General features: G+C 58.5%; 54 protein-coding genes, 3 tRNA genes and 2 pseudogenes (2 of these 59 cut by a window edge). 23 read left to right on the forward strand and 36 right to left on the reverse strand.

Features of this window, described 5'->3' with window-relative positions; genetic code table 11:
* Window positions 1-597, reverse strand: the 5' portion of a protein-coding gene (locus CUN63_RS02475) for a LysR substrate-binding domain-containing protein (RefSeq protein ID WP_129437019.1). Its footprint begins 267 nt before the window's first position; 597 of the gene's 864 nt are visible here — the first part of the coding sequence; it begins with the start codon at window positions 595-597; its stop codon lies beyond the left edge, outside the window.
* A 109-nt stretch (window positions 598-706) separates the two neighbouring features.
* On the opposite strand from CUN63_RS02475, the gene CUN63_RS02480 reads away from it, so the two are divergent.
* From CUN63_RS02480 to CUN63_RS02495, 3 genes are all read left to right on the forward strand, one after another.
* Window positions 707-1,816 carry a 2-aminoethylphosphonate--pyruvate transaminase gene (locus CUN63_RS02480; RefSeq protein ID WP_129437020.1) on the forward strand — a complete coding sequence of 370 codons (1,110 nt, stop codon included), beginning with the start codon at window positions 707-709 and terminating at the stop codon, window positions 1,814-1,816.
* Between the two features lie 152 nt (window positions 1,817-1,968).
* A complete protein-coding gene (gene phnX, locus CUN63_RS02490) occupies window positions 1,969-2,796 on the forward strand; it encodes a phosphonoacetaldehyde hydrolase (protein WP_129437022.1) in 828 nt (275 codons plus the stop codon).
* A gap of 186 nt (window positions 2,797-2,982) precedes the next feature.
* Window positions 2,983-3,531, forward strand: a complete 549-nt coding sequence (locus tag CUN63_RS02495) for a cytochrome b (protein WP_129437023.1) — start codon at window positions 2,983-2,985, stop codon at window positions 3,529-3,531.
* A gap of 10 nt (window positions 3,532-3,541) precedes the next feature.
* Here the strand turns inward: CUN63_RS02495 and CUN63_RS02500 are convergent, their stop codons facing one another.
* Window positions 3,542-4,459 carry a 1-aminocyclopropane-1-carboxylate deaminase/D-cysteine desulfhydrase gene (locus CUN63_RS02500; protein WP_129445051.1) on the reverse strand — a complete coding sequence of 306 codons (918 nt, stop codon included), beginning with the start codon at window positions 4,457-4,459 and terminating at the stop codon, window positions 3,542-3,544.
* Window positions 4,460-4,644: 185 nt separating this feature from the next.
* Window positions 4,645-6,684 carry an FAD-dependent oxidoreductase gene (locus CUN63_RS02505; protein ID WP_129437024.1) on the reverse strand — a complete coding sequence of 680 codons (2,040 nt, stop codon included), beginning with the start codon at window positions 6,682-6,684 and terminating at the stop codon, window positions 4,645-4,647.
* Window positions 6,685-6,893: 209 nt separating this feature from the next.
* Between CUN63_RS02505 and CUN63_RS02510 the strand changes: the two genes are divergently transcribed.
* On the forward strand, window positions 6,894-8,024 hold the full coding sequence (locus CUN63_RS02510) for a carbon-nitrogen hydrolase family protein (RefSeq protein ID WP_129437025.1): 1,131 nt from the start codon (window positions 6,894-6,896) through the stop codon (window positions 8,022-8,024).
* A gap of 3 nt (window positions 8,025-8,027) precedes the next feature.
* Window positions 8,028-9,068, forward strand: coding sequence for an AraC family transcriptional regulator (locus CUN63_RS02515; protein ID WP_129437026.1), 1,041 nt, complete (start codon window positions 8,028-8,030; stop codon window positions 9,066-9,068).
* Window positions 9,069-9,418: 350 nt separating this feature from the next.
* On the opposite strand, the gene CUN63_RS02520 is transcribed toward CUN63_RS02515, so the two are convergent.
* From CUN63_RS02520 to CUN63_RS02565, 10 genes are all read right to left on the reverse strand, one after another.
* Window positions 9,419-10,237 (reverse strand): DUF2242 domain-containing protein, encoded by an 819-nt coding sequence (locus tag CUN63_RS02520; RefSeq protein ID WP_129437027.1) that lies wholly within the window; start codon window positions 10,235-10,237, stop codon window positions 9,419-9,421.
* Between the two features lie 229 nt (window positions 10,238-10,466).
* On the reverse strand, window positions 10,467-12,338 hold the full coding sequence (locus CUN63_RS02525) for a SurA N-terminal domain-containing protein (RefSeq protein ID WP_129437028.1): 1,872 nt from the start codon (window positions 12,336-12,338) through the stop codon (window positions 10,467-10,469).
* A gap of 233 nt (window positions 12,339-12,571) precedes the next feature.
* Window positions 12,572-12,844, reverse strand: coding sequence for an HU family DNA-binding protein (locus CUN63_RS02530; protein ID WP_002552737.1), 273 nt, complete (start codon window positions 12,842-12,844; stop codon window positions 12,572-12,574).
* A gap of 147 nt (window positions 12,845-12,991) precedes the next feature.
* Entirely contained in the window at window positions 12,992-15,388 is a 2,397-nt protein-coding gene (gene lon, locus CUN63_RS02535) for an endopeptidase La (protein WP_027926069.1), read from the reverse strand.
* 161 nt (window positions 15,389-15,549) lie between these two features.
* Window positions 15,550-16,833, reverse strand: a complete 1,284-nt coding sequence (gene clpX, locus CUN63_RS02540) for an ATP-dependent Clp protease ATP-binding subunit ClpX (RefSeq protein WP_007946893.1) — start codon at window positions 16,831-16,833, stop codon at window positions 15,550-15,552.
* Between the two features lie 112 nt (window positions 16,834-16,945).
* The gene (clpP, locus tag CUN63_RS02545; protein WP_046047575.1) at window positions 16,946-17,581 is read right to left on the reverse strand and encodes an ATP-dependent Clp endopeptidase proteolytic subunit ClpP; all 636 of its coding nucleotides are present in this window, start codon (window positions 17,579-17,581) and stop codon (window positions 16,946-16,948) included.
* A 94-nt stretch (window positions 17,582-17,675) separates the two neighbouring features.
* Entirely contained in the window at window positions 17,676-18,986 is a 1,311-nt protein-coding gene (gene tig / locus CUN63_RS02550; protein ID WP_129437029.1) for a trigger factor, read from the reverse strand.
* 421 nt (window positions 18,987-19,407) lie between these two features.
* A tRNA-Leu gene (locus CUN63_RS02555) sits at window positions 19,408-19,492 on the reverse strand.
* A gap of 54 nt (window positions 19,493-19,546) precedes the next feature.
* Window positions 19,547-19,622, reverse strand: a tRNA-His gene (locus CUN63_RS02560).
* A gap of 40 nt (window positions 19,623-19,662) precedes the next feature.
* Window positions 19,663-19,739, reverse strand: a tRNA-Arg gene (locus CUN63_RS02565).
* 279 nt (window positions 19,740-20,018) lie between these two features.
* Here CUN63_RS02565 and folD point away from each other — a divergent pair.
* Entirely contained in the window at window positions 20,019-20,873 is an 855-nt protein-coding gene (folD, locus tag CUN63_RS02570; RefSeq protein ID WP_008148421.1) for a bifunctional methylenetetrahydrofolate dehydrogenase/methenyltetrahydrofolate cyclohydrolase FolD, read from the forward strand.
* Between the two features lie 238 nt (window positions 20,874-21,111).
* A complete protein-coding gene (pbpG, locus tag CUN63_RS02575; RefSeq protein WP_129437030.1) occupies window positions 21,112-22,050 on the forward strand; it encodes a D-alanyl-D-alanine endopeptidase in 939 nt (312 codons plus the stop codon).
* Between the two features lie 54 nt (window positions 22,051-22,104).
* Here pbpG and CUN63_RS02580 read toward each other — a convergent pair whose 3' ends face one another.
* The 3 genes and pseudogenes from CUN63_RS02580 to CUN63_RS02590 form a co-directional block, all read right to left on the reverse strand.
* Complete coding sequence (locus tag CUN63_RS02580) at window positions 22,105-22,320, reverse strand: hypothetical protein (protein ID WP_129437031.1); 216 nt, start codon at window positions 22,318-22,320, stop codon at window positions 22,105-22,107.
* A 17-nt stretch (window positions 22,321-22,337) separates the two neighbouring features.
* Window positions 22,338-22,544, reverse strand: a complete 207-nt coding sequence (locus CUN63_RS02585) for a DUF6021 family protein (RefSeq protein WP_129437032.1) — start codon at window positions 22,542-22,544, stop codon at window positions 22,338-22,340.
* 94 nt (window positions 22,545-22,638) lie between these two features.
* Window positions 22,639-23,368, reverse strand: a pseudogene (locus CUN63_RS02590) (peptidase C39 family protein).
* Between the two features lie 167 nt (window positions 23,369-23,535).
* Here CUN63_RS02590 and CUN63_RS31635 point away from each other — a divergent pair.
* A complete protein-coding gene (locus CUN63_RS31635) occupies window positions 23,536-23,703 on the forward strand; it encodes a hypothetical protein (RefSeq protein WP_165353225.1) in 168 nt (55 codons plus the stop codon).
* A 79-nt stretch (window positions 23,704-23,782) separates the two neighbouring features.
* Here the strand turns inward: CUN63_RS31635 and CUN63_RS02595 are convergent, their stop codons facing one another.
* Both CUN63_RS02595 and CUN63_RS02600 read right to left on the reverse strand, forming a co-directional pair.
* On the reverse strand, window positions 23,783-24,532 hold the full coding sequence (locus CUN63_RS02595; protein ID WP_129437033.1) for a TerC family protein: 750 nt from the start codon (window positions 24,530-24,532) through the stop codon (window positions 23,783-23,785).
* A 28-nt stretch (window positions 24,533-24,560) separates the two neighbouring features.
* On the reverse strand, window positions 24,561-24,803 hold the full coding sequence (locus tag CUN63_RS02600; RefSeq protein WP_008148410.1) for a hypothetical protein: 243 nt from the start codon (window positions 24,801-24,803) through the stop codon (window positions 24,561-24,563).
* A 249-nt stretch (window positions 24,804-25,052) separates the two neighbouring features.
* On the opposite strand from CUN63_RS02600, the gene nhaR reads away from it, so the two are divergent.
* Window positions 25,053-25,952 carry a transcriptional activator NhaR gene (nhaR, locus tag CUN63_RS02610; protein ID WP_033057311.1) on the forward strand — a complete coding sequence of 300 codons (900 nt, stop codon included), beginning with the start codon at window positions 25,053-25,055 and terminating at the stop codon, window positions 25,950-25,952.
* Between the two features lie 4 nt (window positions 25,953-25,956).
* On the opposite strand, the gene CUN63_RS02615 is transcribed toward nhaR, so the two are convergent.
* The gene (locus CUN63_RS02615; protein ID WP_129437034.1) at window positions 25,957-27,111 is read right to left on the reverse strand and encodes an MFS transporter; all 1,155 of its coding nucleotides are present in this window, start codon (window positions 27,109-27,111) and stop codon (window positions 25,957-25,959) included.
* Window positions 27,112-27,391: 280 nt separating this feature from the next.
* Between CUN63_RS02615 and sstT the strand changes: the two genes are divergently transcribed.
* Window positions 27,392-28,624, forward strand: a complete 1,233-nt coding sequence (gene sstT / locus CUN63_RS02620; protein ID WP_129437035.1) for a serine/threonine transporter SstT — start codon at window positions 27,392-27,394, stop codon at window positions 28,622-28,624.
* A 163-nt stretch (window positions 28,625-28,787) separates the two neighbouring features.
* Here the strand turns inward: sstT and CUN63_RS02625 are convergent, their stop codons facing one another.
* The 6 genes from CUN63_RS02625 to CUN63_RS02650 all read right to left on the reverse strand — a co-directional run bounded on the left by CUN63_RS02625 (window position 28,788) and on the right by CUN63_RS02650 (window position 33,952).
* Complete coding sequence (locus CUN63_RS02625; protein ID WP_008148402.1) at window positions 28,788-29,297, reverse strand: DUF1993 family protein; 510 nt, start codon at window positions 29,295-29,297, stop codon at window positions 28,788-28,790.
* Between the two features lie 154 nt (window positions 29,298-29,451).
* A complete protein-coding gene (locus tag CUN63_RS02630) occupies window positions 29,452-30,390 on the reverse strand; it encodes an SdiA-regulated domain-containing protein (protein ID WP_129437036.1) in 939 nt (312 codons plus the stop codon).
* Window positions 30,387-31,907 carry a glycosyltransferase family 39 protein gene (locus CUN63_RS02635; protein ID WP_129437037.1) on the reverse strand — a complete coding sequence of 507 codons (1,521 nt, stop codon included), beginning with the start codon at window positions 31,905-31,907 and terminating at the stop codon, window positions 30,387-30,389. The genes CUN63_RS02630 and CUN63_RS02635 overlap by 4 nt, the downstream gene beginning before the upstream one ends.
* A 3-nt stretch (window positions 31,908-31,910) precedes the next feature.
* A complete protein-coding gene (locus CUN63_RS02640) occupies window positions 31,911-32,189 on the reverse strand; it encodes a lipid-A-disaccharide synthase N-terminal domain-containing protein (RefSeq protein ID WP_008148397.1) in 279 nt (92 codons plus the stop codon).
* Window positions 32,186-32,926, reverse strand: coding sequence for a glycosyltransferase family 2 protein (locus tag CUN63_RS02645; RefSeq protein WP_129437038.1), 741 nt, complete (start codon window positions 32,924-32,926; stop codon window positions 32,186-32,188). Before CUN63_RS02645 ends, CUN63_RS02640 begins: the two co-directional genes overlap by 4 nt.
* A 48-nt stretch (window positions 32,927-32,974) precedes the next feature.
* On the reverse strand, window positions 32,975-33,952 hold the full coding sequence (locus tag CUN63_RS02650; protein WP_129437039.1) for an NAD-dependent epimerase: 978 nt from the start codon (window positions 33,950-33,952) through the stop codon (window positions 32,975-32,977).
* Window positions 33,953-34,259: 307 nt separating this feature from the next.
* Here CUN63_RS02650 and CUN63_RS02655 point away from each other — a divergent pair, with 307 nt between their 5' ends.
* Window positions 34,260-34,907: a YceH family protein gene (locus CUN63_RS02655; protein ID WP_129437040.1), complete on the forward strand. Its 648-nt coding sequence runs from the start codon at window positions 34,260-34,262 to the stop codon at window positions 34,905-34,907.
* Between the two features lie 63 nt (window positions 34,908-34,970).
* Here CUN63_RS02655 and CUN63_RS02660 read toward each other — a convergent pair whose 3' ends face one another.
* Window positions 34,971-35,489 (reverse strand): cupin domain-containing protein, encoded by a 519-nt coding sequence (locus CUN63_RS02660; protein WP_129437041.1) that lies wholly within the window; start codon window positions 35,487-35,489, stop codon window positions 34,971-34,973.
* An 8-nt stretch (window positions 35,490-35,497) separates the two neighbouring features.
* A complete protein-coding gene (locus tag CUN63_RS02665; RefSeq protein ID WP_129437042.1) occupies window positions 35,498-36,352 on the reverse strand; it encodes a shikimate 5-dehydrogenase in 855 nt (284 codons plus the stop codon).
* Between the two features lie 245 nt (window positions 36,353-36,597).
* Between CUN63_RS02665 and CUN63_RS02670 the strand changes: the two genes are divergently transcribed.
* From CUN63_RS02670 to CUN63_RS02680, 3 genes are all read left to right on the forward strand, one after another.
* Window positions 36,598-36,969 (forward strand): hypothetical protein, encoded by a 372-nt coding sequence (locus CUN63_RS02670; RefSeq protein ID WP_129437043.1) that lies wholly within the window; start codon window positions 36,598-36,600, stop codon window positions 36,967-36,969.
* 235 nt (window positions 36,970-37,204) lie between these two features.
* Window positions 37,205-37,399, forward strand: a complete 195-nt coding sequence (locus tag CUN63_RS02675; protein ID WP_003179723.1) for a hypothetical protein — start codon at window positions 37,205-37,207, stop codon at window positions 37,397-37,399.
* A gap of 100 nt (window positions 37,400-37,499) precedes the next feature.
* Window positions 37,500-37,682 carry a hypothetical protein gene (locus CUN63_RS02680; protein WP_129437044.1) on the forward strand — a complete coding sequence of 61 codons (183 nt, stop codon included), beginning with the start codon at window positions 37,500-37,502 and terminating at the stop codon, window positions 37,680-37,682.
* Here the strand turns inward: CUN63_RS02680 and CUN63_RS02685 are convergent.
* Window positions 37,679-38,740 carry an AI-2E family transporter gene (locus tag CUN63_RS02685; RefSeq protein WP_129437045.1) on the reverse strand — a complete coding sequence of 354 codons (1,062 nt, stop codon included), beginning with the start codon at window positions 38,738-38,740 and terminating at the stop codon, window positions 37,679-37,681. The two genes, CUN63_RS02680 and CUN63_RS02685, sit on opposite strands and share 4 nt — an antisense overlap.
* A 163-nt stretch (window positions 38,741-38,903) precedes the next feature.
* Between CUN63_RS02685 and yegQ the strand changes: the two genes are divergently transcribed.
* Complete coding sequence (gene yegQ, locus CUN63_RS02690) at window positions 38,904-40,229, forward strand: tRNA 5-hydroxyuridine modification protein YegQ (RefSeq protein WP_129437046.1); 1,326 nt, start codon at window positions 38,904-38,906, stop codon at window positions 40,227-40,229.
* A gap of 148 nt (window positions 40,230-40,377) precedes the next feature.
* On the opposite strand, the gene CUN63_RS02695 is transcribed toward yegQ, so the two are convergent.
* Window positions 40,378-41,241, reverse strand: a complete 864-nt coding sequence (locus CUN63_RS02695; protein WP_129437047.1) for a LysR substrate-binding domain-containing protein — start codon at window positions 41,239-41,241, stop codon at window positions 40,378-40,380.
* 96 nt (window positions 41,242-41,337) lie between these two features.
* On the opposite strand from CUN63_RS02695, the gene CUN63_RS02700 reads away from it, so the two are divergent.
* Complete coding sequence (locus tag CUN63_RS02700; protein WP_129437048.1) at window positions 41,338-42,246, forward strand: DMT family transporter; 909 nt, start codon at window positions 41,338-41,340, stop codon at window positions 42,244-42,246.
* A gap of 240 nt (window positions 42,247-42,486) precedes the next feature.
* Here the strand turns inward: CUN63_RS02700 and CUN63_RS02705 are convergent, their stop codons facing one another.
* Entirely contained in the window at window positions 42,487-43,200 is a 714-nt protein-coding gene (locus tag CUN63_RS02705; RefSeq protein WP_129437049.1) for a FadR/GntR family transcriptional regulator, read from the reverse strand.
* A 281-nt stretch (window positions 43,201-43,481) separates the two neighbouring features.
* Between CUN63_RS02705 and CUN63_RS02710 the strand changes: the two genes are divergently transcribed.
* From CUN63_RS02710 to ampC, 3 genes are all read left to right on the forward strand, one after another.
* Window positions 43,482-44,828: an MFS transporter gene (locus CUN63_RS02710; RefSeq protein ID WP_129437050.1), complete on the forward strand. Its 1,347-nt coding sequence runs from the start codon at window positions 43,482-43,484 to the stop codon at window positions 44,826-44,828.
* A gap of 24 nt (window positions 44,829-44,852) precedes the next feature.
* Complete coding sequence (gudD, locus tag CUN63_RS02715; RefSeq protein ID WP_129437051.1) at window positions 44,853-46,196, forward strand: glucarate dehydratase; 1,344 nt, start codon at window positions 44,853-44,855, stop codon at window positions 46,194-46,196.
* Window positions 46,197-46,312: 116 nt separating this feature from the next.
* A complete protein-coding gene (ampC, locus tag CUN63_RS02720; protein ID WP_371928206.1) occupies window positions 46,313-47,470 on the forward strand; it encodes a class C beta-lactamase in 1,158 nt (385 codons plus the stop codon).
* A gap of 173 nt (window positions 47,471-47,643) precedes the next feature.
* Here ampC and CUN63_RS02730 read toward each other — a convergent pair whose 3' ends face one another.
* Window positions 47,644-48,012: a DUF6124 family protein gene (locus CUN63_RS02730; RefSeq protein WP_129437053.1), complete on the reverse strand. Its 369-nt coding sequence runs from the start codon at window positions 48,010-48,012 to the stop codon at window positions 47,644-47,646.
* 318 nt (window positions 48,013-48,330) lie between these two features.
* Complete coding sequence (locus CUN63_RS02735) at window positions 48,331-48,903, reverse strand: DUF4174 domain-containing protein (RefSeq protein WP_129437054.1); 573 nt, start codon at window positions 48,901-48,903, stop codon at window positions 48,331-48,333.
* 179 nt (window positions 48,904-49,082) lie between these two features.
* Here CUN63_RS02735 and CUN63_RS02740 point away from each other — a divergent pair.
* A pseudogene (locus CUN63_RS02740) lies at window positions 49,083-49,349 on the forward strand (VOC family protein); the annotation flags it as partial.
* Between the two features lie 51 nt (window positions 49,350-49,400).
* On the opposite strand, the gene CUN63_RS02745 reads toward CUN63_RS02740, so the two are convergent.
* Both CUN63_RS02745 and CUN63_RS02750 read right to left on the reverse strand, forming a co-directional pair.
* Complete coding sequence (locus CUN63_RS02745) at window positions 49,401-50,186, reverse strand: sulfite exporter TauE/SafE family protein (protein WP_046047606.1); 786 nt, start codon at window positions 50,184-50,186, stop codon at window positions 49,401-49,403.
* A gap of 102 nt (window positions 50,187-50,288) precedes the next feature.
* Complete coding sequence (locus CUN63_RS02750) at window positions 50,289-51,038, reverse strand: hypothetical protein (protein ID WP_129437055.1); 750 nt, start codon at window positions 51,036-51,038, stop codon at window positions 50,289-50,291.
* A gap of 188 nt (window positions 51,039-51,226) precedes the next feature.
* Here CUN63_RS02750 and CUN63_RS02755 point away from each other — a divergent pair, with 188 nt between their 5' ends.
* On the forward strand, window positions 51,227-52,048 hold the full coding sequence (locus tag CUN63_RS02755) for an aldo/keto reductase (protein WP_129437056.1): 822 nt from the start codon (window positions 51,227-51,229) through the stop codon (window positions 52,046-52,048).
* A 29-nt stretch (window positions 52,049-52,077) separates the two neighbouring features.
* Window positions 52,078-52,548, forward strand: a complete 471-nt coding sequence (locus CUN63_RS02760; protein ID WP_129437057.1) for a DUF1810 domain-containing protein — start codon at window positions 52,078-52,080, stop codon at window positions 52,546-52,548.
* Here the strand turns inward: CUN63_RS02760 and CUN63_RS02765 are convergent.
* Entirely contained in the window at window positions 52,513-54,873 is a 2,361-nt protein-coding gene (locus CUN63_RS02765; protein WP_165353303.1) for a DNA polymerase II, read from the reverse strand. The two genes, CUN63_RS02760 and CUN63_RS02765, sit on opposite strands and share 36 nt — an antisense overlap.
* Window positions 54,874-55,227: 354 nt before the next feature.
* Here CUN63_RS02765 and CUN63_RS02775 point away from each other — a divergent pair, with 354 nt between their 5' ends.
* Entirely contained in the window at window positions 55,228-55,668 is a 441-nt protein-coding gene (locus CUN63_RS02775; RefSeq protein ID WP_123366129.1) for a CBS domain-containing protein, read from the forward strand.
* Window position 55,669: 1 nt separating this feature from the next.
* Here the strand turns inward: CUN63_RS02775 and CUN63_RS02780 are convergent, their stop codons facing one another.
* Window positions 55,670-56,031, reverse strand: the 3' portion of a protein-coding gene (locus tag CUN63_RS02780; RefSeq protein WP_129437058.1) for a glutathione S-transferase. 262 nt of this gene lie beyond the right edge of the window; only the last 362 of its 624 coding nucleotides appear in the window; the start codon falls outside the window, past its right edge; its stop codon occupies window positions 55,670-55,672.

Below are 56,031 nucleotides of genomic sequence, written 5' to 3' on the forward strand. Positions count from 1 at the left end.
CCGGGTGATCGAACTTGGCTCGCGCAACACCATGATCACCTGATCCAGCGCCTTGAGCGGCACCCCCTCGGACATCTGCGCCCACGGATGACCGTCGGGCACCAGCGCACAAATCCGTGATTCGCTTAAGTCTTGCAAATGCAGCCCCTTGCGCGGTTCGACCTCGGTCAGCACCGCCACGTCGGCATGCTCCGACAGCAACGCCGCCAAGGTTTCCTGTGCATTACCCAAACGCAGGTTCACGGTGATCCCCGGATAACGCGCGCGCAAACTGGCGAGCATCGGCATGACCATGTGCGGCCCGTCCGCCGCCACTTCCAGGCGTCCGGTCAGCAACTGCCGGTTGGCCTCGAGCATCACCTGCGCCTCTTCGGCCAGACCGAACATTGCCCGGGTGATCGCGGCCAGTTTGGTGCCCTCCTCCGTCAGCTCCACCCGTCGTGCGGTGCGCCGCAACAGGGTGATCTGGTAATGCTCCTCCAGCGCCTTGATGTGCCCGGTGACCGCCGGTTGGCTGATGAACAGTCGCGCAGCGGCCCGGGTGAAGCTGCCCTCACGGGCCACGGCGTCGAAGGCGCGGAGCTGGAACAGGTTCATGAATAACCCTCACTGATGGCTGGCATAACAACAAACAATTTGATTGATAGCACGGCAAATTGCAATTTAAGCCCCGTAGCTTCATTCCATCGATTGCGAGGACACGAGAATGAGTACTGCCGAACCCATCCTGCTCACCCCCGGCCCACTGACCACATCGGCCCGCACCCGTCAGGCGATGATGGTCGACTGGGGTTCATGGGATGACCGCTTCAATCAACTGACCGCCAGCCTGTGCGAACAACTGCTGGCGATCGTCAACGGCGGCGACAGCCACCACTGCGTGCCCCTGCAAGGCAGCGGCACGTTCGCGGTCGAAGCGGCGATCGGCACGCTGGTGCCTCGCGACGGCAAAATCCTGGTGCTGATCAATGGCGCCTACGGCAAACGCCTGGCGAAAATCTGCGAAGTCCTCGGCCGCTCCTTCAGCACCTTTGAAACCGCCGAAGACGAACCGACCACCGCCGCCGACGTCGACCGTCTGCTGCGCGCCGACGCAAGCATCACCCACGTCGCGCTGATTCACTGCGAAACCAGCACCGGGATCCTCAACCCGCTGCCGGAAATCGCCCACGTCATCGCGCAACACGGCAAACGCCTGATCATCGACGCTATGAGCTCTTTCGGCGCGCTGCCGATCGACGCGCAACAGGTGCCGTTCGACGCGCTGATCGCCGCCTCGGGCAAATGCCTGGAAGGCGTGCCGGGAATGGGCGTTGTCTTCGCTCGCAAAGAAGCACTGGCCAATGCCGCCGGTAACTCGCACTCGCTGGCAATGGACCTTTTCGATCAGCACACCTACATGGCCAAGACCGGCCAATGGCGCTTCACCCCGCCGACCCACGTGGTCGCGGCGTTGCACGAAGCCCTGCTGCAATACAACGAAGAAGGTGGATTGCCCGCCCGGCATCAGCGCTATGCCAACAACTGCCAGGTGCTGCTGGATGACATGGCCAAACTGGGGCTGCGCAGTTTCCTGCCCGCCGAGATTCAGGCGCCGATCATCGTCACCTTTCATGCGCCGAAAGATCCGCGCTACCAGTTCAAGGAATTCTACGAACGCGTCAAGGCCAAGGGTTTCATCCTCTACCCCGGCAAATTGACCCAGGTCGAAACCTTCCGCGTCGGCTGCATCGGCCACGTCAACCAGGCCGAGATGCACGCGGCCGTGGCGGCGATCGCCGAGGTGTTGCAGGAAATGGAAGTGTTGGAAATCTAAACCACACCGCAATCCACTGTGGGAGCGGGCTTGCTCGCGAATGCTGACTGACATTCAACATTGATGTCGTCTGACGCACCGCCTTCGCGAGCAAGCCCGCTCCCACCAAAAGCAGCTCCCCTATTAGCCAGTTGCCCCAGGACTTGATCACCATGAACTATACAAACCCAACCAAACTGCAAGCCGCCATCCTCGACTGGGCCGGCACCGTGGTCGACTTCGGCTCCTTCGCCCCGACACAGATTTTTGTCGAAGCTTTCGCCGAATTCGACGTTCAGGTTTCCATCGAAGAAGCCCGCGGGCCGATGGGCATGGGCAAATGGGACCACATCCGAACCCTGTGCGATCAGCCGGAAGTGGCCGAACGTTATCGCACAGTGTTCGGCCGTACGCCGACCGACGACGACGTCACCGCCATCTACAAACGCTTCATGCCCCTGCAAATCGAGAAAATCGCCGAGCACTCGGCGCTGATCCCGGGCGCACTGGACACCATCGCCAATCTGCGCCGGCAAGGGATCAAGATCGGTTCCTGCTCCGGCTACCCGAAACAGGTCATGGACAAAGTTGTCGAGCTGGCCGCCACCAACGGTTACGTCGCCGACCACGTGGTCGCCACCGACGAAGTGCCCAACGGACGCCCATGGCCGGCCCAGGCGCTGGCTAACGTGATTGCGCTGGGCATCGATGATGTCGCGGCCTGCGTGAAGATCGACGACACCGTGCCGGGCATTCTCGAAGGTCGTCGCGCCGGCATGTGGACCGTGGCGTTGATCTGCTCGGGCAACGCACTGGGCCTGGACTACGAAGGTTATCGGGCCTTGGGCAGCGACAAACTGGCCAGCGAACGCAAGCGCATCCATGCGATGTTCGAAGGCTCGCGGCCGCACTACATGATCGACACCATCAGCGATTTGCCGGAAGTGATCGCCGATATCAACCAGCGCCTGGCCAAGGGTGAGATGCCACAAACCAACTGATTGCGCCTGTCGCCGCATAAAAAAGCGCCAGTTTCTTAACGGAACTGGCGCTTTTTTTTGGTCGACCACCTGATCCAGAGCATTGAACACCCAAATAGCCACAGGCAAATCCACCAAAGCGGATTACAGTTAAAGCACACCGTCGAACAAGAACGGTGGCTCGACCTGACCTGTGAGGAACACCGTATGCCCTGGAAGAATTCCGACTCACGCTACAGCACCGTATCGATCGTGCTGCATTGGTTGATGCTGGTCCTGCTGGCGCTGGTTTACGCATGTATTGAATTTCGCGGAATCTTTCCAAAAGGCAGTGGCGGCCGGACGCTGATCACCGAATCGCACTTTTTGCTGGGCTTGACGGTGTTTGTCCTGGTTTGGCTGCGGCTGTTTGCGCGCAGCCTGGGCTCGGCACCGCAAATCTTCCCGGCCTCCCCTCACTGGCAGACCGTGCTGGCCAAATTGATGCACTGGGCGCTGTACATTTTCATGATCGCCATGCCGATTCTGGGCTGGCTGGTCACCAGCGCCAAGGGTCACCAAGTGATGTTCTTCGGCTTCGACCTGCCGTTGCTGGTCGCGGAGGACAAGGCGTTGGCCAAGCAGATTCAGGGTTGGCATGAACTCGGCGGCACCCTTGGTTACTGGCTGATCGGTCTGCATGCCGTGGCGGGGATTTATCACCACTATGTGGTGGGCGATAACACCTTGCTGCGGATGATGCCCAAGCGCGGGTGAATCCCGCCGCTCACTGGAAACCCCGGCGGCCCTGCAAACCGCCGGTATGGATAAAGATCAGGCGTGTGCCCTTTTCGAATCTTCCGGCTTCGACTTGCTGCTTGAGCGCCAACAGTGCTTTGCCGGTGTACAGCGGTTCGAGGGGAATGCCGCTGGCCTGTTCGGCCTGATCGATGAATTCGAGCAACAGCGGATCGACTTTGGCAAAGCCGCCAAGGCTGGCGTCGAACAATTCATAGGCGCGATTGTGTAAACCCGCCTCCCGCACGATCGAATCGACCTGCTGCGCAACCCCATGATCGTCGGGCACCGCCAGCGCGCCATACACTGGGTGTTCACCTGCTTCGGCCAGCACCAGACCGGCCAGGGTCGTGCCCGTTCCACAGGCTAGCCACCAGCCGTCATAGTCGCTCCAGCCAAGACCGTTCAGTTGCTCGCTTACCATTGTCCTCAGCTGCAGGCAGCCCTTGGCGCCCTGCAAACCGCCGCCACCTTCCGGCACCGGATGCAGATCGGGATACTGCGCCTGCCATGGCAGCCAGAAACCCGGCTCGTGCCGCGCTCGATAACCGCCATAACCCAGCCAATGCAATTGCATGCCAAACGCCTGCAAGTCTTTCACCGTCGGCGTTTCTTGCGGATGACCGCGCAGCAGGCCAACGGTGCGAAAACCAAAACGCTTACCCGCCGCGGCCAGTGCATGCAGATGATTGGAGTGGGCACCGCCCAGACTGATGATGCCTTTGGCACCGATCTGGTCAGCAGCTTTCAGGTGCTCGATGAGTTTGAACCACTTGTTGCCGCTGATCAGCGGGTCGATTTGGTCAAGGCGCAGGATCGCGACTTCGATGCTTGATCGGGTGAGCCAATCAAGATGAAGGTGCTCGAGGGGGGCCTGGGGTAGCCAATCGGTTGGAGGGGAAAGCATTGGCGCCTGATTGTGCTCGGGTAGATCCAGCATTCTAGTCGCTCAAAGTCAGCCATCGCGAGCAAGCTCGCTCCCACAGGGGTTTTGAATCGGTCACAAAATTTGTGAGCAACACAGAACCTGTGGGAGCGAGCTTGCTCCGGGCGGCGTTCCGACGATGGCCATTGGCACGCTCGACCTGCGGATTACAACTCGGCGGCCAACCGCGACCCTTGGTTGATCGCACGTTTGGCATCCAGCTCTGCCGCCACATCCGCGCCGCCAATCAAATGCACGTTCTGCCCGGCCGCCACCAGGCCATCCTGCAATTCACGCAGCGGATCCTGCCCGGCGCAAATCACGATGTTGTCCACCGGCAGCACTTGCGGCTCGCCGGTTTCGCCGATGCGGATGTGCAAACCCTCGTCGTCGATCTTCAGGTACTCGACGCTGTTGAGCATCTGCACCTGCTTGTTTTTCAGACCGGTGCGGTGAATCCACCCGGTAGTTTTACCGAGGCCGTCGCCGACCTTGGATTTCTTGCGTTGCAGCAGGAACACTTCACGCGCCGGTGCATGGGGTTCAGCCTTGATGCCGGCGACACCGCCGCGCGCTTGCAGATGCGTGTCGATGCCCCACTCCTTCCAGAACGCATCGCGGTTCTGGCTGGTGGCCACGCCCTGGTGAACCAGGAACTCCGACACATCGAATCCGATACCACCGGCGCCGATCACCGCGACGCGCTTGCCCACCGGTTTGCGCTCAAGGATCACGTCCAGGTAGCTCAGCACCTTGGCGTTCTCGACACCCGGAATCGCCGGGGTTCTTGGCGCGATGCCGGTGGCGAGAATGATCTCGTCGTAACCGCCTTCGACCAGCTGCGCGACGTCGACGCGGGTGTTCAGGCACACCTCGACGTTAGTGGTCTGCAGTTTGCGGTTGAAGTAGCGCAGGGTTTCGAAGAACTCTTCCTTGCCCGGCACACGCTTGGCGATGTTGAACTGGCCGCCGATTTCGCTGGCCGAATCAAACAGAGTGACCGAGTGACCACGTTCGGCGGCCACGGTCGCTGCCGACAGCCCGGCAGGACCGGCACCGACCACCGCGATTTTTTTGATCTGCTGCACCGGCAGGTAGTTGAGTTCGGTTTCATGACAGGCGCGCGGGTTCACCAGGCAACTGGTCAACTTGCCGCCGAAGGTGTGGTCCAGACAGGCCTGGTTGCAACCGATGCAGGTGTTGATTTCATCGCCACGGCCGGCCGCAGCCTTGTTGACGAAGTCCGCGTCGGCGAGGAACGGCCGCGCCATGGAGACCATGTCGGCATCGCCTTCGGCCAGAATCTGCTCAGCCACTTCCGGGGTGTTGATGCGGTTGGTGGTGATCAGCGGAATGCTCACCGAGCCACGCAACTTGGCAGTGACTTTGCTGAACGCACCGCGCGGCACTTTGGTGGCGATGGTCGGAATCCGCGCTTCGTGCCAGCCGATGCCGGTGTTGATGATGGTCGCACCGGCTTGCTCGATCGCCTTGGCCAACTGGACGATTTCTTCCCAGCTGCTGCCGCCTTCCACCAGATCGAGCATCGACAGGCGGAAGATAATGATGAAATTCGGACCTACCGCTTCACGCACCCGGCGGACGATTTCCACCGGTAGGCGCATGCGGTTTTCGTAGCTGCCGCCCCAGCGGTCAGTACGGTGGTTGGTATGGGCGGCGAGGAACTGGTTAATGAAATAACCTTCGGAGCCCATGATCTCGACGCCGTCGTACTCGGCCTGTTGCGCCAGGGTCGAACAGGTGACGAAATCGCTGATCTGCTTCTCAATGCCTGCCTCGTCCAGCTCTTTAGGCTTGAACGGGTTGATCGGTGCCTGAATGGCGCTCGGTGCGACCTGTTTCGGGCTGTAGGCATAACGCCCGGCGTGAAGGATCTGCATGCAGATCTTGCCGCCCGCCTCGTGCACCGCGCGGGTGACGATCCGGTGCTTGAGCGCTTCTTCCTCGGTGGTCAGTTTGGCTGCGCCGGAGTACACCCCGCCCTCGTCGTTCGGGCCAATACCACCAGTGACCATCAGGCCAACGCCGCCACGGGCACGTTCGGCGAAATACGCAGCCATGCGCTCGAAACCGCCGGGCTTTTCCTCAAGACCGGTGTGCATCGAACCCATCAGGGTACGATTGCGCAGCGTGGTAAAACCCAGGTCCAGCGGGGCCAACAGGTGCGGGTAATGAGCGGCGGCCATCGGTAACTCCACATCGAGCGATCACGGAAAAAGTGCAGGAGCTCTTTGGCCCCCGTCAGTCATGTTGAACAGACTAAGAGTCGCGCCGCTGTCACTCAATGACCGTAACTGACAACTTATTGATCCAAATGTGCAGCGCCCCTTGGCAAGTGCCGGCATGCGCCCTACCCTAGTCGCGAACCCTGCACACGGCCGTCGACTGTTTCCCCATGCGCAAACTTCTGTACCTGACCTTCTCCATGGCATTGATTGCCGCCCTTACAACCTACGCCATGTGGGCCGCGGACCGTCCGGTGGGTCATTACCTGTCGGACCTGCGCATCAACCTGGCGGTCGACCAAGGCATACCCGCCGATCGCGGCAACTTGCTGGGCATCCAGCCCGAGCTGTTCCCCACCGACTATCAAAGCTCCGAGCGCTTGCACCGCAAGCTGGCGGCCTATTTGCAGAAAGCCCAGGACCAAGGCCTGCTAAATGCAAAAACCATCGTTGTACTGCCCGAACATGTCGGCACCTGGTTGATGGTCAGCGGCGAGAAAGATGAGCTGTACCAGGCGACCACGCTCAAGGAAGCCATGAACTGGCTGGCGGTCAGTAACCCACTGAAGTTCGTCCGCGCGCTGATCAGCGCCAAGGGCGACAAACGTCTGGACGACGCGCACCTGCGCATGAAGGCCAAAGGCATGGCCAAGGACTACCAGGCGCTATTTGGTGGTCTGGCGAAAGAATTCCACGTGACGTTGGTGGCGGGCTCCATCGTGCTGCCCGAGCCTAGCGTCATCGACGGCACCCTGAAAATCGGCCGCGGCGCGTTGTACAACAGCAGCGTGGTGTTCGGCCGCGATGGCCTGCCGATCGGCCAACCCCAGCGCCAGATGCATCCGATTTTCGATGAACATGAAGTCATCGCCGCCAATGGCGAACATACGCTCAACGTCGTCGACACCCCGGCCGGACGCCTGGGTGTGCTGATCGGCAGCGACAGCTGGTACCCGGACAATTACCGCAAGCTCGACGACCAGGGTGCGCAGTTCGTCGCGGTCCCGGCGTTTGTGCTCGGGCGCGGCACCTGGGACAAACCGTGGCGCGGTTACAAGGGCCTGTCGACGCCTGGCTCCGTCAGCCTCAAGGCCGGGGAACTCAGCGAAGGCCAGGCCTGGCATCGTCTGACACTCACCGCTCAACCGCCCAGTAGCCAGGCAATCGCCGGCATGAGCGTGTTCCTGCGCGGTCAGTTCTGGGATCAAGGCAGCGCCGGTCAAAGTTTTCTCAGCAGCAACGGCCAGCAGTTCGCCGACGGCAATGCCCGTGGCGCGCGTTTGCTGAACCTCTGGTTGTAACCGATGAAACCGTTGCCGATGCGCCTCGGCGATCTGTCGGTGGGCTTTGTTCATAGCCTGGCCGACGCCGTGCGCAGCCACGGTGCAGACCCTCAGCCGCTACTCGAACAATACGGTCTCGACGCAGCTCGCCTCAGCGAAGCGGGCGCCCGGCTCTCGATCCCGCGCTACATGCGCCTGGGCCACAGTGCCATTCAACTGACCGACAACCCGGCACTTGGCTTGCGCATGGGTCAGCTCAGTCGCCTGAGCCAGGTCGGCCTGGCCGGGGTCACGGCCGCTCAGGCGCCAACGGTGCGAGAAGCCGCGCGGTGCCTGATTCGCTTCGAAGCCTTGTATGGCTCCAACTATCGCGGTCAATCGAGCTTTCACGAAGACGCCCAAGGTGCCTGGCTGCGGTTCTATTCCATCAGCCCTTATAACGCCTACAACCGCTTCGTCGTGGATTCGATCATCGCTGGCTGGTTGCAGCAATTGTCCAGCATAAGCCCTGCCCGGTTGCGGGCCGAACGCATCGAGATCGAGTTTGATGAGCCTGATTACCGAGCTGCTTATGAAGTGCTCGGCGACTGCCCGATCCAGTTTGGCTGTGAGCACAATCAACTGCGCTTGAGCCTTGCCAGCCTCGCCCAGCGCAACCCGGAACACTGCCCGAGCACCTGGCGACACTTGCTGCAACTGTGTGAGCGGGAACTGGAGCAACTGACACGCACCCGCAGCCTGCGTGAACGCATCACTCAGTTACTGGGGCCGTTGCTCAATGGTGGCCGGGAACCCGACCTGGAAGAAGTGGCGGCACGCCTGAAGCTGCCAACCTGGACCTTGCGCCGCAAACTCGCCGAGGAAGGCACGCAATTTCGCGCGATCCTCAATGACACGCGTCGCGACCTGGCCATGACCTACATTCGCGATACCGAACTGGCGTTCGGAGAAATCGCCTACCTGCTGGGCTTTGCCTCAGCCGAAGCCTTTCAACGGGCCTTCAAACGCTGGAGCGGCCAGACTCCCGGCGAGTTTCGCCGCAGTCATCGCCAATCCGCTTGACGCTTACAGCTCGGTAGCGTCTTCGGCCGGTTCCAGCGGGTCCAGTTCAAACGCCTGATACTCGAGCAGCTCTTCTTGATAATCGTCCATTTTTAATCCCCCACAGCTCGTTGAAAAAAACGCCTGAATAAATGACCAGCGCCCCGAGCATAAAGTGCCCACGTGAAAGAAAAATGACGCAGGCACGCCGCTCAGCGGCTACTTAATAAAACGTAGCAGGCCGTCAGGAATTTATCACAGGATTTTTTCGATACAGGCCGTAGGACAACGGCATGGGGTGACGCGGATCAATTTAAAAGCCGCCGCGGGATCGGTGTCGTCTGACCCGATCCCGTAGCGTCAGAGCACGATTACTGGCCAGATACAGGAATGGCCGAAATAGGCTCGGTGGGTGGAGGCAGGCTTGATTGGGGCGGCGGAGTGACCGTTTCCGTGGTCGATGCCGGCTCGCTGTTCTCGGCCGGAGCAATCGGAGCGGCTTCAGGCGGCGGTGCAACAGGCTCAGAGGCTGCTGGAGCCGCTTCGGCAGGTGCCGGCGCAGGTTCTGCCGCAGACGGCGCCAACGGAGCCGGTGCAACCTTGGCTTCAGGCACACCGAGATCGGGTTTCGGCTTATCCTTGATGTGCGCGGCCTTTTTCGCTTCCGGCGGCAGGAACAACTCGACCAGGGTGAAGAACCGCTCGTAGAACTTGGGCGCCGATACGGTTTCGCTGGCGACCTTGACCATCGAGTCGTCGGACGAGCCGATCGGCATCGACACCGAGCCCAGCACGCCCACACCCACGCTGGCGGAGTTGTTGGTCTTCTTCAGCGCATAACGGTCCTGCAGGGCGTTGGCGAACATCGTCGCGTGGTGCCCTTCACTGCCATCATCGGCACAGACCACACTGAAGCTGATCTCCAAGTGGCTCTCGCCGGTCTGCTGGAAGCTTTTGTGTCCGCTGACCAGTTTCGGGTCGGAGCTGGTGATGATGTAGCCCTGGCTGAGCAACGCCCGACGGGCGGCTTCGCACGTCTGCGCATCAGTCACCGGGTAGCTACGCGAAAACGTTCCGGAGTCATCGAAGTTCTCATGCTCGTAGATGGGGGCTTTCTTCGAAGAGCAGCCGGCCGCGGCGGCCAGCACCAACGCCAGCCCTGCAACACGCATGGGAAATGATTTAAACATTGAACATCCTGAGGAAAACGGTCCGGGGCGTATTGTGCAACAGATCGATGCTTAGCGGAGTATCGATTAGTGTCTTAAAACAGCTACAAGTCTACTGACTGTCATTTACAGGAAAAAGTCGCACGGTAAATACTCAGGCGACGGGTAACCCGTGCGGCTTTCGTTTCACCCACAAAAAACCCCAGCCTTACGGCCGGGGTCTTTGTGTAGCGCAAAACTCAGTCCGGCATCAGTAGCGTTTGATCTCAGCCTGGCTTTCCAGCAGTTTGCGGTAGGCCGCAAAGTCCTGCTGACCAATGCGCGAAGCGAGGAAGCGACGGTACTGGGCCTTCTCTTCATCGGTCGGCGCTGCGGCTTCGTTCACGCCGTTCAGACGCACGATCACCAGGCTACCATCGGCCAGGGTCACGCTGCTGAAGGTCGGCTTGTCCTTGGCGGCAGGCTTGGGCATGCGGAACAGCGCCTGCAGCACGGTTGGGTCAACCCCTTCCTGGCCACGAGTGGCTGCCTGGGTCACTTTCCAGCTCTGACCGTCGATCGCCTTGTCCAGCGCAGCCTTGCCATCGCGCAGGCTGACAATCAGCTCTTCAGCCTTGGTCTTGGCGGCAGCACTGGCGTGCTCCTTGGCCAATTGCACGCGAATACTTGCAGCTACGCTTTCCAGCGGCAGTTGCGCAGGCTTCAGGTGCTCCTTGGCGCGCAGCACGATCACGGTTTCCGGATCGAGTTCGATGGCGGTGCTGTTGGCACCCTCATCCAGCACTTCAGGGCTGAACGCTGCAGTGACCACGGCACGGTTGGCCGCAACACCTTCGCCACCTTCACGGCCGAACGGCTTGGACGTATGAACAGTGAGCTTCAGGTCCTGCGCCGGCTGAGCCAGATCGGAGGATTCGAACGACGAATCTTCCAGTTGCTTGGTCGCCTCGACGAAACGCTGCTCGACCTGCTGGGTTTTCAGCTCACGGGTCAGCTTGTCTTTCAGGCTCGCGAGCGTCGGCACCTCAGGTGCTTCCACGCCCAACAGCTTGATCAGATGGAAACCGAAGTCGGTACGAACCGGCGCCGAGACCTGATCCTTGGCCAACGCATACAGCGCTGTTTCGAAGGCTGGATCGTAGACACCAGGACCGGCAAAGCCGAGGTCGCCGCCGTTGTTCGCCGAACCCGGGTCCTGGGAGAATTCCTTGGCCAGAGCCTCGAACTTCTCGCCTTTTGCCAGACGTGCCTGGATCTCTTCGATCTTGGCCTTGGCTTGCGCTTCGGTCACCTTGTCGTTCACTTCGATCAGAATGTGCGCGGCCCGGCGTTGTTCCGACAGGTTCGCGGTTTCTTTCTGATACGCCGCTTGCAGGTCTTCGTCCTTGACGCTGACCTGATCAAAGAAGGAAGCCTTCTTCAACTCGAGGTAATCGATGACCACCTGATCCGGCGTCATGAATTCCTTGGCGTGTTCGTCGTAGTAGGCTTTGACTTCATCGTCGGTCAGCTTCACAGCCGCCGGGTCAACCTTGACGTTCAGAGAAGCGAAATCGCGGGTCTGTTTTTCCAGACGGGCGAATGCCAGAACCTGTGCGTCGGTGACGAAACCGCTACCTGCCAGACCAGCGCGCATCTGACCGATCAGCATTTCCTGAGCCAGCATCTGGCGGAATTGCATGCGGCTGTAGCCGAGTTGGCGAACAACCTGGTCGAAACGCTCAGGGCTGAACTTGCCATCAACCTGGAATTCAGGCGTTTGCAGGATCACCTGGTCCAAAGCAGCTTCGGAAAAAGCGAACTTCGAGTTTTCTGCGCCTTGCAGCAGCAGCTTGCGATCGATCAGGCCTTTGAGGGCCGATTCGCGCAGCATTTTTTCGTCGAGCAACGAAGCATCGAAATCCTTGCCCAGCTGTTGCATGAGCTGACGGCGTTGCATATCGACCGCTTGGCTCAGCTCGTTCTGGCTGATTTCTTCGCCATTGACCTTGGCCGCATCATTGCTGTGCGTCGTGGCCTTGAAGATGGCGTCGAAACCGGTCAAAGCCATAAGTGCAACGATGACCCCGATAATGGTCTTGGCAATCCAGCCTTGTGAATTGTCCCTGATATTCTGCAGCATGCGTCCCCCAGAAACGGTTGAACTTCAAAATTAGGCAACCGTGGAGCGTGGGTAGAATCCGGATAGAAGAAAGGCGCATCCGAGGATGCGCCTTCTCGTAACTGGCGGAGCGGACCGATGACTCGAACTTGCGAGCCTCGGCGTCTCGGGTCGGCGCCTCGCCGACTGGACTACCGCTCCGCTGCCAGGTCAGGCATGACCCCGACCCGGATAGGCAAAAACCTGAATCGAACTTAGTTGACAGCTTCTTTCAGTGCTTTACCGGCTTTGAAACCTGGTTTTTTAGCAGCTGCGATTTCCAGCGTCTTACCGGTCTGTGGGTTACGACCAATGCGAGCTGGACGATCAGTTACGGAGAAGGTACCGAAACCAACCAGAACAACAGAGTCGCCAGCCTTGAGAGCGCCAGTGACGGATTCGATTACAGCGTCCAGCGCACGGCCAGCAGCAGCTTTCGGGATATCAGCGGATGCAGCGATAGCATCAATCAGTTCCGACTTGTTCACTCTAAGTCCCCTTATATCTATTTGAGTATGATTCTAAGTTTTTTGGTGAAAGCAAAAACGAGTGCTGAATGGCCTACAGACACTTAAGAGCCGCTTTATAACAAGGGCTCTAAAAAGCTGTCAACAAGCCACCCAGGCAAATGCGTACTAATGCGTGCTAATTCTTTCCTTAGAGTCAGACTCGCGTTTTTCATCCTTTGCAACTATCTCTGGAGCTACATCTGGCAAGGGCTCCGGCGCGTATTGCAGCGCAATTTGCAGGACCTCGTCAATCCATTTAACCGGTTTAATCTGCAGATCTTGCTTGATATTGTCAGGAATTTCCTTCAGATCGCGTACGTTCTCTTCAGGAATGATAACGGTCTTGATTCCGCCACGGTGAGCAGCGAGCAGTTTTTCTTTCAAACCGCCAATCGCCAGCACCTGACCACGCAGCGTAATTTCGCCAGTCATGGCGACGTCCGCGCGCACAGGAATCCCGGTCAATGCCGACACCAGAGCCGTGCACATGCCCACACCGGCGCTAGGGCCGTCCTTCGGGGTCGCCCCTTCCGGCATATGGATATGCGTGTCGCGCTTCTCGTGGAAGTCCAGGGGAATCCCCAGGCTCTTCGCGCGACTGCGAACAACGGTCAGGGCCGCGGTGATCGATTCGACCATCACATCCCCCAGGGAACCGGTCTTGATCAACTGGCCTTTACCCGGCACGACGGCGGCTTCGATGGTTAGCAATTCGCCACCCACCTGAGTCCACGCCAGCCCGGTGACCTGACCGATCTGATCCTGAGATTCGGCCAGACCGTAGCGGAATTTGCGCACGCCCAGGAAGTGTTCCAGCATCTCGGCAGTGACCTTCACCGAGAAGCGTTTTTCCATTGCATGCTCTTTGACCGCCTTGCGGCAAACCTTGGCAATCTGGCGCTCCAGCCCACGTACACCGGCTTCGCGGGTGTAGTAGCGGATAATGTCGCGGATCGCTTCGGCGTCGAATTCCAGCTCACCTTTTTTCAAACCGTTGGCAGTAATCTGCTTTGGCGAAAGGTATTTGACGGCGATGTTGATCTTCTCGTCTTCGGTGTAACCCGGCAGACGAATCACTTCCATCCGGTCCAGCAAGGCTGGTGGAATGTTCATGGAGTTCGAGGTGCAAAGGAACATCACATCGGACAGGTCGTAGTCGACTTCCAGATAGTGATCGTTGAAGTTATGGTTCTGCTCAGGGTCGAGCACTTCCAGCAACGCCGACGCCGGATCGCCACGCATGTCGCTGCCCATTTTGTCGATTTCATCGAGCAGGAACAGCGGGTTGCGGACGCCCACCTTTGTCATCTTTTGAATCAATCTACCTGGCATCGAACCGATATAAGTACGGCGATGACCACGAATTTCCGCTTCATCACGCACACCGCCGAGGGCCATGCGCACGAATTTGCGGTTGGTAGCGTGAGCAATCGACTCCGCCAGAGAGGTTTTACCCACCCCTGGAGGACCGACCAGGCACAACACCGGACCACGAATTTTCTTCACGCGCTTTTGCACGGCGAGGTATTCGAGGATCCGCTCTTTGACTTCTTCCAGACCATAGTGGTCTGCATCGAGAATGTCTTCAGCGCGCGCCAGATCCAGTCGCACTTTGCTCTGCGCCTTCCACGGCACCTGAACCAGCCAGTCAATATACGAGCGCACCACGGTCGCTTCCGCAGACATTGGCGACATTTGTTTTAACTTGTTCAGTTCGCCCTGGGCTTTGGCCAAGGCATCTTTCGGCAGACCGGCGGCATCGATGCGCTTTTTCAGCTCTTCGATTTCGTTGTGGCCTTCGTCGCTGTCGCCGAGCTCTTTCTGAATGGCCTTCATCTGCTCATTCAGGTAGTACTCGCGCTGGCTGCGCTCCATTTGTTTTTTGACGCGACCACGAATGCGTTTTTCGACTTGCAGCAGGTCGATCTCGGCATCCAGCAACGCCAGAACGTGCTCGACCCGGGCCGACAAATCAATGATTTCGAGGATTTCCTGCTTCTGCTCGATCTTCAGGGCCATGTGTGCGGCCATGGTGTCGACCAGGCGGCCTGGTTCGTCGATGCTGTTGAGCGACGACAGGACTTCAGCCGGAACTTTCTTGCCCAGCTGCACATATTGTTCGAACTGAGCCAGCAGGCTGCGTACGAACACTTCCGACTCGCGCTCTGGCGCGTCGACTTCGTCGATCAATGAGACTTCGGCACGGCAGTGGCCGTCCACTTCGCTGAAACGCTCAACAGCGCCCCGCTGCTCACCTTCGACCAAAACCTTGACCGTGCCGTCAGGCAGCTTGAGCAGCTGTAGAACGGTAGCAATGGTACCTACGCGATAAAGTGCATCTTCACCGGGATCGTCGTCAGCAGGGTTTCTCTGAGCCAGCAGAAGGATCTGCTTGTCGCCCGTCATCGCTGCCTCGAGGGCTTCGATGGATTTCTCGCGCCCCACGAACAGCGGGATAACCATGTGCGGATAAACCACAACATCACGCAATGGCAGGAGAGGCAATTCGATGGTTGTCTTCATGATTTCGCCTCTACGGCGGCCATAAGGCCGTAAACAGATGGAAGTGAGCTTGAAACCAAGATGGGGGCTACCTTCAAAAAAAACAAGCTTAAAGAAGGTGTTAAAACGCGCAAAAAGCAAAGGGGCCCGAAGGCCCCTTCTTTATTCCAGCAGCGTGACGCTTAGGCGTCTGGCGCTGCCTTGGCAGCCGGCTCACTGTTTTCGTAGATATACAGTGGCTTGGACTTGCCTTCTATAACGCTTTCGTCGATCACTACTTTACTCACCTCGGACTGCGAGGGAATTTCATACATAGTGTCGAGCAATACACCTTCGAGAATCGAACGCAGTCCACGGGCACCGGTTTTGCGTTCCAGGGCACGCTTGGCGACCGATTTCAGAGCGTCGGCCCGGAATTCCAGGTCCACACCTTCCATCTCGAACAGCTTGGCATATTGTTTGGTCAGAGCATTTTTCGGCTCGGTGAGAATCTGCATCAGCGCAGCCTCATCAAGCTCGTCCAGCGTGGCAAGTACCGGCAGACGACCGACGAATTCCGGGATCAGACCGAACTTGACCAAATCGTCAGGCTCGACTTCACGCAGGGACTCACCGACTTTCTTGCCTTCTTCCTTGCTGCGCACTTCCGCGTTGAAACCGATGCCGCCCTTGGTGGAACGGTTTTGAATAACCTTTTCCAGACCGGAGAACGCACCACCGCAGATGAACAGGATGTTACGGGTGTCGACCTGAAGGAATTCCTGCTGCGGATGCTTGCGACCACCTTGAGGCGGAACGGAAGCGACCGTGCCTTCGATCAACTTGAGCAGGGCCTGCTGCACGCCTTCACCGGAAACGTCCCGGGTGATCGACGGGTTGTCAGACTTGCGCGAGATCTTGTCGATCTCATCGATGTAGACAATGCCCATTTGGGCCTTTTCTACGTCGTAATCGCACTTCTGCAGCAGCTTCTGAATGATGTTTTCGACATCTTCACCTACGTAACCTGCCTCGGTGAGGGTGGTTGCGTCGGCGATGGTGAACGGAACGTTCAGTAAGCGGGCCAGTGTTTCGGCAAGCAGGGTTTTACCCGAGCCTGTCGGGCCGATCAGCAAGATGTTGCTCTTGCCGAGTTCGACATCGTCATTCTTTTTGTCACGCTGGTTCAGGCGCTTGTAGTGGTTGTACACCGCTACGGCCAGAACCTTTTTCGCACGCTCCTGACCAATCACGTACTGATCAAGGATGCCGCTGATTTCTTTAGGCGAAGGCAATTTATGCGCGCTGCTTTCGGCCTGGGCTTCCTGCACCTCCTCACGGATGATGTCATTGCACAGGTCGACGCACTCGTCGCAGATAAAGACCGAGGGGCCGGCAATCAATTTGCGCACTTCATGCTGGCTTTTGCCACAGAAGGAGCAATAGAGCAGCTTGCCGTTGTCCTCGCCGTTGCGGGTGTCAGTCATTCGTTCGATCCAAATCCGATAGGCTTGCAACACAAGATGAAGGCTATTGCGGGCTTTTTCAAGCCCGCTGGTGATCGGACGCGCCGACCAACCCTATTTTGAGCTGCTTAATTTAAGCGGGGCGCTGGCTGATCACTTCATCGATCAACCCGTATTCACGTGCTGCTTCTGCACTCATGAAATTATCGCGGTTGGTATCGCGCTCGATTTCTTCAAGAGTGTGCCCGCTATGCTTGGCCATCAGCGTGTTGAGACGCTCACGAATGAAGAGGATTTCCTTGGCATGGATTTCGATGTCCGAAGCCTGGCCCTGGAAACCGCCCAGTGGCTGGTGAATCATCACACGCGAGTTCGGCAGGCAGTAACGCTTGCCGGGGGCACCGGCCGTCAGTAGAAACGCACCCATGCTGCACGCCTGGCCGATACAGGTGGTCGACACGTTTGGCTTGATGAACTGCATGGTGTCATAGATCGACATGCCCGCCGTCACCGAACCGCCCGGGGAGTTGATATAGAGATGGATGTCCTTGTCCGGGTTTTCCGCTTCAAGGAACAGCAGTTGCGCACAGATCAGGTTGGCCATGTAGTCCTCTACCGGACCAACCAGAAAGATCACTCGCTCCTTGAGAAGGCGCGAATAGATGTCGTAGGCGCGCTCGCCACGAGCGGACTGCTCGACAACCATCGGGACCAGGCCGCCTGCGGCCTGGATATCAGAGTTCTGCTGAATATACGAATTACGGAACATGCTCTGCAGTCACTCCCAAATAGTTATGTCTTGAATACGCATAAGCCAGCGCGAAGGCTGGCTTATGGTGATTACTTCTTACCGCAAAAAGCTATCAGTCGGCTTGTGGAGCTTCTACCGGCTTGACTGCTTCTTCGTAAGAGACCGATTTGTCGGTCACGTTAGCCTTCTGCAGAACAGTATCCACAACTTGTTCTTCCAGCACAACCGAACGGACTTCGTTCAGTTGCTGGTCGTTCTTGTAGTACCAGGACACAACCTGCTCAGGCTCTTGGTAAGCCGAAGCCATTTCCTGAATCATTTCACGAACGCGAGCTTCGTCAGGCTTGAGGTCGAATTGCTTGACCACTTCAGCCACGATCAGACCCAGTACAACGCGACGCTTGGCTTGCTCTTCGAACAGCTCGGCCGGCAGTTGCTCAGGCTTGATGTTGCCACCGAATTGCTGAACAGCCTGCACGCGCAGACGGTCAACTTCGTTGGACAGCAGAGCCTTAGGCACTTCGATCGGGTTGGTGGCCAGCAGACCGTCCATTACCTGATTCTTGACCTTGGATTTGATCGCCTGACGCAGTTCACGCTCCATGTTCTTGCGAACTTCGGTGCGGAAGCCTTCCAGACCGGTTTCCTTGATGCCGAATTGAGCGAAGAATTCTTCGGTCAGTTCTGGCAGTTTTGGCTCGGAAACAGTGTTCACGGTCACGGTGAACTCAGCGGTTTTGCCTGCCAGGTCGAGGTTCTGATAGTCCTCCGGGAAGGTCAGGTTCAGAACGCGCTCTTCGCCGGCTTTAGCGCCAACCAGACCGTCTTCAAAACCAGGAATCATGCGGCCGGAACCCAGCACCAGCTGAGTACCTTTGGCGGAACCGCCAGCGAACACTTCACCGTCGACCTTGCCAACGAAATCGATGTTCAGTTGGTCTTCGTTTTGAGCAGCGCGATCGGCCACTTCGAAACGGGTGTTCTGCTTGCGCAGCACTTCCAGCATTTTGTCCAGATCGGCATCAGCCACGTCAGCGCTCAGGCGCTCTACCGCGATACCTTCGAAACCGGCAACGGTGAACTCAGGGAACACTTCGAAAATCGCGACGTATTCCAGGTCTTTGCCAGCTTCCAGCGATTTCGGCTCGATCGAAGGAGCGCCAGCCGGGTTCAGCTTTTGTTCAACAACAGCTTCGTAGAAAGAAGACTGGATCACGTCGCCAACCGCTTCCTGACGTGCATCAGCACCAAAACGGCGCTTGATTTCACTCATTGGCACTTTGCCTGGACGGAAGCCAGCAATCTTGGCCTTTTGGGCAGTCTGCTGCAGACGCTTGTTGACCTGAGTCTCGATGCGCTCAGCCGGCACGGTGATGCTCATGCGGCGCTCAAGAGCAGAAGTATTTTCAACAGAAACTTGCATGGATATTCCTCGTTGCACAGACGTTAGCCGGCCGTTTCCGACCCCAGAATCAAGGGCATGCATTCTAGTGGGTCAAACTCAAGAAGTCACCCTACTGAAACGGGTAAAAAAGCAGCAGGCAATTTATAGGCGGGGACAAACGGTTGTGCCTCGCCCTGTTAGCAAATACAGCCAATCATGCCAGGGCTCTGCACCAATCCTTCTATATATAGAAGGCATCGGCAATCCATCCCTGACAGTCGACCCCACAAGGGGACCAACGGGCGAGCCAGCATCATCGAGAAACATAAATCCTACGATCCGAGCCGCCCTCTCGGCCCAGAACCTGCGGCCGCTTTGAAAATTCAGACTTCTAAAACAAAAACGGCGCAGCCCTTTTCAGGTGCTGCGCCGTTTTCTGCTATTAAATAGCTACTTGTAATGGTGCGGACGGAGAGACTCGAACTCTCACACCTTGCGGCGCTGGAACCTAAATCCAGTGTGTCTACCAATTCCACCACATCCGCATCAAGCTTTTAAAGCAAAGGCGCCAGACTGTTAATCTGGCGCCTTTCTAAATATGGGGTGGACGAAGGGGATCGAACCCTCGACAACGGGAGTCACAATCCCGTGCTCTACCAACTGAGCTACGCCCACCATATTGCCATGTTGCGCTACTTGTGCCAAAGCTGCCTAATGGCGCACCCGGCAGGACTCGAACCTGCGACCATCCGCTTAGAAGGCGGATGCTCTATCCAGCTGAGCTACGGGCGCCTTGTTAATCTGTATTCTTGGACGATTACAAACTAAGTGCTTTCAGTCTCACCGAATTAAACATCAACTCTGCTCGACCTTCTTAACCAGTGCTAGGCTGTGCCCGACAAGTGCGACGAATGTTATAGGTGACCCTGAAGGTCGTCAACTCTTTTTTAAAAAAAATTCATTTAATTAAAGGGGTTAGGGGAATTTGCAGACCAAGCGCCTTTGCCCTCACCTCATGACATGCGAGAATGCGTTCTCTTTTTTTCCCCTCTCGATGGTTAATCACGCGCAATGACTGCACAACTAATCGACGGCAAATCGATCGCCGCCAGCCTGCGCCAGCAGATCGCCAAACGCGTCAACGAGCGTCGCCAGCAAGGTCTGCGCACGCCCGGTCTCGCGGTGATCCTGGTCGGTAGCGATCCCGCCTCTCAGGTTTATGTCTCGCACAAGCGTAAAGACTGTGAAGAGGTCGGCTTCATTTCCCAAGCCTACGACCTGCCTTCCGAAACCACTCAAGAAGCGCTGACCGATCTGATCGATCGCCTGAACGACGACCCGGCGATTGATGGCGTTCTGCTTCAGCTTCCTTTACCTGAACACCTGGACGCCTCCAAATTGCTGGAACGCATTCGTCCAGACAAGGACGTCGACGGTTTCCACCCTTATAACGTCGGCCGCCTCGCCCAACGTATTCCGCTGCTGCGTCCATGCACCCCTAAAGGCATCATGACGTTGCTGGAAAGCACCGGTGTCGATCTCTACGGGATGGACGCAGTGGTTGTCGGGGCCTCCAACATTGTTGGCCGCCCGATGGCAATGGAATTGCTGCTGGCCGGCTGCACCGTGACCGTCACCCACCGCTTCACCAAGGATCTGGCAGGCCACGTCGGTCGCGCCGATCTGGTGGTGGTCGCCGCCGGCAAGCCGGGGCTGGTAAAGGGTGAGTGGATCAAGGAAGGCGCGATCGTGATCGACGTCGGCATCAACCGCCAGGAAGACGGCAAACTGGTTGGTGACGTGATCTACGACACCGCCCTGCCCCGCGCCGGCTGGATCACTCCAGTCCCAGGTGGCGTTGGCCCGATGACCCGCGCTTGCCTGCTGGAAAACACGCTGTACGCAGCCGAAACACTGCACAGCTGAGTTCGCATTTTCATGGCTGCGACGAACAAAGGAACCCCGCCATTGGCGGGGTTCTTTTTGCCTGAATTAAAAACTTTACCGCTCGCCGGAAACCTACTGCTTGTAGGGGTTTTCAAGGACTTTGACCTGTTCATTGAACAACCATCGACAGTTCTTCAGCCATACTCCTAAAATGCGTCGGTTTTAAAGAAACAACCCGTTACAGAACGGCTTATCCACACCTAACGAGTCTGCCAGCGTGAAAATCCGTCTTTCCATCCTGAGCCTATTTTTTGCATTTACAGGGACTTTCACCACGCCAATGGTCAACGCTGCCGACACCACTTCGGCGCCGCGAGATACGTCAACACTGAAGATCGCTTCCGGCAGTGCATTGCTGATGGATCTGCAGACCAACAAAGTCATCTATGCCAGCAATCCTGACGTGGTTGTGCCTATCGCTTCCGTCAGCAAACTGATGACCGGGCTGATCGTGGTTGAAGCCAGACAGAACATGGACGAATACCTGTCCATCAACATCAGCGACACGCCGGAAATGAAAGGCGTGTTCTCCCGCGTGAAACTCAACAGCGAAATGCCGCGCAGGGAAATGCTGCTGATTGCCCTGATGTCCTCGGAAAACCGCGCTGCCGCGAGCCTGGCCCATCACTATCCGGGCGGCTACGTCGCGTTCATTGCCGCAATGAATGCCAAAGCGAAAGCACTGGGCATGACCAGTACCCACTTTGTCGAACCCACCGGCCTCTCCCCTCGCAACGTGTCCACGGCCCGCGACCTGAGCAAACTGCTGATCGCTGCGCACAAGTACCCGCTGTTGACTGAGCTAAGTACCACCAAGGAAAAAACCGTCTCGTTCCGTAAACCCAACTACAGCCTGGGTTTCCATAATACCGACCATTTGATCAACAAGCCGAACTGGGACATCAAGCTGACGAAAACCGGCTTCACCAACGAGGCCGGTCACTGCCTGGTGCTAGTCACCAGCATGGCCAACCGCCCGGTTGCGCTGGTCATCCTCGATGCTTTCGGCAAGTACACACACTTTGCCGATGCCAGCCGTATTCGCAGCTGGGTGGAAACCGGCCAAGGCACGAACGTGCCGTCTGTAGCCTTGCAGTACAAATCCAACAAGAACCTCAAGCATCGTCAGAGCGGCGTGGTTGAAGCGTCGAAATAAGTAAACGACAGATGAAAGAAAGCCCCGACTATTCGGGGCTTTTTTCGTCCGGCGTCAGTCATTCGGCAGCGGCATCTGGTCGTCATCCGGAATGCCGTCCCCGGCATTCGGGTCATTCCAGCCCTGTGGATGCTCCGTCGGCACGACCACAGGCCTGGCCAAAGGATCCCTTAACGGGCTGTCCGGATCCATCACGGGGTCGATGTCTTTTTCGGGGCTGGTTGGAACGCTGTCCGGACGTTTGTCGTTGAAACTCGAATCGGTAGACATACGCACCTCACTAAGGCTCAGGGTTTCAGATCGGCAAGTGGATCGTAAGGCTTCGCTGGAGCCTTGGTATTGTCGCCCGGCTTCACATCCCTGGGGGCCTTTGCAGGTCCGATGGGGTCGACCTGAGGATCAGCGAGGTCCGGCGAATCGGGATCGAACCCCAACTCATCGCCCGAAGAATGTTCAGACGAGTGCGGGCCGACGGGGGGAGTGGAATGTGCCATGGGCACCTCCTTTGAGTCTGGCCCGGAGAAATCCGGGCCCTACTTTCTTAGAGGTCGGCAAAATGCAGGGGTGCCTGAAAGATGACGAACGGACTTATTGCGCGTTCAGCGCTTTCTTCGCCCTGGCGGCCGCCTGCTCCTGACCTGCCTGGGCAAGGTCGCTCGCGGCCTTGAGCCATCGCTGTTGATCGACATTGGCCGGCAGTTGATTCGGCTTCTGAATCAGCACGGCCCAGCCACCGGCATCCTTGAGCGCCGATTCAAACGAACCGAAGCCCATCAACTCCCGACGATTCATGCCCGAGCGCAGCAGCACTGTCTGTTTCTGACGGTTGTACCCGGCAAGAATGGCGTAACGCGGTTCAGCCCAGAACGCCGAGCCTTCCGTGAAACGCACCATTACCGGGTAACCGGCCGCAACCTGGGTCAACAGTGCAGGCAGATTGCTGTCGAGGGGATAGACGACCATGCCGTACTCGCGAGCGAGGTTCTGCATGTTCTGCTGCAACTGGGCTTCGGCACCCGGCAAGTGCAACGGTTTTTCGAGCAAACCTGGCGTAATCACAATGCCTTGCTGGGACAACATGCTGGCCAGCACTTGTGGCCCACTCTGATTCGCCACGCCACGGTAGAACGTGCCACTGAGCTCGACTCGCTCCGGCAGGCGCTTGATTTCAGGCGCCACACTCCCCGCGCAGCCAGCCAGACCTGCAACGCAGCCAACGACCAGCACTAAAGATCGAATTCGAGAAAATACCCGCACCATCATCACTCTCTTGATTTAGACGCCAGGCGTTCACGCTCCCGGCTTGGCCGTCGATCATAGGACGCCGCGCGGCAACGGTATAGCCTTAACCGGCAGATGATGGCATTCGATAGAGCGAACTGATTGGTGACAGCCGACCTTTGGTCAATAGCCTGAAACACAGCAGCGACTAGACTGTCATGTGCAAAGAGTGTGTGCCTGCAGCAGGGCGAAGAGGAGGCACTGATGAGCCTGACAATGACCATTGTGATGTTGATTTCTGGCTGGCTGGCCGTTGCCGCCGCCATGTTATGGGGAGTCCTGCGAATTACCCGCCGGCACCATCATCCGGCTCAGTCGGTGCCGGTACCGAAAACAGATACAACCGATGCACACCACGTTACCGCGCACTGAACGACACCATTGTGTAGCGCAAACAAAAACGGCCGCCTGGGCTCTTTCGAGCACAGGCGGCCGTTTCGTTTAATGCAGATTAAGCTTCAGCGACTAAACGCTTCTGCTTTGCCCGGCGCGACATCATGTTCAAACCTTCGATCGTCGCCGAGAACGCCATGGCCGCATACACGTAGCCTTTCGGTACATGGGCGCCGAAGCCTTCGGCGATCAGCGTCATGCCGATCATGATCAGGAAGCCCAGCGCCAGCATCACCACCGTCGGGTTGTCGTTGATGAATTTGGCCAGAGGATCAGCCGCCAGCAACATCACCAGTACCGACACCACCACCGCGATGATCATGATCGGCAAATGCTCAGTCATGCCGACAGCGGTAATGATGCTGTCGATGGAGAACACCATGTCCAGCAGCAGGATCTGACCGATCGCGGCGGCAAAGCCCAAGGTCACGGTCGAGGTGGCCGACGTCGGATCATCCGGTGCAGGGTCCATGCTGTGATGGATCTCGGTGGTCGCCTTCCACAACAGGAACAGGCCGCCGGCAATCAGGATCATGTCCTTCCAGGAGAACGTCTGGCCGAAGATATCGATCACAGGCTCAGTCAACTGGACGATGAACGCGATGGTGCTCAGCAGCGCCAGTCGCAGGATCAGCGCCATGCCGATACCGATGCGCCGCGCCTTCTGCCGGTGCTGCTCGGGCAGTTTATTGGTCAGGATCGAAATGAAGATCAGGTTATCGATGCCGAGTACGATTTCCATGACGATCAACGTAGCCAGGGCAACCCAGGCGGTGGGGCTTGCAGCAAGTTCTAAAAGGTATTCCATGGGTCAGTCCTGACTCTTTTAAGACGGTTTAGATTTCCTGGGACGAAGATTCGGTTTTGTCCGTTTCTTTGGCCGGCTGTTCTTTCTTGCTGATCAGCCCGCCAGTGGCGTCACTGATTGCCTGCTCTGCGGCTTTGTGGGTGTCGTCGATCGCTTGTTTGGCGGTTTCGGCAGCCTTGCCCATCAGTTGCTGAGCGCTTTTTTCGGCCTGGTCACAACCGGCCAATACCAGTAAAGACGTGATCAACAGTGCCGTGGTTTTAAGCTTCATGATGCTTTCCTCGATAGAACAGACAGGGCCGAAAAGGCCGCCCGTCGATAGCGGGGCATTCTAGGGAGTCAAACACTTCAGTAAAATTCGTATTTCTAGCGGTTATACTTCGGTTTTTACGAATCCAGATCTGCGTACGCCGATCGCTTTACGTAGGAGCTGCCGTAAGCTGCGATCTTTTGATCTTCGCTTTTACAAACAAGATCAAAAGATCGCAGCTTACGGCAGCTCCTACAGGTCATAAACATCATGTTGAATTACCGACAGCTTCATTACTTCTGGGTGGTGGCCAAGACCGGCAGCATCGTGCGCGCCTGCGAGCAGCTGAACCTGACGCCGCAGACCATCAGCGGGCAGATTTCCCTGCTCGAACAAACCTATGGCATTGAGCTGTTTCGCCGAGTTGGCCGACAACTGGAACTCACTGAAGCCGGCCGTCAGACCCTGCCCTACGCCGAGCAAATGTTTCAGCTGGGCGGCGAACTGGAGCTGATGCTGCGAGCTCAGCCCAACGAACAGCAGATTCTGTTTCGGGTTGGTGTGGCCGACGTGGTGCCCAAATCCATCGTCTATCGGCTGATTGCGCCGACCATGGAATTGAGCGAGCCGCTGCGCATCACCTGTCGCGAAGACAAACTCGAACGTTTGCTCGCCGATCTGGCGATCCAGCGTCTCGACCTGGTGATCTCCGACAGCCCGATGCCCTCGCACCTGGACATCAAGGGCTACAGCCAGAAACTCGGGGAATGCGGGATCAGCTTCTTCGCCACTGCTGAACTGGCGGCGCAATACGGTCAGGATTTCCCCCGCAGCCTGCACGGCGCACCGCTGCTGATTCCAGGGCCGGAGACCGTGGTGCGCAGTCGCTTGCAGCGCTGGTTTGCCGAGCAGCAGATCCAGCCGCGCATCGTCGGCGAGTTCGACGACAGCGCCTTGATGCAGGCTTTCGGCCAATCCGGTAGCGGGATCTTCATCGGCCCGAGCGTGATTGCCGACGAGGTGAAACGCCAATACGGTGTGGAGTTGATTGGCCAGACCGACGCGGTGACCGAGTCGTTCTACGCCATTTCGGTGGAACGCAAGGTCAAGCACCCCGGCATTGTTGCCATTACCGAAGGTGCCCGACGCGAGCTGTTCACCGAGATGTGAGGTGTCAGGCGCAGACTTCGCGGGGCTTGAAGGTCATCAGCGCGATGGCCAAGAGGATCGAGGCGAGGATAAAAGCGGCCGCCGCGAAACCAAGACCTTGCAGGCCTACACCGTCGATGACCCTACCGCCGATCATGGCGCCCAGGCCGATCCCGAGGTTAGCCCCGGCAATGTTCAGCGATGCCGCGAACGCCGGCGCTTCGGGTGCAGCCTTCATCAATCGCACATGGCTGACCAGGAACAACGCCGCCTGAGTCACGCCCCAAATCCCCATCGCCGCTGCCAGACCCAGCGGCGAATGAATGTTCGGCACCAATGCCACCAGGCCGGCGATCATGAACGCGCAGAACATCATCGAGGCGATCAACGGATGGCGATCCACCGCGCGGCCGCCCAATGAGTTGCCGATCAAGCCGACCGCGCCGAAGCCCATCAGGCACCAGCCGACCAGCGTGCCGCTGAAACCGGCCAGTCGCTCAAGAATGTCCGCCAGATAGGTGTAAGCGGTAAACATGCCGCTAAACACCAGGATCGACAGCAGCACATGCCCCACCATCAGCGGGCTGCGCAAAATTTTGAATTGCGAACTGAAGCTCACTTGATGCTGATGCAGATTGGTTTTCGGCAGGTAGATAAACAGCAGCAATGCCTTGGCAAACGCGATCACCGCCAGAATGCCGAAGGCACTGCGCCAACCGAACGCATCGGAGATCAGTGTACCCACCGGAATGCCGAACACCGTGGCGCAGACAATCCCGAATCCGATCTTGGCGATGGCGCGGCCAGCGTAATCCGGCCCGACGATGTCTACCGCCGTCTCACTGGCCAGCGCCCAGAACACCGGCAGCCCCAACGCAGGGATCAATCGGGCGACGGACATCACCCAGATGTTCGGCGCAAACGCCGCGAGGGTGTTGGCCAGGCCGAACATGATCAGCACCGAGATGAACAATTTGCGGCGCTCGAACCGGGCGAAATACGCGGTCAGGAACGGCCCGAATGCGGCGACCGTGAAGGCGAACAAGGTCACCAGCAAACCCGCTTGCGGGATGGTGACTTCAAGGTCTCGAGCGATCGCCGGCAACAGGCCGACGATGATGAATTCCGTGGTCAGCACCGTGAAACCGGCGGCAGACAACAGAAGGATGGGCAACAGCATGCAGAACTCCAGAAAACGACGACACCAGCGATAGCCCGAAGGCCCACTGGCATGACTTGAAAATGAGGATGGCGAATCTTAACAGAGTGTTTCCGATCAGGGTTGCACGAACCTGCCGATCTCGTTGGCCCACGGGCGGCAGATCGTCACAGGTCTGAAGGGTAAAGGCCACGCTGTGATAAAGTCCGCGCCCTGCGATACGTACACCCTGTTCATCGGCCATTGATTGGCATTGATGTCGCGATACCCCCGCACCTAAAAAAATCAGAGATGCCGTTTTATGACCGCTCCATCCCCTTCTCTATGGTTACGCCTGAAACGCTTAAGCCTGGTCACACAAATCATCATCGGCCTGATCGCCGGGATTGCCCTGGCCCTGTTCGCACCGGAGGTAGCGAAGTCCACCTCGTTTATCGGCAAAGTCTTCGTATCGGCGCTGAAAGCTGTCGCGCCGATTCTGGTGTTCGTGCTGGTCATGGCCTCGATTGCCAACCATAAGCACGGCCAGGAAACCCACATCCGGCCGATCCTGTTTCTGTATCTGCTGGGAACGTTTGCGGCGGCGGTGGTGGCCGTTGTCGCCAGTACGTTGTTCCCCTCGAGCCTGGTATTGGCGACTCACGACGTTGCGGTCACCGCGCCGGGCGGTATCAGTGAAGTGCTGCAAAGCCTGCTGTTGAGCGTGGTCGACAACCCGGTCAGTGCGCTGATGAATGCCAACTTCATCGGCATTCTGGCGTGGGCGATTGGGATGGGCGTTGCCATTCGCCATGCCGGTGACACCACTCGCGAGGTGCTCGGCGACTTGTCCAACGGCGTGACCCTGATCGTGCGCTTGGTGATCCGTTTCGCGCCGCTGGGGATCTTCGGCCTGGTGGCTTCGACCCTCGCCACCTCCGGTTTCGGTGCCTTGATCGGCTATGTGCATCTGCTGGCGGTGCTGCTGGGCTGCATGTTGTTTGTGGCGCTGGTGATGAACCCGGTCATCGTGTTCTGGAAACTGCGTCGCAACCCTTATCCGTTGGTGCTGATGTGCCTGCGGGAAAGCGGCATCACCGCATTTTTCACCCGCAGTTCGGCGGCGAACATTCCAGTCAATCTGGAACTGAGCAAGCGCCTGGGCCTGCACGAAGACACCTACTCGGTCTCGATCCCGCTCGGCGCGACCATCAACATGGCGGGCGCGGCGATCACCATTACCGTGCTGACCCTGGCCGCCGTGCATACGCTGGGCATCGCCGTGGACATTCCGACCGCCATCCTGCTGAGCATCGTCGCGGCGATCTGTGCCTGTGGCGCTTCGGGCGTGGCGGGCGGTTCGTTGCTGTTGATTCCACTGGCATGCAGCCTGTTTGGCATCCCCAGTGAAATCGCCATGCAGGTGGTGGCCGTCGGGTTCATCATCGGTGTGCTGCAGGACTCGGCGGAAACCGCGCTGAACTCCTCCACCGACGTACTGTTTACGGCCGCCGCTTGCCTGGGTGAAGACGAGAAAGCCCAGCGATTGGCTTAACAAAGATCAAAAGATCGCAGCCTCGTTTCACTCGACAGCTCCTACAGGCGGTACGCATCTCAATGTAGGAGCTGTCGAGTGAAACGAGGCTGCGATCTTTTGATTCACCAAAAAAAAGCCCGCCAAGGCGCGAACCTTGGCGGGCTTTTTTACGCTGGGAGGTTTAGAACGCGCCCATGTAATCGCGCTTGCCCACTTCCACACCGTTGTGACGCAGCAGTGCGTAGGTGGTGGTGACGTGGAAGAAGAATTGCGGCAGACCGTAGCTCAGCAGGTAAGCCTGGCCAGTGAAGCGCTTCTCTTTCGGCGTGCCCTGACGGGTGATGATTTCGATGCCTTCCTTGCCGTCGATCTGTTCCGGTTTGATCTCGCCGATGAAGGCCAGCACTTTGGCGATCAGCGCTTGCAGTTCGGCGAAGGTGGTTTCGGTGTCGTCGTATTTCGGCAGTTCAACTTCGGCCAGACGCGCGGAAACGCCCTTGGCGAAATCAACGGCGATCTGCACCTGACGGACCAGCGGGAACATGTCCGGGTACAGACGGGCTTGCAGGAAAGCATTCGGGTCGATGTTCTTGGCGGTGGCGTGGGCTTCGGCCTTGTTCAAAACGTCGCTCAGGGCGTTGAGCATTTGTTTGAAAACCGGGACGGAAGCGGCGTACAGGGAAATAGTCATGGCAATCTCGTGTTGTGACAGGAGGGAAACGTGGGGCGATTATAGCCATGCGCGGTCCCCCTGCGGCGGGTCTTTTATCCGGTGGGGAAACGCAGCGCACCTCTGAACGATCTGCGCACGTTAGCCCCTTGCCGGCATGAAAACTTCAACTTCGTCAGTGTTTTTCTGCACTCGCCGACAGACCAGCCTTCGATTGAGTGAACCGGTAAAACAGATTGGGCTCGCTCACGATGTAAAGCTCGCCTGCGCTGTCCATGGTCATGCCTTCGGCTTGCGGCAGCGTATGTTTGAGGTCCCCCGCCAAGGCGCGCAGGGAGAGAATACTGACGAAGTTACCCTGCTGGTCCAGTTCGGTCAGGTTGCTGGACTGTTCGCTCAGCAACAGTAAGTGGCCGGTCCGAGGATCGTAGTAACCCTCGGAAAGGTCTTTGCTGAAAACGCCGCGGTCGACCCAGGTCGTCAAGTCCTTGATACGGATCTGCAATTGGCTGCCAATGGAGCCGAGCATGCCGGTGATTGAATACAGCTGCCGCGGATCACGCTCCTTGATGGCGAAGATACGGTCATTGGCCGGGTCATAGGTCACACCTTCAAACCCCTTGTTATGCTCGCTCAGGTTGATCTCAATGGCGAGTGATTGGGTTTGCTCTGCACGGATGGGGCCAGGGGTGTCCGGCAGGGTGAAAATGTGCAGCCGCTGCCGCCGTTCATCAACGATGACCACCCGCCCCTTGCCCATATAAGCAATGCCTTCGGTGTCCTCGAAACCGATCAATGGGTAGCGTTCGAGCAAATCGCCGTCACGGGTCAGCGCCAGAATTTCCATAGGCACACCATTGGTGATACCCAACAAGCGGTCGCGCTCAGGGTCATAGGCGATACCGGAGATATCGGTGATGCCCGGGATCGGTTTGCCGTCGATCGCGACCTTGTAGTCTGGCAGCCAGATATTTTTGTCTGGCGCCTGATTGCCATACCAGCTGTTATGCCAGTGCGCGTACAACTGCCCGTGCCAGCCAAAATGAACGGAAACCACGCTAACGCCGAGCAGCGCGGCGATCAGCAGAACTCCAGCCTTCCATGTTTTACTCATGTTTTTTTCTGGTCCCAGGTAAATCGATAGACATTGACGGGTTGTCCCGGACGGCATTGGCCGTTATCGGCATCGGCGCCGACGATCGACCAGTGTGCACGGGAGGTTTCGCCCAACTCATGCGCGGCCTGGGGATTGAAACACTGGCTCAACAGCTCGTCGGGGACCAAGGCGTATGCCTGAGGGTGTTCGCGCAGCCACAGTGCCGCCTGCTCGACGGTGGAGCCGACCATCCCGAAGTGCACGATCGGTTGTCGTGCGAACAGCCAATGGCCCTCGCGCCAATTGACCAACACCAGGTCGGCGCCTTGAGTCATGGTCGCCGCCTGCGCCATGATCGCCTCATGAGGGTTGGGACCGTCCTTGATCGGCTCGATGAAACCGCGGGCAATCCAAAGCGCAAACCAGGTCACGACCAGTGCCTGGAATACTCGCCGACCACGCGGACGCTGACTGAACCAGCGCTTGAGCAACCAGGGAATCAGCGGTGCAGCCACCAGCACCAGCCCAGGCAGCGCCGGGTAGATGTACAACTTGCGCTTGCCGCTGCTGATACAGAAAAACAGTACCACCAGCACGACCCAGCCCAGCAGCACCAGCACTCGGCCGTCGCGCTTGTGCAGTTGCCGGCGCCAAGCGGGCACCAACCACGGCAACGCGAGTACCAGCGGCAGCCAATATTGCGGGATCACGTGAACGAAGAAATACCAGAACGGCTCGCGATGGTCCCAGGCAGCGGCATAGCGTCCCGCGGTCTGGCGCAGCAGAATTTCTCGCGCATAGGCGACTTCGTCAGCAGTGCCATTGATCGCGATGGACAAGGCCAAGGGCAGTAACCAGATCGCGATGGCGCCCAGCATGACCAACAGTCCCAGCAGCCACTTGCGCGCCTCGCCCGGCATGGCCACCACACCGGGCCAACCTTTGCGCACCGCGTAGGCATACGGAATCAGCATCAGGGCCGGGACGAAGCCAACCCCTTTGGTGATCACACCAATACCCATGGCGGCGCAACCCAGGTAAAACCAGCGCCAGGCCGGCCCGAGCAACAGGTGCCGCGCCAGACCGTACATACCCACGGAGGTGAACAGAATCAAAAAGCTATCGATCTGGCCGGTCTGCAGGATGCTATAGGTCTGATAAGTCGCCAGGTACAAGAGCGCCGCCATCCGACCGGCACGTTGATGCCATAACCGTCGAGCCAGATCATAGACCACTGCGGTGACCGTCACGGCCGATAGAAGACCCGGCAGATACAAGGCGATAGCGGGTTTACCGGTGAGCCAGGCGAAGAACGCCACCGTCCACATGAAAATCGGCGGTTTGTCGCCGTAGATCTCTGCCGCACGGTGCGGAATCAGCCACGAGCCGTGCTGCAACATCTCGAGCGCAACGCCAAGGAATCGCTCCTCGTCGACATTCTGCGGCTGACGTAGCCCCAGCCCGGCACCGATCAAAACCAGGGCGAGTAACATCAAACCCAGGCATTCGACCCGGGGTGATAACGTTCTGCGCATGACTCAGTCCTTTAAGTGTTTGCTGCGGGCAATCAACTGCAAATTGCGCAGATAAACGATCGAGCCAAAGGCTTGACCGGCAATGAACACCGGGTCCTCCCGGTAAATGGCATAAGCGAGTAGCAGGGCGCTACCGACGATGCTCAGGTACCAGAAACTCACTGGAATCACGCTGCGTTTCTTGTATTCGCTGTACAGCCACTGCAAGACGAAGCGACCGGTAAAGGCTATCTGGCCGGCGAAGCCGACCACCAGCCACAGGGTTTCACGGGAGAGATTCATCCTTCGATTTCCTGCGCATTGGCGTTCAGGCGCGTGCGCCGGATCAGCCACCAGACGCCGATCAGGTCGAGAATGCCCACCAGGGCACGGTCGAGGTTGCCGTATTTGGAGACCCCGGAGGTGCGGTGACGGTGGTTGACCGGATGGGTGATCATTCGGCCGTTGTGGCGCTGGATCAGTGCAGGAATGAACCGATGCATATGATCGAAGTACGGCAGGCGCAGAAACGCCGCCCGCTCGATCAGTTTCAATCCGCAACCGGTGTCCGGTGTCTGGTCCTTGAGCATGCGGCTGCGCAAACCATTGGCAAACCGTGAAGCCCAGCGCTTGCTCGCGTTGTCGCGGCGGTTGACCCGGTGCCCGGCCACCAGCTGAAGCCCGTCCATCCCCTGTCCACCACGCACCAAGGCCAACATCCCGGGGATGTCCGCAGGATCGTTCTGGCCGTCGCCATCGAGCGTGGCCAGCCACTGCCCCTTGGCAGCCAGTGCCGCATGGTAAAGCGAGGTACTTTGCCCAAGCGAACGCTCATGACGCAGGATACGCAGCGTGCTCAGGCCGCTGTTTTTGAGCTGCCGCAATTCGTGCAAGGTGGCATCGGTACTGCCATCGTCCACGACGATGATTTCGTACGCCTCGTCGGCCAAGGCCGTGCGCACTTCTTCAATCAAGGGCTTAAGGTTGTTCGCTTCGTTTTTTGCCGGAATCAGTACAGATACAAAAATTTCATGACTCATAGGGTCCCCCCTTTAATCCTTGGTTTCTTATTATCAAGGGCGAACATTTCATCGCTGATAAAAGTGGCGATACCATTTCACAAATTCCGCTACACCCGCTTCCACCGTCACCTGAGGGTGGAAGTCGACCCATTGGGTCAATGCCGACACGTCAGCCCAGGTCTTGACCACATCGCCAGGCTGCAGTGGTAGAAAGTTACGCTGCGCCTTGATCCCCAGCGCCGATTCCAGACAATCGACGAACTCTAGCAGAGCTACCGGCATGCCACGCCCGATGTTGAAAATCCGGTTAACGCCGTCGCCCTCCCCGTCCGGGATCGGCGGCCGTGGGCGCAGACGGGCGATGCTTTCGACAATGTCGTCGATGTAAGTGAAGTCGCGCGCCATCTGGCCGTGGTTATAGATATCGATCGGCAGGCCGTTGAGGATCGCTTCGGTGAACTTGAACAGCGCCATGTCGGGGCGCCCCCAAGGTCCGTAAACGGTAAAAAAGCGTAGGCCGCTGGCCTTCAGACCATACAAATGACAGTAGCTGTGAGCCATCAACTCATTGGCACGTTTGCTGGCCGCGTACAGTGAAATGGGGTGATCGACAGCGTCTTCGACACTGAACGGCATTTTGCTGTTGGTACCGTACACCGAGCTGCTTGATGCATAGATCAGGTGCTCGGGGCGATAGTGACGGCACGCTTCCAGCACATTCAGAAAACCCACCAGGTTCGATTGCGCGTAGACGTCCGGGTTGTCCAGTGAATAGCGAACACCCGCCTGGGCCGCCAGGTGCACAACGTCGGTAAAACGATGTTCTTTGAACAACGTCATCAATGCCGGTTTGTCGACGATATCCAGGGTCTGAAAACGAAAGCCTGGCAAGGACGCAAGCTCGTTGAGCCGTGCGCGTTTAAGCTCAACGCTGTAATAGTCGTTGAGGTTGTCGATACCTATGACTTCAAGACCTTCCAGGCACAAACGCTTAACAGTGTGATACCCGATGAAACCGGCAGCGCCAGTGACCAGAACGGTCATAGGGAGTACGCGCCGGTCAGCGCACTGTTTTTGGCCAATACCCACGTCAGCTTCATGCTTTGCTCCATAGTCCAGTCAATAAGGCTTGTATCGTCGATGGGAGAACTGCCAGATGCCCACAATGAATCCCGCCAGTTCTCGGCCATGCATACGTTGCTCGTCGGATTGTAAAAATAGCGTTAATTATTCATTTAGGTTTTGTGATGATTGCCAAGAAGGCGTGACGAATTCAGTTGCCATTGACACACGTCAATCTAAAGTGCATGCCAGCAGGAGAAAAAATCGCCCCCGGGAAGGATAAAGAACCATGAGTACTGAGCAAGAAACAACGTTCGACGAGCCGCGGCTTAACAGCACGGAAATCCGCATACTGGGCTCGTTGATCGAAAAACAGGCCACCAGCCCGGAAACCTATCCGCTGACCCTCAATGCGTTGGTGATTGCCTGCAACCAGAAAACCAGCCGCGAGCCGGTGATGAACCTTACCCAGGGTCAGGTCGGCCAAAGCCTGCGCGCCCTCGAAGGACGTGGTTTCACCAAACTGGTGATGGGCACCCGTGCGGACCGTTGGGAGCATAAGGTCGACAAGGCCCTGGAATTAGTGCCCGCCCAGGTGATTTTGACAGGGCTGTTGTTCCTGCGCGGCCCACAAACGGTCAATGAACTGCTGACTCGCAGCGGCCGCATGCATGACTTCGAAGATGCCGAACAGGTGGTGCATCAACTGGAACGGCTGATTGCTCGCGATCTGGCACTGCTGATTCCGCGCCAGGCTGGGCAGCGGGAAGACCGCTACATGCACGCCTTGGGGGACCCGGCGGACATCGAAACGATCCTGGCGGCACGGCAGAACCCGACCGAGCGTGGCGCGGGTGGTGGCGTATCGGTTGAGCGGATCGAAGAGCTTGAGGCGCGAATTGCGGCGCTGGAAGAGCGTCTGGCCCGCCTCGAATAACCCGGTGCAACGCACATATTAATGTGGAAGCGAGCTTGCTCCCACATTAGGTTTGCGGTGCTTCTACTCGCCGTCCCAATAATCCACGCCGTCGGCCGGCCTGGCGACGGCGACGAAGCCCGAGGCATTGCCCTCGGCGTCGACCTTGAAGTCGTCCATCACCGCATACTTGCCGGAATCCGGGTACTCGCAAATTTCGGGTGATTGTTGGGTGCTGACCGCCAGGTAGCGCAGCTCAGCGTTGCTGGTGTTGATGATCTGGTGCGCGGTTTCAGGACCGCCCGGCGGGCAGGCAATGACATCACCGGCGCGAACGGGAAAGCGCTCGGCGCCCAAGCGAACCTCCCCTTCCCCGGCCACGATGTAAAACATCTCCTCGTTGACCCGATGACTGTGAAACGGGCTGCCACGCATCCCCGGTTCCAGCACGTACAGGCGATAACCCAGCTTCTGCGCGCCAAGTTGCTGGCCGATGCGCGCCTGCCGTTGCTGATAGCGGTCGGCGGTGTCTCCCGTCGGGGCAAACGCTTCGGGCAGCGGTTCAAGTTCGGCCTGATCCAGATTAAGAATGGCAGGATGCATGAGTCACCTCAGTCACGGTTTGCTTGCTGGGCACCAGGAGAGCCAACGCCACTTCGGGCAAATTCCACGGCTTTGTGAAACTGCTCATCGGTCGGCCGCACGCCGGTGTACAGCACGAACTGCTCCAGCGCCTGGATCGCGATCACTTCCAGCCCGGTGATCACTCGCTTGCCTTCAGCACGAGCGCGCACAATCAACGGTGTTTCCGAGGGGACTGCCACTACATCGAAGACAATCTCGGCAGCAGCGATGGTTTCAACATCGAACGCCAGCTGATCGGCCTCGGGGCCGGACATGCCAATCGGTGTGACGTTGATCAGCATCTGCGGCCGCTCCGAACCCAGCTCCACTTGCCATCGATAGCCCAGCGATTCGGCCAACGCACATCCGGCACGCTCGTTGCGGGCTACGATCAGGCCATTTTTGTAGCCACCATCGCGCAAGGCACTGGCCACAGCCTTGGCCATGCCGCCGCTGCCGCGCAGGGCAAAGGTCAATTGCTTCGGCACCTGGTGGGTTTCAAGCAACTGGGCGATCGCGATGTAATCGGTGTTGTAAGCCTTGAGATGGCCGTTAGTGTTGACGATGGTGTTGATCGATTGAATGGCCGCAGCGGAGGGATCCAGTTCATCGACCAGCGCAATGCAGGGCTCCTTGAACGGCATCGACACGCCGCAACCACGAATCCCCAAGGCGCGAATGCCACCAACGGCGCCTGGCAGATCCTGACTGCTGAAGGCTTTGTAGTAAAAATTCAGGTCCAGTTGCTCATACAGATGATTGTGAAACCGCAAACCGAAGTTCCCGGGACGTGCGGAAAGCGACATGCACAGCTGGGTGTCTCTGTCGGGGTTCATCTGCATGAAAAATCTCCTTGAATAGCACTTTCAGATGGACGGGATTAGCCAATCCATCGGGTCTGATCGATCATAACGGCGTGTCTGCACGCGGCCCCACTGAACCGTAAAGAAACTAGTACAGACCTTACACAAAATTTACCCAACGGCTGTGCTGATTTTGAAAAAAACGCTGTCTTAGAAGTATCCCCGCGACAATCCTTGGGTCTATTGCAGACTCAAGCGCCGGGGCGAAGAACCGAGGAACTATCATGATCCGTAAAATCCCCACAGTAGCCTTGCTGATCGGTGCTTTTGCTATCGCCGGGCAGGCAGAGGCTGGCGGCGGTCACGGCGGTCACGGTTGGGAAGGGCCGGCGGTATTTGGCGCGATCGTTGGCACGGCCATCGTCGGTTCGGCCATCATCAACAGCAACCGCCCGGTCTATGTACAGCAACCGGTTTACGCTGAGCCACAACCGGTTTACAACGGCCCGCCACCGGTTTATTACCAGCCGGCACCGGTCTACGTGCAACAACCGGTCTATTACGGCCCGCCGCCGGTTTACTACGGCCCGCCACGTGGTTACTACGGTCCACCGCGCGGGTACTACGGCCCTCCCCACGGTTATGGCCGCTGGTAACGGAATCATCAGGCCCCGCCTCAACAGCGGGGCCTTTTTTGTGACCGTCCGTCGGCAGAGGTCTGGATAAATCTCGCCAAGGTCGCTGTCGGGACAGTCTTTGCGGTTCAAGTTGGCAAGATTGACTCGCCACCCTTCCCCCGCTTTGGGGAAAACGGTCATATTTATGTCATGTCAGGTCCGCAATCTTGGATCTGTCCGTTAACAACAGGTTGATAAAAACAAGGACGACCTCATGCCCACGCAAAACCCGCACCGCATTGTCGGCTTGTGCACTTCCAGCAAGGTGTACAACGCACTGACCGAACTCAAGCACCTGGAAGGCCATCGCAGCGCCAAGTTTCTTTCGCTGCTGGCAGAAAACCTGGTGCGAAAAGGCCTGCTCAACGAGCAGGAAGTGGTTCATATGCTGGACCTGGTGGTCGACTGAACCGATGACTCATTGGCATCAATGACGACTATCGAAAGCGTTGATTGTCCGTTCAGGCGTCAGGTCCGTAAGGTAGCTCCATTGATTGATGGAGGTACTTATGTCCCAGGTTCAGATCATGTCCGTTATCGGCAGCGCCGTTCCCGCACCGCTCAGAGAGCTAGGATTGCTCGCCTGTTGGTACCTGGTGCAGGACGGCGAACCGATCAGCGGTCCGCTCACCTCGCTGCCGGCTGCCCAGGCACTGTCGCAACGCATCCGCCAAGTCCAAATCAGCGCTTAAGGCAGCTGCACCCGCGGCTTGGTTTCAATGAAGATGGCCCAGCTCGACATAAACAGCGCAGCGATCAGCGGCCCGATCACAAAGCCATTGAGGCCGAAGACCGCCAGACCGCCAAGGGTCGAGATAAGGATCAGATAGTCCGGCATCTTTGTATCCTTGCCCACCAGGATCGGTCGCAGCACGTTATCCACCAGGCCGATCACAAAAACCCCGTACAGCCCCAGCACCACGCCCTGCCAGATCGCTCCGGCGAATAGGAAAAACGCCGCCACCGGCGCCCAGACGATCCCTGCCCCCACCGCTGGCAACAGCGACAGAAACGCCATCAGCACCGCCCAGAGCAGCGCGCTCGGAATATCCAGAAACCAGAAAATCAAACCGCCCAATGCACCCTGCGTGATCGCCACCACCAGGTTGCCCTTCACCGTCGCCCGCACTACGCGATTGAACTTGAGTTGCAAACGACGTTTCTGGTGCTCCTGCAGCGGCACTGCAGCGCGAACTTTGCGGGCCAGTTCGGCGCCGTCCCGCAGAAAGAAGAACAGCAGGTAAAGCATGATGAAAAAGCTCACCAAAAAATCGAAAGTGCCCTGACCGACACTGAAAACCTGCGTGGCGACAAACTCATTGCCTGTCACTGCACTCTTGATGATTTTCTCCCGCAGCCCGTCCAACTCGCCAACCCCGGCCCGATCGAGCAAGTGCTGGAAGTACGGCGGCAGGCTGTGTTTGAAATGCGTCACATACCCGGCGATGTCCAGTTCGCCGCTTTCGATGCTCTTGTACACCGCGGCCCCTTCTTGAACCAGCAAGATACTGAGGACAATCACCGGCAGAATCGCGATCACCAGGCAGATGCTCAGGGTGAGCAGCGACGTCAGATTGCGCTCCCAGCCGAACTTCAGTTGCAGTCGTCGCTGCAGGGGCGCGAAGAGGATGCCGAGGATCACCGCCCAGAACACTGCACCGTAAAACGGCAGCAAAATCCAGATAAACGCGGCGGTGACCAGCCCTAGCAAGATCACCAGTGATTTGTTTTGTACTGTCTCTTCGTTCATGTCCGATCCATGTCAGTCCGCAAGGACACAATGTCGCGTCCTGATGCTTAGTCCGCCACGGTTCGCGCGAGTGCCATCCGTTTGTTCATCAAGCATAGATCCAGATCAATGAACCCCGCGGGCAAGCCGCTTACTCTCGGCGGCTTTTGTGACCGACTCTGCCATGACTCTCCTGCCTCCAGAACTGCTCGCCCCCGCCGGCACCCTGAAAAACATGCGATATGCCTTCGCCTACGGCGCCGATGCGGTGTACGCCGGTCAGCCGCGCTACAGCCTGCGGGTGCGCAACAACGAATTCGATCACGCCAATCTGGCCCTCGGCATCCACGAGGCCCAGGCTCAAGGCAAGCGCTTCTATGTGGTGGTGAACATCGCCCCGCACAACGCCAAACTGAAAACCTTCCTCAAAGACCTGGCGCCGGTGATTGCCATGGCGCCGGACGCGCTGATCATGTCCGATCCAGGCCTGATCATGCTGGTCCACCGACATTATCCGCAGATGCCGATTCACCTTTCGGTACAGGCCAACACGGTGAACTGGGCCAGTGTCGAGTTCTGGCAGCAACAAGGCTTGAGCCGGATCATCCTGTCACGGGAACTGTCCCTGGAAGAAATCGCCGAAATCCGCGAGCAGGTCCCGGCGATGGAACTGGAAGTGTTCGTCCACGGTGCCTTGTGCATGGCCTATTCCGGTCGCTGCCTGTTGTCGGGTTACATGAACAAGCGCGACGCCAATCAGGGCAGTTGCACCAATGCCTGTCGCTGGAAGTACTCGGCGCAGCAGGCCACGGAAAACCAGCTCGGCGAAATCGTTCAAACCTTCCAGCCCGAACCGACCCTGGGCATCGGCGCCCCGACCGATCAGGTGTTCCTGTTGCAGGAAGCCAATCGGCCCGACGAATTGATGCCGGCCTTCGAAGACGAGCACGGCACTTACATCATGAACGCCAAGGACCTGCGCGCGGTGCAGCATGTCGAGCGCCTGACGCAGATGGGCGTGCACTCACTGAAAATCGAGGGCCGGACCAAATCCCACTTTTATTGCGCGCGGACCACTCAGGTTTACCGTCGGGCGATCGACGACGCGGTGGCCGGTCGCGAGTTCGACCGCAACCTGATGACGGACCTGGAATCCCTCGCCCAGCGCGGCTACACCGAAGGTTTTCTGCGGCGGCATGTGCATGACGAATACCAGAACTACCAGCACGGCAGTTCGGTGTCGGAGCGGCAGCAGTTTGTCGGCGAGCTGACCGGCGAGCGGCGTGACCGGATGGCGGAGGTCAAGGTGAAGAATCGATTTGGTCTGGGCGACCACCTGGAACTGATGACGCCCAAGGGCAACTTCCAATTCGATTTGCATGATCTGCAAAACATCAAAGGCGAGCCGGTCGAGGTGGCGCCGGGGGATGGGCATACGGTGTATCTGCCGATTCCGGATGCGGTGGATTTGCAGTTTGGGTTGTTGATGCGCGATGTCAGCGTCGCATGATCAACAAGAACGCACACAATCCCTGTGGGAGCGGCGGTGCGGCGATCCGACTTGCTCGCGAATGCGGTGTGTCAGGCAACTCAGATGTTGAATGTGAGTCCGTCTTCGCGAGCAAGTCGGATCGCCGCACCGCCGCTCCCACAGGAACTCAGGCGAACTCTTGACGCAACATCCCCACAAACGCCTCCCGCGCCGGGTGAACCCCGGCGTTTTCATGCCAATAAAACAGGTTGTCGATGGCGGTCAATTCGGGGAACTCATAGCCCACGCAACCGGCGCCTTTGGCGTACTGATCAAACACGCCTTTAGGCACCAGCGCGACACCCGCCCCGGCACTGACGCAGCCGACAATCGCCCCGTAACTGGCCAGGCTGACAATCGGCAATGCATGCCCCTGCCGCAGCAACCAATGCTCCAGCGCCGCCCGGTAGGGACAACCCTGAGGCCACATGAATACGGTCTTGTCCTGCAAATCCGCGATGTCACGCACCGGCCTCAGGGACGTCGAGGCAATCAGCAGTAGCTCCTCACGGTACATCGGCGTGCGTTTGAGGTGTGCGCGCTCGACATCCACCGCGACGATCGCGCCGTCGAGCCGGTGGCTGAGTGTGTCGTCGAGCAATTGGCCCCAGGTGCCGGTGGTCAGTTCCAGTGCCACCGCCGGGAAACGTTTGTGGAATTTCGCCAGCAAACGCGGCAATCGACCGGTCGCCGACGACTCGATGGCGCCAATGCGCAACGGCCCGGACGGCTTGGCCGAAGGGTCCACCGCGCGCTTGGCTTCCGCCGTAAGGGCGAGAATTTTCGCGGCATAAGCCAGAAAGGTCTGCCCCGCCGGGCTGATTCGCAGCCCTCGGCCCTCGCGCAGAAACAGCGCGACACCCAGCTCCGCTTCCAGGGACTTGATCCGTGCCGTGATGTTCGACGGCACGCAATGCAACAACTCGGCCGCCCGGGCGATACTGCCGACTTCGGCGACGGTCTTGAACATGCGTATCTGTGCCAGCTCCATACATCACCCAAAGTGAAGAGTTGACGCACTATAAGTCAGTTGTGGAGAACAGTCAGGCTTCTGATACTGGATGCATCCGCCTACAGGTGCCCGATCATGAAGCCACTCACGCCCTCCCCCGGTTCTCCCGTCAAAATCTTCCTGGCCATGGCATTTGTGGTCGGCTGCTGGGGTTACTCACCGACCGGCATTCACATCGGTTTGCAGGCCTATGAGCCTGGTCATCTGGCCTTGCTGCGGTTTCTGCTGGCGTCAGCATTCATGGCGGTGGTCGCAGTGTTCCGAGGCATCAGCCTGCCGAACAGGCGTGACCTGCCGCTGCTGTTCGCGCTCGGTTTCTTTGCCGTGAGCCTGCACCATGTCGCGCTCAACTTCGGCCAGCAAAGTGTCAGCGCCGGCGCCTCCAGTGTGTTGGCGCAATCGACGCCGTTGTTCAGCACGTTGCTGGCGCGTTTCGTCTTCAAGGACCGGGTGAGCGCGTGGCGCTGGGGCTGCGTTTTACTGGGATTGATCGGCGTGGTGATTGTGGTGGCCGGGGATCAAGGACTGGGGAGCATCGACGCCCATGGATGGCTGATTGTGTTGGCGGCGGTTTCGTGGAGTTTTTACTTTGCCTTGCAGAAGCATCATTCGCGGCGCTACGACGGGCTGACGCTGGTGTGTTACACGGTTTGGTTCGGGACGCTTTTGCTGTTGGTTTATCTTCCGGGGCTGGTGAGCCAGGTCATCACCGCTCCGGTTGAAGTGCAGCTTGCGGTCATCGGGTTGGGCATTTTTCCAAGTGCCCTTGCGTATCTCGCCTGGGCGTATGTGCTGACTCATGTGGATTTGAGCCGTGCAACGATGACGCTGTATCTGATTCCACCGACCGCCATGGCGATTGCCGCTTTTGCGCTGGGCGAGCGGCCGACGTTGATGATCGTTGCGGGAGCACTGGTGGTGCTGGTCAGTGTGCTGGCATTGAACCTGGAGCGGCGGGTGGTGGTTCCGGTGGCCAGCATCTGATCGCTGATTTGTGGTGAGGCGTCAGGCGCCTTCGTCGGAACGCCGCCCGGAGCAAGCCCGCTCCCACACTGATCACATGAACACTGGAAATCAAATGTGGGAGCGGGCTTGCTCGCGAAGAACGATGACTGGGTTAGCCTGCTTCACAAAAAATCCGGCGCACTGACCGGGTTCTGTTCTGGGCCGTACTCGATGGAAGCAGGGCCGCGGATGAGGTGCTATCGAGTAGACAAACGGTAGTCAGCGATCGGCCGAAAACCGGTCGCGGCTGTTGGTCAGGTGCAGCCACATCGCCGCCCGCGCCGCGTCCGGATCCTGGCGTTTGATCGCATTGAGAATCGCCTCGTGCTCAAGGTTGGCCAGTTGCCCGAGCTTGCTCAAGTCCACTGCGCCGCGCTCGGCGGCATTGACGCGGGTGCGCGGGATCATGGCGCTGCCCAGATGCTGCATGATTTCGGTGAAGCACACGTTGCCGGTGGCTTCGGCGATCAGCAAGTGGAAGCGCTTGTCGGCTTCGACGCAGCTGTCGTTGTTGGCCAGCAGGCTTTGATAGTCGTCCAGCGCTTCGCGCATCTGCGCCAATTGATTGTCCGTGCGACGGGTTGCCGCCAAAGCGGCGGCCTGGGTTTCCAGACCCATGCGCAACTCCAGAATGCTGCGCACCCCCAGCGCGGTATCGACGTTCAACCGCAGCCCCTGCTCCGGTGCTCGCTCGATAACAAAGGTGCCGATGCCGTGGCGGGTTTCCACGAGACCTGACGCCTGCAACTTCGAGATCGCCTCGCGCACCACCGTGCGACTGACCCCGTGCTCCTGAACAATCGTGTTCTCCGACGGCAGCTTGTCCCCGGGCAGCATCTGGCCAAGCAAGATGCTCTGGGTCAGTTTGGCGACCAGGTCATGGGCCAGGTTGTGGGTGCGCTTGCGGGCAGGCGCGTCGAGGTCTTCTTGCATGGCGATCATCCGAAAGCAGGGCTACCGGAATCGTAGCACTGCGTTCGACGGGAATCTCAGGAAAACGTCAATCAACTTGTATGACAACACTCAACAAACAGGGTATTAGAGCCCATCATCAAGGTCATGCATCACCGCAAAAGAATAATAAATACTCTACAAAGCGCCATTTTGTTGGACAACCGCTCTTGCGGGATGAAAAAACGTAGTTGTATGATGTCTATCAACATCGCGATACCCAGTCACACCCCGCATAAAAATAATCAGTGGGAGATAACGCAGTGAATACATCCATATCCGGGATGAACGATGGCGCCGATTCGGTCCTGAAGTCCGCCATCTCGAAAGTGAAACGCCATGTTCTGCCGCTGTTCGTGATCATGTTCATCGTCAACTACATTGACCGCGTGAACATCGGCTTCGTCCGCGCCCACATGGAACATGACCTGGGCATCGGCGCTGCCGCCTACGGCCTTGGCGCCGGGCTGTTCTTCATCGGTTACGCGCTATTTGAAGTCCCCTCCAACATCCTCCTGCAAAAAGTCGGCGCGCGAATCTGGCTGACCCGCATCATGCTGACCTGGGGCCTGGTCGCCGCTTGCATGGCGTTCATCCAGAACGAAACCCACTTCTACATCTTGCGATTTCTGCTGGGCGTGGCCGAAGCCGGGTTCTTCCCCGGAGTGATTTACTACTTCACCCGCTGGTTACCTGGCGTTGAGCGCGGCAAGGCGATTGCCATCTTCCTCAGCGGTTCGGCGATTGCTTCGCTGATCTCCGGCCCGCTGTCCGGGTTACTGCTGCAAATCAGCGGTTTCGGGATGCACGGCTGGCAGTGGATGTACTTCATTGAAGGGATGTTCTCGGTCGGGCTGTGCGTGTTCGTCTGGTTCTGGCTGGACTCCAAACCCCACGACGCCAAATGGCTAAGCCGTGAAGAACAGGACGCGCTGGTCAAGGCCATCGACGACGAACAACTGGCCCGCGAAGCCGCGACGCCGATCAAACCGTCACTGGGCACGCTGCTCAAGGATCGCCAGATCATCCTGTTTTGCCTGATCTACTTCTTCATCCAATTGACCATCTACGCCGCGACCTTCTGGCTGCCGAGCATCATCAAAAAGATGGGCGACCTGAGCGATATTCAGGTCGGGTTGTTCAACTCGATTCCATGGTTGCTGTCGATCGTCGGCATGTACGCCTTCGCTTCGCTGTCGGCCAAATGGAAGCATCAACAAGCGTGGGTCGCCGCGGCCCTGCTGATCGCGGCGGCCGGGATGTTCATGTCCACCACCGGCGGGCCGATCTTCGCCTTCGTTGCGATCTGCTTTGCTGCGTTGGGTTTCAAATCGGCGTCGTCGCTGTTCTGGCCGATTCCACAGGCCTATCTGGATGCGCGGATCGCTGCCGGCGTGATCGCGCTGATCAACTCGGTGGGCAACCTCGGTGGCTTCGTCGCGCCGACGACGTTCGGCCTGCTGGAAGAACGAACCGGCTCGATTCAGGGCGGGCTGTACGGCCTGGCCGCGACCTCGATCATTGCCGCGATCATCGTCTTCGCCGCACGCAATAAACCGAAATCCGCACCTGCCATTGCATCGGCCAAACAAGCGCCCAACCTCGCCTGAACATCTGTTTTGAAGGACATAACAATGAACACACAAGAAACCGCCAAAGCCCCGATCATCACCAGCATGCAGGTTGTTCCGGTGGCCGGCCACGACGGCATGTTGCTCAACCTGAGCGGCGCCCACGGGCCGTTTTTCACCCGCAACATCGTGATCCTCAAGGACAACGCCGGTCACACCGGCGTCGGTGAAGTACCGGGCGGCGAGCGCATTCGCCAGACCCTGGAAGATGCGCGCAGCCTGGTGGTCGGCAGTCCGATCGGCACCTACCAGAAGATCCTCAATCAAGTGCGCCAGACCTTCGCCGATCGCGATGCCGGCGGTCGCGGGTTACAAACGTTCGATTTGCGCATCACCATCCACGCCGTCACCGGCCTTGAAGCTGCCCTGCTCGATCTGCTCGGCCAGCACCTGGACGTGCCGGTCGCGGCCTTGCTCGGTGAAGGTCAGCAGCGCGATGAAGTGAAGATGCTCGGTTACCTGTTTTACGTCGGTGATCGCAACGAAACCGACCTGGCCTACCGCAGCGAGCCGGACGCCGACAACGACTGGTTCCGCGTGCGTCACGAAAAAGCCATGACCGCCGATGCCGTGGTGCGTCTGGCCGAAGCGGCTCACTCGCGCTACGGTTTCAAGGACTTCAAACTCAAGGGCGGCGTGCTCAGTGGCGATGACGAAATCGAAGCCGTTACCGCCCTGGCCGAACGCTTCCCCGATGCGCGCATCACCCTCGATCCGAATGGCGCGTGGTCACTGAAAGAAGCCATTCGCCTGTGCCGGGATCAGCATCACGTCCTGGCTTACGCCGAAGATCCGTGCGGCTCGGAAAACGGTTATTCGGGCCGCGAAGTCATGGCTGAATTCCGTCGCGCCACGGGTTTGAAAACCGCCACCAACATGATCGCCACCGACTGGCGGGAAATGGGCCACGCGATCCAGTTGCAATCAGTGGACATTCCCCTGGCCGACCCGCACTTCTGGACCATGCAGGGTTCGGTCCGCGTGGCGCAGATGTGCCATGAGTGGGGCCTGACCTGGGGTTCGCATTCCAACAACCACTTCGATATTTCCCTGGCCATGTTCACCCACGTCGCGGCCGCCGCGCCGGGTGAAATCACCGCCATCGACACGCATTGGATCTGGCAGGACGGCCAGCGCCTGACCAAAGCGCCGCTGCAAATCGTCGGCGGCTGCGTACAAGTGCCGAAGAAACCCGGGCTGGGCGTCGAACTGGACATGGATCAGTTGGCCAGGGCCCATGAGCTGTATAAAGGCATGGGACTGGGCGCCCGGGATGACAGCGTGGCGATGCAGTTTCTGATTCCGGGATGGAAATTCGATAACAAGCGGCCGTGTCTGGTGCGCTGAGTCCGCGGTCGCGCCTGGCCTGTTAACTATCAGCCCGACCCGCCTTTGGGCGGCCGGGTTTAAAAAACGCTCGGAGCGTAGCGTTTAACCCCCTAAAATGGCGCGCAATCGAATCAATGACGGACCAAACCAACATGGATAGGCTGAAAACTCTCGCCGTTTGCGTGGCGCTGCTCGCCACCGGCCAATGCGTCGCACAGGATCAAATCGAGACGGTGGTGAATGCCGCCGTACGACCGGTCATGCAAGCCCAGGCCGTTCCTGGAATCGCCGTGGCCGTGACCGTCAACGGAAAGCCGTATTACTTCAACTACGGGGTAGCTTCGAAAGAGAGCGCACAACCCGTCACTGAAAACACCCTGTTCGAGATCGGCTCGGTGAGCAAAACCTTCACCGCCACCCTCGCCGCCTACGCTCAGGCCACCGGCAAACTGTCCCTGTCGGACAAGGCCAGCAACGTGCTGCCGGATCTGCGTGGCAGCGCGTTCGACACCATCAGCGTGCTGCAACTGGGCACCTACAGCGCCGGTGGCCTGCCACTGCAATTCCCCGACGATGCCGATGCACCGGACAAGATGCTCGGCTATTTCAAGCAGTGGAAACCGACCTACATCGCCGGCACCCATCGGCAGTATTCGAACCCGAGCCTGGGGTTGTTCGGTTACCTCGCCGCCCAAAGCATGGGCGCACCGTTTGATGACGTGATGGAAAAAACCCTGCTGCCGAAACTCGGACTGAAGCACACCTACCTCACGGTGCCGCAGGCTCAAATGGGGCTTTACGCTCAAGGTTACAACAAGGATGACAAGCCTGTGCGGGTTGGGCCGGGGGCACTGGATTCGGAGGCTTATGGCGTCAAAACCAGCGCTGCGGACCTGATTCGTTATGTTGAAGTGAACATGAAACCGTCGGGACTTGAAACGCCGATGCAGCGGGCCGTCGCCATCACTCACAACGGGTATTACAAGGTCGGCGACATGACCCAAGGCCTGGGATGGGAGTTCTACCACTATCCGGTCACCCTCGATACGTTGCTTGCTGGCAATTCGACGCAGATGGCGATGGAGGCTCACGAAGTCCAGTGGCTGACCCCGCCGCAACCTCAACCAGAAAACGTATTGATCAACAAAACCGGCTCAACAAGCGGCTTCGGTGCCTACGTGGCGTATGTGCCATCGAAAGACATCGGCATTGTGATCCTGGCCAACAAAAACTACCCGAACCCTGAGCGGATCAAGATTGCTCATACGATATTGAGCGCACTGGCGAAGTAATCTAGTACCCCTTACCTGTGGGAGCGAGCTTGCTCGCGATAGCAGTCTGATAGTCGAAATAGATGTCGAATGTGATGGCCTTATCGCGAGCAAGCTCGCTCCCACAGGGTTTGGCAGTGACAAACAAAATGGGCGACCCCTTTGAGGTCACCCATTGTCGTTACTGCGTCAACTCAATGCCTAGTCGGCGGCTGAGCGTCAGGTGCATCGCTTCTCGGATCAAGATTTTCCCGTGCCTGATTCACCAACAACTCGGCGACCGCCGCCAATTGTTGAATCGACAGCAGCACCTTGCGGTTCGAGCCTTCCAGTTTTCCGGCAAAACTCGCAATCAGGACATTCAGGGTGGCAAGGTTTTCGCAGGCCTGATTTAGCAGGGTTAGTGTGTCAACACCAGGAGCAACAGTGAAAATCTGCTGGGTCGTGGCAGTACGCCTGGGGTTTCGGGCGACTGCGCCTTTTGCGGTTTCACACAGCTTCGCGGGATCGAGATGATCGGCGTCGGTTAGGGTTTGCGGTTGATGCTTGCTGAACTTTTTCACAGACGAGGCTCCTTTTTGTGCCATTGGTGTTTTCGTCCCTGGATCCCTCAGTGTCGCGGATTCCGACGTCCGACCGCGATTTCGCGGTGGCTGACGAAGGCTAGCGGTGCTCTCTGACAGAAACCAGTTCATAAAGACCGACAGGACTTGCAGGAAACTTCCGAGACCAATAGAAGCCAGTACATCTCACCCCGAAACACCCGATTTTTTTTTGTAGCAGCTGCCGAGCAAACAAAATGGGCGACCTCTTGAGGTCGCCCATTTTTCATTGTTGTAGCAGCTGGCGCAGGCTGCGCCAGCTGCTACAAAAGTCTGCGTTTAATCATCCGGCATTTCAGGCGGCTTGGCGGGCTTCGCCGGTTTGCCTGGTTTTGCGCCCTTGGCGCCCTTTGCACCATTGACCGGTTCAGCCGCTTCAACAGGGGTCGCGACCGTCGGCGCTGCGGCTTCTTTTTCGGTCGCTGGCAGGGCGTCGATCGTGTCGAAAATTTTCTTCAAATCGACCGATTTTGATTCATCCCCCGAACTCTCAAACTTCTTCTCGCCGTCCTTGCCCACCAGGATGACTTTGCTCTTCGCGCCGGCACCCAACTTGAGCGAGCGGATCAATGCCGCCGTGTCTTGTGGCCCCAGGTCTTTGCCCTCGCGCTGGCCCATCAAATTGAGCACGGTGTACAGGACCATGTTTCGCTCGGTGAACCCCTTGCGGTTGGCCGGCTCATCCAGCGACTTTTTCAGGCTGACCCACGTGGGATCGACCGTACTTGGAGCGATGACAATCAATGGCCGGGACCTGCCCTTGTCCATATCCAGCGGTGAGCCGTCATCGGCAGCGAACAAGGGGCCGGTGAAAGCCAGCAGGGTAGTCAGGGTCAATGACCTGATGAGCATGCGCATCTCCTTTTGATATCCACGCTCTAATGATTGCGCATCGCGGCGTTCGTTCCGGGTGACGCTCGCAATTATGTCTCGCCTTGCCCCAAGCTTAGGTCAGGGCGGTCATTGCGCAACAGGCTGAGCTAATCTCATAGCTCAAAAACAACGCCCTGATTTGCCGTGAGGACCTGTGCATGAGCGCTCAGTTGAACCACACCATCGTCTGGTGTCGCGACAAGCAGACATCAGCCAACTATCTGGCAGACATCCTCGGCCTGCCCAGCCCCGAACCCTTCGGACCGATGCTGATCGTCAAGTTCGACAACGGTGTGTCGCTGGACTTCTACGACAATGACCCGCCGATTGCCTCCCAGCACTACGCGTTTTTGATCGGTGACGACGATTTCGATGCGGCCTTCACCCGCCTGCAAGCCAGACAGCAACCCTGGTGGGCCGACCCCGATAATCGGGGCTTTATGGGTTAAATTTTACAAAATCACCTCTGGTACACGCTAAAAGGCCAGTTTGTACCCGATCAGCACCAGCATCGTAGCCAGGCAAGGCCGCAGCACTTCATCGGAGATGCGGCCCGTCAGGTGGCTGCCCAGGTAAATCCCCGGCAGCGAACCGATCAGCAAATAACCCAGCACGTGCCAATCCATGTTGCCCATGCTCGCATGGCCAAGGCCGGCAACCAGGGTCAGCGGTACGGCGTGCGCGATTTCCGTGCCCACCAGGCGGCGGGTCGGCAACAGCGGATAGAGAATGAACAACGCGACGGTGCCCAGGGCGCCAGCGCCGATGGAGGTCAGGGCAACCATGGTGCCAAGGACCAAGCCAGTGATCACGGTCAGCGCATTCAAGCGGTTGCCGCTGGGGTTGTAATGACCGCCCGCGCGTTTGTGGGCGAAATCGAGCAGGCGTTTCTTGAAGAAAATCGCCAGCGCCGTGGCAAACAGGACAAAGCCCAACGCCTGTTTGATGACCGCATTCATCGCCTCGGGCGACGTTTGCAAGGTGCTCAGGAACCACAGCGTCAGCGCCACTGCCGGCACACTGCCAAGGGTCAGCCAACCGGTAATGGCCCAGTCGATGTTCTTGTTCTTTCTATGAACCAGCACACCACTGGACTTGGTGATCGCCGCGTACAGCAAATCCGTCCCCACTGCGGTGGCCGGATTGACCCCGAACCACAACAGAATGGGAGTCATCAACGAACCGCCACCGACCCCGGTCATCCCGACAATAAAGCCGACCACCAGACCTGCCACGACTAAACCGAAATTACCGAATTCCATTAACACGCCCACAAAAAACGCATGAAAAATCTGCCCCGCAGCATAGCGATTTTTCTTATAACCAGTTATATCGATGCGATCTATCTTTATGCACTTCCCTGCTTACTGAACCGGCAAGAAATTCAAAAACAGCAAACTCTGCGCGTAATTCAAGCCGATCCGTCGGTAGCGCTCGTCCAGCATCTGCGTCAGCAGATCCAGCCGCGCGACGATCTTGCCGAACTCCACGGCAAAACTCAGGTTGCTGCCCTCCTCCGAGATTTCATTGGAGAACAGCAACGGCTCGCCGTTCTTGCTTTGCCGCTGGCTGAGTATCCAGGTGGCTTTCTCTATGTTGCGGGCAGCGTTGCTGACGAACGTCGGGTTGATCGCATCCGTCATGTAGAACTCGAGCCGATTGCCGTGGGCGGTGACGAGCATGCTGCCGATGGCATAGATGAAGGCACCGACCCGGTCGCCGAGAAACTCCGGGCTCATGGCATAACTCAGCGCAGCCAGGTCTTTTTTGCCCCCCAGGGTCGGCAGCGGTTGTTGCTGTTCGATGGCCATGCGCACTTGCTTGCCAGCGGTGCGGGCGTCGAGGAAACCGGATTTTTTCAGCTCGTCCGGGTTGCGCAGGTAAAGCTTACTCATCAGCAGGTAGAGGCTGTCGAGGTTGTCGCGCATCGCCAGGGTCGCTATGCGGTCGACGCTGGTCTGGAGGAACTCCTGGGGTTTGCCCTCGCGGAACTGGCTGACGATCTCGTTGCCCTGCTGCTGGCTGCACCCGGAGGCTGCGAGCATCGACAAGCAGGCCAACAGCAGGCAACGGCGGCGGATTGACGGGGTGGTGCGGGGTAAAACTCGAGCCATGGGTTCTTGAACTTGGGCATGGGCCGGCGGTGGGGATTCGCCGCAGGCTGGCCAAGGATAGAGCCGTGATTCCTGAAAAAGTGCAGTGCCGACGGTCCGTAAGCGTTGGCAAGCACGTGCTCGAAGGAACCACCGGGCTATTCTGCTGCCCACTGAAGTATCGATCGAAATTCAGAAAGGAGGTTTGAATGCGGACCCTCGAACTGGCCGGCGTCAATGTACCGGTCATAGGCCAAGGCACCTGGCGCATGGGCGAAGATCGTTCCCGGCACACCCAGGAAGTGGCGGCATTGCGCCTGGGCATCGAATTGGGCATGACCCTCATCGACACTGCTGAAATGTACGGCGAGGGCGGCGCTGAGGAAGTGGTCGGTGAAGCCATCGCCGGCAGGCGTGACGAAGTGTTTCTGGTCAGCAAGGTTTACCCGCACAACGCCAGCCGCAAAGGTATCCCCCAGGCGTGCGAACGCAGTCTGCGGCGGCTGGATACCGATTACATCGATCTCTACCTGCTGCACTGGCGCGGCCAGTACCCCCTCGAAGAAACGGTCGAAGCCTTCGAGCGCCTGCGCGAAGAAGGCAAGATCGGTCGCTGGGGCGTCTCCAATTTTGATGTCGACGACCTGGAGGAACTGGCCTCACCGGCCTGTGCCACCAATCAGGTGCTCTACAACCTGGAAGAACGCGGCATCGAGTTTGATCTGTTGCCCTGGAGTCGCCAGCATCAAATGCCGGTCATGGCCTACTGTCCGATCGGTCAGGGTGGGCCTATGCTGAACCATACAACGCTCAAACAAATAGCCGCCCGTCACCGTGTGACGCCGGCCCAGGTAGCGCTGGCATGGATGCTGCGTAAGGAAGGCGTGATCGCCATCCCCAAAGCGGTCCGACCCGAGCACGTGCAACTCAACGCGCAAGCCGCACAATTGCAATTGGAGACTGGGGATCTGGAGGCGCTGGACCAGGCGTTTCGCGCGCCACAACGCAAACAGCGGTTGGCCATGGTCTGAGCCATCGCAGTCTGTCAGAGGGCTTCGGCATGAGAAGCACTGATCAGGACGATTCCTTTAATCTGCAACGCTTTATCCAGGCACAGGACCCGGTGTTCAAACGGGTCCAGGCCGAGCTGAACGCCGGTCACAAGCGCAGTCACTGGATGTGGTTCATCTTTCCGCAACTCTCAGGATTGGGCGGCAGCGAGATGTCCCGCCACTTTGCCATTCGTTCCAAAGAGGAAGCCGCGGCGTACCTCAACCATCCGCTGCTGGGTTCACGGTTGCGCACCTGCACGCAATTGGTGCTGAACATCGAAAAAAGCTCGATTGCCGGCATATTCGGCCATCCCGACGATCTCAAGTTCCACTCTTCCATGACGCTGTTCGCCCAGGTTGCCGGCGCTAACAGCGACTTTCATCGAGCACTTGACCAGTATTTCCATGGCATCCTGGATGACTGGACGTTGTTGCTGCTCGACTCAAAACAGGCCCAACTGCCCACCAATCAGGGTTGAAAAGTCGTCGTCCACGAAGGGCAGAATGGCGTCCGCCACCGGTTGCAGTTGCCGGGTGACGTAGTGGTCGTAGTCGATGGGCGCGCTGCGGATTTCCAGCGGCTCGGGCCCGGCGACGGTGATCACGTAACTGATCCAGCCACCGTTCTGGTATTGCCGCGGACGGCCCTGCTGGTCGTTGTAATCATCGGCAATCCGCGCAGCCCGCACATGCGGCGGCACATTGCGCTGATAGTCATCGAGGGTGCGGCGCAGGCGCTTGCGGTAGATCAGGCGATCGTCGAACTCCCCCGCCAACGTCTTGCGCACGTAGTCGCGCACATAATCCTGATAGGGTTTGCGATTGAAGATGCGCAGGTACAGCTCCTGCTGGAATTGCCGGGCCAGCGGCGACCAGTCGGTGCGCACGGTTTCCAGGCCTTTGTAGACCATTTCGTCGGTGCCATCGGCGCGGGTCACAAGCCCCGCATAGCGTTTCTTGCTGCCCTCCTCGGCGCCGCGAATGGTCGGCATCAGAAAGCGCTTGTAGTGGGTTTCGAACTGCAACTCCAACGCACTTTCCAGACCGTATTCCTGCCGCACATGCTCGCGCCACCACTGGTTGACGTGATCCACCAGCGCGCGGCCGATCTGTGCGGCTTCTTGTTGACCGTGCGCACGGCGCAGCCAGACGAAGGTCGAGTCGGTGTCGCCGTAAATCACTGTGTGGCCCTGGGCTTCGATCAGCTGTCGCGTACGCAGCATGATCTCGTGACCGCGCAGCGTGATGGACGACGCCAGGCGTGTATCGAAGAAGCGGCAACCGCTGGAACCGAGCACACCGTAAAAGGCGTTCATGATGATCTTCAGGGCCTGGGACAGCGGCGCGTTGTGTTCGCGCTTGGCGGTTTCGCGACCTTCGGCGACCCGGGCGACGATGGCGGGCAGGCAATGCCGGGTTCTGGAAAAACGCGCACCGCGAAAGCCTGGCACCGACTCGCTGTCCTCGGGATGTTTAAGCCCCTCGATCAAGCCCACCGGGTCGATGAGGAAGGTACGGATGATCGATGGATAAAGGCTTTTGTAGTCGAGCACCAACACCGACTCGTACAGGCCCGGTTGCGAGTCCATGACAAAACCGCCGGGGCTGGCCTGCGCAGGCTTGTTCCCAAGGTTCGGCGCAACGAAACCCTGGCGATGCATCAGCGGCATGTAAAGGTGCGTGAACGCCGCCACCGAGCCGCCGCTGCGATCCGCCGGCAACCCGGTGACGCTGGCCCGTTCCAGCAGGAAGGTCAGCAGCTCGGTCTTGGCGAAAATCCGCGTCACCAGCTCGCAGTCCTTGAGGTTGTACTTGGCCAGGGCCGGTTTGTCCTCGGCGAACATGCGGTTGATTTCGTCCATGCGCTGGTACGGATTGTCGATCGACTTGCCCTCGCCAAGCAGGGTTTGCGCGACGTTTTCCAGGCTGAACGAAGGAAAACTCCAGGTCGCCGAACGCAGGGATTCGATCCCATCGATGATTAGCCGGCCGGCGGCCGAAGCGAAGTAATGGTTGCGGCTACCGTGTTCGCGCCACTGCATTTCTTCGCCGCCACGCCCCAGTTTCAGCGGCACCGCCAGGCGCCGGGCGTGTTCGTGGAGCACGCGCAGGTCGAACTGTACGACGTTCCAGCCGATGATCGCGTCGGGGTCATGGCGGGCGAACCATTCGTTGAGTTTTTTCAGCAGCAGGGTTCGGGAATCGCAGTATTCGAGCTGGAAATCCACTGCGCTGTCGTCGCCATTGGGCGGGCCGAGCATGTAGACCTGGCGCTCGCCGCAGCCTTCCAGGGCGATGGAGTACAGCTCGCCCTGAGCGGTGGTTTCGATGTCCAGGGAGACCAGCCTGAGGCTCGGGCGATAGTCGGGGTCGGGTTTCATCTGCGCATCGAGCAGCAGGCCCTCGGTGTTCGGCGTGCCACTGAACCGGACCGGTGCGGTGATGAAACGCTCCATCATGTAGCGTTCCGGCGGGCGCACGTCGGCTTCGAAGATGTCGACGCCGGCCTTGCGCAGCGCGGTTTCCAGGCGTATCAACTGGCCGTGCTGCTGGCAATACAGACCGAGCACCGGGCGGTGCTCGAAATCCAGCAACGCCAACGGCCGCAGCTCGACGTTCTTTTCGCCGCGCAGCAGCGCTTCGGCCTGCTCACGCTGGGCTGCGGGGATGAACGCCACCGACGGTTGATGAGGCAGGCGGATCCGCTGGGGACCGGTGTCGGTCGCCAGCCAGAACTCGACTTCCGTACCGGCCGGGGTATCACGCCAATGCCGGGTCAGGACGAAGCCCCGCTGTAAATCCACCACTGCAACCTCAAGATTTGATTCAAGGCGCAATTCTACGCGTCATCGAAGGCGATAGCCCGTCTGGCTCCAACGTCTCGGACAGACCCGGAACCTGTGGGAGCGAGCTTGCTCGCGATAGCGGTGTGTCAGTCAATACAGGTGTCCACTGATCCACCGCTATCGCGAGCAAGCTCGCTCCCACAGGGTTTTGATGGAGCCCATGGATGAGGGAATAACTGTGGAATACACCAGGTTTTCGGAAGAAAAACCGCTGAATGGCGTTTTTTGCGTGTTATCTGCCGCTTTCTCCCTTGCCCTCAGCGCCTGTGTCTACGATTCTTCAAGGACAACGACAACACCTGAGAAACTGCCATGAAAACCGTCGCCCAACTGCTGAAGTTAAAGGCTGAACAGAATCATGAAGTCCACACCATTGCGCCGCATCAAATGGTGCTGGAAGCGCTGATGGTCATGGCCGCCAAAAACGTCGGCGCCTTGCCGGTCCTGAAGAATGGCGAGGTCGTTGGCATCATCAGCGAGCGTGACTATGCGCGCAAACTCGTGCTCAAGGGCCGTTCCTCCGTCGGTACGCCGGTCGAAGACATCATGGTGTCGCCGGTGATCACCGTGGACACCCATCAAACCGTCGAAACCTGCATGGGCATCATGTCCGACAAACGCCTGCGCCACTTGCCGGTGGTGGAAAACGGCCAGTTGATCGGCTTGCTGTCAATCGGCGACCTGGTTAAGGAGGCCATCGCCGAACAGGCTGAGCTGATTCGCCAGTTGGAGCAGTACATCCGCGGCGAATAGATCAATCCGGCCAATGCCGCGCGAAGACCGGTGCCAATGTCGGGTGCCGGTCGATGCGCGTAAGCCACGCGAAAAACCCAGGCCTTGCACTGCGTAAATGTTCCCGGCTACCCGCCCATCTGGAAACCACAGCCGCCAGCACATCCAGCGCCCCCGGCATCTCGTCGCCCAGGTACAAATCACCCGAAAACTGATCGGCAAACACCTCCCAACTCCTGTGCAGTCGCGCGCGGGCGCCGGCCATGAGGTTTTGCCTGGACGATTCATCGGCCTCGGCCAACCAGCGCTCGGGGTAGTCGATGATGCCAATGGCCGAATAGCAATTGCTGACGATGTACACCAAGCCGCGAATGACCTGATCAC

Source organism: Pseudomonas sp. ACM7 (genome assembly GCF_004136015.1).
In the GTDB taxonomy this organism is placed as follows: Bacteria; Pseudomonadota; Gammaproteobacteria; order Pseudomonadales; family Pseudomonadaceae; genus Aquipseudomonas; species Aquipseudomonas frigoris.

Excerpts from the sequence above, each read along its gene's own strand:
- CUN63_RS02480 (WP_129437020.1), top strand. The coding sequence starts at position 707 with ATGAGTACTGCCGAACCCATCCTGCTCACCCCCGGCCCACTGACCACA.
- phnX (WP_129437022.1), top strand. The coding sequence starts at position 1,969 with ATGAACTATACAAACCCAACCAAACTGCAAGCCGCCATCCTCGACTGG.
- CUN63_RS02495 (WP_129437023.1), top strand. The coding sequence starts at position 2,983 with ATGCCCTGGAAGAATTCCGACTCACGCTACAGCACCGTATCGATCGTG.
- CUN63_RS02500 (WP_129445051.1), bottom strand. The coding sequence starts at position 4,459 with ATGCTTTCCCCTCCAACCGATTGGCTACCCCAGGCCCCCCTCGAGCAC.
- CUN63_RS02505 (WP_129437024.1), bottom strand. The coding sequence starts at position 6,684 with ATGGCCGCCGCTCATTACCCGCACCTGTTGGCCCCGCTGGACCTGGGT.
- CUN63_RS02510 (WP_129437025.1), top strand. The coding sequence starts at position 6,894 with ATGCGCAAACTTCTGTACCTGACCTTCTCCATGGCATTGATTGCCGCC.
- CUN63_RS02515 (WP_129437026.1), top strand. The coding sequence starts at position 8,028 with ATGAAACCGTTGCCGATGCGCCTCGGCGATCTGTCGGTGGGCTTTGTT.
- CUN63_RS02520 (WP_129437027.1), bottom strand. The coding sequence starts at position 10,237 with ATGTTTAAATCATTTCCCATGCGTGTTGCAGGGCTGGCGTTGGTGCTG.
- CUN63_RS02525 (WP_129437028.1), bottom strand. The coding sequence starts at position 12,338 with ATGCTGCAGAATATCAGGGACAATTCACAAGGCTGGATTGCCAAGACC.
- lon (WP_027926069.1), bottom strand. The coding sequence starts at position 15,388 with ATGAAGACAACCATCGAATTGCCTCTCCTGCCATTGCGTGATGTTGTG.
- clpX (WP_007946893.1), bottom strand. The coding sequence starts at position 16,833 with ATGACTGACACCCGCAACGGCGAGGACAACGGCAAGCTGCTCTATTGC.
- clpP (WP_046047575.1), bottom strand. The coding sequence starts at position 17,581 with ATGTTCCGTAATTCGTATATTCAGCAGAACTCTGATATCCAGGCCGCA.
- tig (WP_129437029.1), bottom strand. The coding sequence starts at position 18,986 with ATGCAAGTTTCTGTTGAAAATACTTCTGCTCTTGAGCGCCGCATGAGC.
- folD (WP_008148421.1), top strand. The coding sequence starts at position 20,019 with ATGACTGCACAACTAATCGACGGCAAATCGATCGCCGCCAGCCTGCGC.
- CUN63_RS02580 (WP_129437031.1), bottom strand. The coding sequence starts at position 22,320 with ATGTCTACCGATTCGAGTTTCAACGACAAACGTCCGGACAGCGTTCCA.
- CUN63_RS02585 (WP_129437032.1), bottom strand. The coding sequence starts at position 22,544 with ATGGCACATTCCACTCCCCCCGTCGGCCCGCACTCGTCTGAACATTCT.
- CUN63_RS31635 (WP_165353225.1), top strand. The coding sequence starts at position 23,536 with ATGAGCCTGACAATGACCATTGTGATGTTGATTTCTGGCTGGCTGGCC.
- CUN63_RS02595 (WP_129437033.1), bottom strand. The coding sequence starts at position 24,532 with ATGGAATACCTTTTAGAACTTGCTGCAAGCCCCACCGCCTGGGTTGCC.
- CUN63_RS02600 (WP_008148410.1), bottom strand. The coding sequence starts at position 24,803 with ATGAAGCTTAAAACCACGGCACTGTTGATCACGTCTTTACTGGTATTG.
- nhaR (WP_033057311.1), top strand. The coding sequence starts at position 25,053 with ATGTTGAATTACCGACAGCTTCATTACTTCTGGGTGGTGGCCAAGACC.
- CUN63_RS02615 (WP_129437034.1), bottom strand. The coding sequence starts at position 27,111 with ATGCTGTTGCCCATCCTTCTGTTGTCTGCCGCCGGTTTCACGGTGCTG.
- sstT (WP_129437035.1), top strand. The coding sequence starts at position 27,392 with ATGACCGCTCCATCCCCTTCTCTATGGTTACGCCTGAAACGCTTAAGC.
- CUN63_RS02625 (WP_008148402.1), bottom strand. The coding sequence starts at position 29,297 with ATGACTATTTCCCTGTACGCCGCTTCCGTCCCGGTTTTCAAACAAATG.
- CUN63_RS02630 (WP_129437036.1), bottom strand. The coding sequence starts at position 30,390 with ATGAGTAAAACATGGAAGGCTGGAGTTCTGCTGATCGCCGCGCTGCTC.
- CUN63_RS02635 (WP_129437037.1), bottom strand. The coding sequence starts at position 31,907 with ATGCGCAGAACGTTATCACCCCGGGTCGAATGCCTGGGTTTGATGTTA.
- CUN63_RS02640 (WP_008148397.1), bottom strand. The coding sequence starts at position 32,189 with ATGAATCTCTCCCGTGAAACCCTGTGGCTGGTGGTCGGCTTCGCCGGC.
- CUN63_RS02645 (WP_129437038.1), bottom strand. The coding sequence starts at position 32,926 with ATGAGTCATGAAATTTTTGTATCTGTACTGATTCCGGCAAAAAACGAA.
- CUN63_RS02650 (WP_129437039.1), bottom strand. The coding sequence starts at position 33,952 with ATGACCGTTCTGGTCACTGGCGCTGCCGGTTTCATCGGGTATCACACT.
- CUN63_RS02655 (WP_129437040.1), top strand. The coding sequence starts at position 34,260 with ATGAGTACTGAGCAAGAAACAACGTTCGACGAGCCGCGGCTTAACAGC.
- CUN63_RS02660 (WP_129437041.1), bottom strand. The coding sequence starts at position 35,489 with ATGCATCCTGCCATTCTTAATCTGGATCAGGCCGAACTTGAACCGCTG.
- CUN63_RS02665 (WP_129437042.1), bottom strand. The coding sequence starts at position 36,352 with ATGCAGATGAACCCCGACAGAGACACCCAGCTGTGCATGTCGCTTTCC.
- CUN63_RS02670 (WP_129437043.1), top strand. The coding sequence starts at position 36,598 with ATGATCCGTAAAATCCCCACAGTAGCCTTGCTGATCGGTGCTTTTGCT.
- CUN63_RS02675 (WP_003179723.1), top strand. The coding sequence starts at position 37,205 with ATGCCCACGCAAAACCCGCACCGCATTGTCGGCTTGTGCACTTCCAGC.
- CUN63_RS02680 (WP_129437044.1), top strand. The coding sequence starts at position 37,500 with ATGTCCCAGGTTCAGATCATGTCCGTTATCGGCAGCGCCGTTCCCGCA.
- CUN63_RS02685 (WP_129437045.1), bottom strand. The coding sequence starts at position 38,740 with ATGAACGAAGAGACAGTACAAAACAAATCACTGGTGATCTTGCTAGGG.
- yegQ (WP_129437046.1), top strand. The coding sequence starts at position 38,904 with ATGACTCTCCTGCCTCCAGAACTGCTCGCCCCCGCCGGCACCCTGAAA.
- CUN63_RS02695 (WP_129437047.1), bottom strand. The coding sequence starts at position 41,241 with ATGGAGCTGGCACAGATACGCATGTTCAAGACCGTCGCCGAAGTCGGC.
- CUN63_RS02700 (WP_129437048.1), top strand. The coding sequence starts at position 41,338 with ATGAAGCCACTCACGCCCTCCCCCGGTTCTCCCGTCAAAATCTTCCTG.
- CUN63_RS02705 (WP_129437049.1), bottom strand. The coding sequence starts at position 43,200 with ATGCAAGAAGACCTCGACGCGCCTGCCCGCAAGCGCACCCACAACCTG.
- gudD (WP_129437051.1), top strand. The coding sequence starts at position 44,853 with ATGAACACACAAGAAACCGCCAAAGCCCCGATCATCACCAGCATGCAG.
- ampC (WP_371928206.1), top strand. The coding sequence starts at position 46,313 with ATGACGGACCAAACCAACATGGATAGGCTGAAAACTCTCGCCGTTTGC.
- CUN63_RS02735 (WP_129437054.1), bottom strand. The coding sequence starts at position 48,903 with ATGCTCATCAGGTCATTGACCCTGACTACCCTGCTGGCTTTCACCGGC.
- CUN63_RS02745 (WP_046047606.1), bottom strand. The coding sequence starts at position 50,186 with ATGGAATTCGGTAATTTCGGTTTAGTCGTGGCAGGTCTGGTGGTCGGC.
- CUN63_RS02750 (WP_129437055.1), bottom strand. The coding sequence starts at position 51,038 with ATGGCTCGAGTTTTACCCCGCACCACCCCGTCAATCCGCCGCCGTTGC.
- CUN63_RS02755 (WP_129437056.1), top strand. The coding sequence starts at position 51,227 with ATGCGGACCCTCGAACTGGCCGGCGTCAATGTACCGGTCATAGGCCAA.
- CUN63_RS02760 (WP_129437057.1), top strand. The coding sequence starts at position 52,078 with ATGAGAAGCACTGATCAGGACGATTCCTTTAATCTGCAACGCTTTATC.
- CUN63_RS02775 (WP_123366129.1), top strand. The coding sequence starts at position 55,228 with ATGAAAACCGTCGCCCAACTGCTGAAGTTAAAGGCTGAACAGAATCAT.